The following is a 57,671-nucleotide window of genomic DNA, read 5'->3' on the forward strand; positions in this document are numbered from 1 at the left end:
GGCGGCGGTGGTTACGATCGTGGCGGTGGCGGCGGTGGTTACAATCGCGGCGGCGGCGGTGGTGGTTACGATCGCGGCGGCGGTGGTGGCGGCTACAATCGTGGCGGTGGCGGCGGTGGCTTCAACCGTGGCGGCGGTGGTGGCGGATTTAACCGCGGCGGTGGCGGCGGACGCCCAAGACCAGGAGGTGGTGGACAAAGACGTCCTTTCACTCCTAAACCTGATAACAAAATCTACTTTATCGCCCTGCTGCCTACAGCCGAGGTAGGTAAAGAGATTATCAAAATAAAACAGGATTTCGCTGAGAACTTCGGTCCTGTGTATGCGCTGAAAGTACTGCCGCATATCACACTCCAGGTTCCTTTCACAGCTGATCCTGCGCTGGAAAAAGCATTCTGCGATGAACTGGCTGAATTCGCTAAAACCCAGGCGCCTTTCGAAGTGTCCCTGAATGGTTTTGGTACATTCCCGAACAAGCAGAACCGCGTACTGTTCATCAATGTTGAGAAGAGCGAAACTATGAGCGCCCTGCACAGACAACTGATCAACTTCCTGCGTAAGGAGTTTGGCTTCAGTACTATGCTGGCTCGTACAGGTTTCACCCCTCACGTTACCGTGGCCTTCAAAGACCTCGAAGATGCACAGTTCGAAAAGGCATGGCCTGAATACGAAAACAAGGAATACAAGGCTTCATTCAAAGTGAACAACCTGTATTTCCTCCGTCATAACGGTAAATCCTGGGAAGTACTGCAGAAGTGCAAACTGGGTGGTGCGTGATCGGAATGAGATTAACACTAATGAAAAAGAGGAAGGTGATTACCTTCCTCTTTTTTTATTTCTTATAGATTTTATAAGTAGTTCCTTCTTTAAGCCAGCCTGAGTTTGTGATGTATGAAAGCTGGCCCAGTAATGTAGGTAAATCTGAAATATCGGGAGACCACGTTGGGCGCATAGTATCTATGCTTTTGTCTGCTACAATAATCTTTACCCCATAATAATTCTCCAGCGTTTTGACTATATCATGAATTTGCATGTTGTCGAATACAAAACGATTCTCCTTCCAGGCAATAAAGTTGGCATCATCATTCGCATTTTCTTCAGGTTGCTTTCCTGCAGCAAAAATAACTTTGCGACCTGGTGTCACTACCAGCTTATGTGTGTCATGTGACACCGCTACTTTACCTGTTACCACTGTTACTTCCACAGGTGTGGCAGCATATGCCCTCACATCAAAAGAAGTTCCCAATACCTGCGTCTGTGTTTCATTCGCATACACCACAAATGGTCTTCCCGGTTGATTCGCTACCTCAAAAAAGGCTTCTCCTTCCAGGTAAATTGCCCTTTCTGCACCAGCCAGTTGTTTGTCATAACGTAAACGGCTGTTGTGGTTCATATATACCTTACTACCATCAGGGAGTTTAATGGTTTTCTTTTCATTGGCTGCTGTAAGTGTCGTGATTTCATTAGGCCCGCGCAGGGTAAAGTAGAGTAGGGTTGCTACTGCAATACCGGTAATGCTGGCAGCAACACGTAGGTACATCTTCCTGTTGCTCACTACCTGCAAGGCCGGGGCCTCTGTAGTATACACACGTTCTTTGAAGCGTTGCCAGTTAGCCGCCGTGTCAGGTATAAAATCTATATCATGTTCACCGGTGATCGTCCACGTACGCCTGATTTCATCGAAGTAGCGACGATGTGCGGCATCTTCATTCAGCCATGTTTGCAACATGGTTTGCTCAGATGGGGAAAGCGAATTCTCCAGCGAGCGTACGATCAGCGAATCAATATTTTCAAATTGCTCAGACATACATGTCAACATTGTAAAAGTAAAGGATAAAGCGCTGCTCCTGCTATGAACAGGATAGTTACCTGCAGATATTCCTGCAGGGATACACGTAGTTTTTTCAGGGCCGTCACCATCTGGTTCTCCACTGTTTTTACAGAGATATTCAGCGTAGCGGCAATCTCCTTGTATGATAGTTCTTCATATCGGCTTAGTATAAAGATCTCTCTGCATTTTTCTGGCAGTTGATCTACAGCCTGCTGAATATGGCGCGTGGTCTGCTGCAGGCTCATGCTTGTGCCGGGCGATTCCACCCGCACAGGTTCGTGCTGTTCACCTAATTCCATATGTACGCCTCTGCGCTTTTGTTTATCAACATAATCCAACGCCATATTGATCGCAGCTTTGTGCAGGTAAGCTTTAAAATAGACTTCCTGTAGTTCAGCCCGACGGTTCCATATCTTAATAAATACATCCTGTGCAAGGTCTTCCGCTGTGGCAGTATCCTGTACAATGCGGTAGATTGTCTTGCAGACAAAAGGAAACCAGTTCCTGAACAGTGTTTCCATAAACAACTGCTCATTCTCCTGTAATAATTTTTGCAATACAGCATTTTCCGGCATGGCACAAAAATAACTTTTGTCCGTATTTCCAGTCGTATAGGTAGGGGCAATACCGGAAAATGTTCTGGGTACAGCTTGCATATGTGACAATTAATTTGCTGTGATATAATAGATAACGGCTGTCACTGCTGATACCCCTATATGGAGAAAAAATAAAAAAGGGGGCAGGTGCCCCCTTAAAAAAATGGAGCCGGCCATACTGAAGTATGGAACCGGCTTTTTGATTAACCCCTATGAAAACCAACTATTGCTATCTTAAATTATTTTTCTGCCAGTTTAATTTCTCCGAGATCTGTTGCTTTGCCATCTTCCACTCTCACATTCGCAATGGTCACGTCCTGGTATGGACTCCTGGCAGAAACAATCACGGTATATGTGCCGGCTTTGGCCTGTTGAACGGAAAATGTACCGTCACTTACAGGTGCCTTCAAAGTATCTGTTCCCATTATCGCCCATGCCTGTGTGGCACCATCTGCAGGAGTAATTTTCCCTGAGATACTCCCCTCATCACTTGTCCTGAAGGCATATGCACCCACTACGGCAACAGCAAGGACTAACATTATCTTTTTCATGGTCGTTTCAATTGATATGGTTATTTGTAAATAAAAACAATTAGCATGCCAACGGGAGGGTGCCAAAAATGGTTTAACATTACTTTATAACCTGCTGCCAGAGTCCGCTAAAAGCATTGAAAGAGGTTTGCCGGATAGCAAACCTCCTTCCAGAAACAAAAAACGCTTTTGCCGAAGGCAAAAGCGTTTTTTGTTTCGATTATTTAGAATCAACTATCTTCTGTTCAGTTTAGACAGCAGTCGCAGTATCTCCAGGTACAACCAAACCAGTACCACCAGCAGACCAAACGCTGCATACCACTCAAACCATTTAGGCGCACCCTGTGCAGCACCCTGCTCAATCATATCAAAATTCAGAATCAGGTTCAGTGCAGCAATCGCTACCACTACCACTGAAAAGATAATACCAATCATACTACCTTCATGCAGGAAGGGAATATCTACGGAGAAAAGGCGCAGTACTAGCGCAATCAGGTAGAAGATTGCAATACCTGCAGTCGCTGTATACACAATTGCGCGGAACTTTTCAGTCGCACGCAATACACCAAATCTATAAAGCACCAGCATTGCGATAGCAGTACCAAAAGTCAGACCTACAGCCTGTAGTACAATACCATCATACAATGAGGAATACATAGCCGAAATGATACCGAGGAACAAACCTTCTGCCAGTGCATAAGCTGGTGACAGATAAGGTGCCCATTCTTTCTTAAAGCTAATAACAATTGCCAGTATAAAACCACCGATACCACCTATAGCCAGGAAAGGAATATAATTGCCCTCTCTTGCGAGAACTCCCCAGGAGTATACAGCGGCACAAATTACCAGGGCTAAGAGAAATGCAGTCTTGTTGGCAGTACCCTTTACAGTCATTGCATTGTCTGTGGATTTCAGGGCAGCCTGCTGAAATGTCTTTTCATTCAGAACAGGATTATTGGGTTGGAATAATGCCATGATGTTATAATAATTATTTGTTAGCTAAATTACGATTTTCACTCATAAATATCGTAAACCAATTGCGAATTCCCTGTTAAACTCCCGAAGTATTACTTAAAGTTATGAGCCATAACTTTTAGCTATGCCGGGGGAAAGCCAAAGTCTACTGACTTTGTGTACTTTTGTTGAAATTCAGCCTTCCGGAAAGTATATGATTTAAAACAGTAAATACTACCCTCCGAATCGTTAAATTTACAGCCTGAAAAAATATCAGTCGTTAAATAAGATTTTAAATGTCAAATACTTCGGTTCAACAGATAGAAGATGTGGTGATCAAGTTCGCTGGGGATAGTGGTGATGGTATGCAGCTGACAGGAACCCAGTTCTCCAATAATACCGCCCTGGTGGGTAATGACCTCAGCACTTTCCCTGACTTCCCGGCCGAAATCCGTGCCCCTCAGGGTACCCTCGCCGGTGTGAGCGGTTTCCAGCTCCACTTCTCCTCCAACCGTATATTTACCCCTGGTGATGCCTGTGATGTACTGGTGGCTATGAACGCAGCTGCGCTGAAAGCTAACCTCAAATCCCTGAAAAAAGGTGGTATCATCATCGCAAATACTGACGGTTTTGACGCAAAAAACCTGCGCCTCGCCAACTATCCTGATGGCGTAAACCCACTCGAAGATGGTTCCCTGGTTAACTACCAGCTTCATACCATGGACGTGACCAAAATGACGCGTGAAGCGCTCAAGGAAAGCACCCTGGGTATGAAAGAAAAGGACAGGGCCAAGAATATGTTCGTGCTTGGTTTCCTCTACTGGTTGTACGACCGTAGCCTGGAAAGCACTGAAAACTTCCTCAACGAGAAATTCGGTAAGAAACCTGAAATATTAGATAGCAACTTGAAAGCGCTGAAAGCAGGTTACAACCTGGGCGATACCGTAGAAGCCTTTACCACCCGCTACCGTGTGGAGAAGGCAAGAATGGAGCCCGGTACCTACCGCAGCATTACAGGTAACACCGCCCTGTCTTACGGCCTGATCGCCGCCAGCCAGAAGGCAAACCTGCCCCTGTTCCTGGGTACATACCCAATTACACCGGCATCTGACATCCTGCATGAGCTGAGCCGTTACAAAAACTTCGGCATCCGCACTTTCCAGGCAGAAGATGAAATCGCAGGTATCACATCCGCCATCGGTGCATCCTATGGTGGCCACATGGGGGTAACTACTACCTCCGGTCCGGGTATGGCACTGAAAGGCGAGGCCATCGGTCTGGCAGTCATGCTGGAAATCCCACTGCTGATTGTCAATGTTCAGCGTGGCGGCCCTTCTACGGGTTTGCCCACCAAAACAGAACAATCTGACCTCTTACAGGCATATTATGGCCGTAATGGAGAATGTCCACTACCTGTCATCTCTACATCCACACCATCTGACTGTTTTGAGGTTGCCTACGAAGCATTCCGTCTCTCTATCGCACATATGACACCAGTGATCCTGCTGAGTGATGGTTATATCGCAAATGGCGCAGAACCATGGCGTTTCCCTAAGGCAGACGATCTGCAGCCAATTCCGGTTAAGTTCAAGACCGCACTGGAAGAAGGAGAGGAGAATTACCTCCCTTATCACCGCGATGAAAACCTCGTGCGCCCATGGGCAGTACCTGGTACACCTGGCCTGGAACACCGCATTGGTGGCCTGGAAAAGCAGAACATCACTGGTAACGTAAGCTATGATCCTGAAAACCACCAGGTAATGGTGCGCATCCGCCAGGAGAAAGTAGATAAAATCGCAGATCACATTCCTCTTCAAAAAATAGAACTGGGTCCTGAAAAGGGTAAAGTACTGGTACTGGGCTGGGGTTCTACCTATGGCGCTATTAAGAGTGCCGTACTGGAACTGCTGGCAGAAGGCCACGAAGTAGCGCATGCACACATCCGCTACCTGCGTCCCTTCCCTAAGAACCTGGGTGAGATTCTGCACAACTATGATAAAGTATTGATTCCTGAAATCAACAACGGTCAGCTCATCAAGATCATTCGTGAGCAATTCCTGATCGATGCACAGGGTTACAATAAGATCATGGGTGTGCCTATCACAAAGAGCGAACTGGTTAATAAAATCAGGGAACTGCTGCAGGCATGATAATCAGCTAACTAGCATATTGGCAAAAGATCCTGTCCCGCCGGGCAGGATTTTTTTTGTATATTCAATAATCGCCAAATGTTTATTATGAAAAGCCTCATATTGTCTTTATTGCTTTCATGCATGATCCTGGAGGTAGCCGCGCAGACGCATAGCTATGAAATTCGCTATGGCAGTCATGTAATCGGCAACATCATAGCCGTGCAGAAAGTAGCAGGAACCACCAGGAAGATTGCCATCCAGAGTAATGTTGATATGAAACCCCTTGCAAAGTTTAACCTCAATATCGATTGCGATTACGACAACAATGTTCTGGTTCTTGCCAATGCAAAACGAACCACCGGAAAGGAGGGCGATAATAAGTACAGCATTACCAAAAGGGATGGAAAGAACTATAGTATTAATCACAATGGAGAACAATCAGTACTGAACAATACAGATATCGTACATACGGTATCGGAATTATACTTTTTCGAACCCCATCACATCACCAGTATATTTTCTGAGCTGCAAGGCGCCTTCCTGCCGCTCAAATCATTAGGGAATGGGTTATATGAGCTAACCCTGCCAGAGGGCAAAAAAAACGTGTATAAATACGAAAAAGGCACATTGGTACAAGTGGAGATTCCACAGGCTTTTGGAAAAGCAGTAGTGGTTAAAATAAGCTGAGGATAGCTTACGCTACCCTCAGTGAATAATATTACTATTTAGTCTATCACCTTTTCTATAATCTGGCCACTCACTTTATCTTTCAGGATCAGTTTCTTTGTACCATAATGCGTCATTTCTTCCTTGACGAGATAGTACTGTGCATCGTATTCCTGCTGCGAACGGTCTTTACCTACATTTTCACGGCCTCTCCATATCTCCAGTTTCACCGGCTCCCATTGTTTAGAAGCGGCGCTGCGATAAGCGGCATCCAGGATGGCATTCACCACGTACCCGTCGTAGAAGGATTCCTGTGGTGCCCGATGCTGTTCCATAGCTGCAAACATATCGGTGAACATATGGTTATAACCCAGGTCATTCAGTTCATCGCCTACAGGGAATAGCCAGCCGCTGTTGCTTTCCGCTTTTTCAGCCACATAGTCTGCCCCCTTGCCGGTGGTGAACATATCAAAACCTGTACGCAGGAAGTTGTTGAGCCAGATAGTACCTTCTGTGCCCATCACTTCGTCACGCAGGTCCAGACCACCTCTGAAAGTCCAGCTTACTTCGAACTGGCCAATGGCGCCGTTTTCGTATTTCACCAACCCGATGGCATGGTCTTCGGCATCGATAGGTTTCACCTGTGTATCGGCCCAGCACATTACCTCTACAGGTTTGATGTCTTTGCCAATAAAAGATCTGGCTATTTCCACGCAATGGCAGCCCAGGTCCAAAATGCAACCGCCGCCGGCCTGTTCCTTATCCCAGAACCATTCGCTGTGGGGTCCGGGATGTGTTTCCCTGGATTTGGCCCAGAGTATTCTGCCCAGTGCTCCGTTCTTCACACTATCCAGTGCTTTCAGGAATTTGGGTGTATATACCAGGTCTTCCAGGTAACCATTGAAGATGCCTGCCTTTTCCACTGCTTCGAGCATACGTTTGGCTTCTTCTGCATTACGGCCCAGCGGCTTGGTACAGATCACGCCTTTCTTATGTTTACAACACAGCAATACGGCTGCCTCGTGGAGGTTATTAGGTAGTGAAATGCATACTACATCCACATCAGGATGGGCAATAGATGCCTCCATATCGGTTGTCCAGTGTGGTACCTGGTAGTCTGCTGCAAACTTTTGTGCACTCTCTTCCCTGCGGGAATAAATACTCACAATCTTATCACGGCTACGTTGCCCCTGAAGTGAATCGGCATAGAAGCGGCCTATGAAGCCTGAGCCTAACATGGAAATACGTTGCATACTTACAGAGCGGTTTTGGTTTGTTTTTCTTTAAAGAGTACAAGGAAGAGGAGGCATACCACCAGTGCGATACCGGCAGGAATGATCCACACCTGGCGCCAGAATTCAACCAAAGGCAACTCCTTGTAATGATCAGAAATAAGACCAGCTACCCAGAAACCGATCAGCATACCTACACCATAAGTGGCAAGTGTGATCAGACCCTGTGCGGCACTCTTATATTTTTCACCTGCCTGTGCATCCGTATAAATCTGGCCAGACACGAAGAAGAAGTCATAACAGATACCATGCAGCGCAATACCGATGATCAGCATGAACAATAAGCTGTCTGCATTACCATATGCGAACAATGCATAACGGATAGCCCATGCCAGCATACCTGCCATGATCGTCTTTTTGAAACCATACTTCTTGAAGAATACAGGAATCAGCAGGATCAGAAAAGTTTCTGACAGCTGGCCGATGGTCATCATCACCGTTACCTTAGGCATACCGATTTCTTCGAAGAAACGGTGTGCATTCTGGTAGTAAAATGCCAGCGGAATACAGATCAGGATAGAGGAAATAAAGAATACGAGAAAGTTACCATTCTTCAGTAAGCGGATGGCGTCGAGACCTAAAATTTCGCCAATACTTTCTTTCTGATTTTTGTCTTTCACCGGCGGTGTCTTTGGCAAACTAAAGCTGTAGAGACCCAGGACCAGGGAGGCGATACCTGCCATGGCAAAGGTGTTTTTCAGCAATCCTGCACTTACACCATCAGGACTATCCCAGGCCAGTACAGAAACCAGCACACCTGCTATGATCCAGCCGATAGTACCGAACATGCGGATCACGGAGAATTCTTTTTCAGGATTGTCCATCTGGCGGAAAGAAACGGAATTCACCAGTGCGAGTGTTGGCATAAAGAGTACCATGTAAGCAAATACATAAGGATAGAATACGCTTACATCTTCTGCGCGGAACATCTGGTACATGAGTACAGCCCCTGCAAGGTGCAGTACGCCCAGAATGCGCTCAGCATTAAAAAACTTATCGGCGATCATACCGATAATAAAAGGAGCGATAATAGCACCGTATGACTGGGTTGAGAATACATTGGCAGTGGCGATCCCGGATGCATGAAGGTTCGCGCTCAAATAGGTTCCTAATGTAACAAACCATGCCCCCCAGATAAAAAACTCAAGGAACATCATAACGGATAGTCGGATACTGGTACTTACTTTCATAACGATTTTATACTTAACAATAACGATAACTTTGCCCGTATAAGATAAGTAAAATAAAACCGAAATTCCAATAGGGTATAAAAAACGCGCTTCTCCCTATAATATCCTTTTGGGCAGCACCGTAATTTCCGAACCTTCTGCCAGCAATGCGGAAACCGGTTGCTGGCTCAGCATCGGCACAAAGTCGGCCCCATATAATTCGGCTGTATCTACCTGGTAACTGAAATCGATCATGCTGTGGGTTCTCCACTGTGGGTGCGTCACCTGGTATTCCCCGGTCTTATCGGCGCCCATATGGGTATAGCCCCAGTAATGATCTGTAATGAATTCGGCTTCGCTGCCTGCTGCAATGGGCAGTGGTTCTTTGTCTACTTTGGCTGTAAGATGGTTCCAATTTGCACCCACCTTCCATTCATAACTCACTTCCAGTGCTGAGTCACCATGCGTCCACCGGTGTCGCATGGCATGTGTGGCATATTTCTCTTTATAAATCGTATTGGCTACAAAAGTAATCGCGTGCTTTGGCACCAGTTCCCTGATGAAAACCACCCCTCTTTTCCATTCCGCCCCGTCCTTATATCTCACATAAAACCGTAGGTTCACCTCTTCAAAATGCCTGTGATAGGGAATAGACAAGCCCTTCACTTTGGTATTCTGAAACATAAAGCCAACCAGGCTCACATAATGTGTATCATTCCAGGTATCCAGTTCCGTGCGGTAAGGTACATACCGTTGCAGCACTGCAGGATCTGCCTGAAAATTGACCATGAGCAGGTTGCGCCATTCAGCAGATAGAAAAGGGTTTGGCATAGGTTATTGTGCTTTTATCAACGTCTGATAGTATTTACATGCCGGTCTGATGCCGCATTCCCCGCATTTGGGACTCCTGGCCACACAAATATACCGGCCATGCAGGATGAGCCAGTGATGAGCAATGTGAACTTTTTCTTTAGGAATATATTTCAACAGTTGAAGTTCTGTCTGCAAAGGTGTTTTGGCATTCGTCGTCAGCCCAATGCGTGCCGATACACGAAACACGTGGGTATCCACAGCCATATTAGGTTGGTGATGGATAACGGAAGTAATGACGTTGGCAGTCTTACGTCCCACTCCCGGTAGTTTGATCAGTTCTGGTACTGAATCGGGAATTTCCCCATTAAAATCTTCCATGAGCATCTGTGCCATCCCGATCAGGTGCTTCGTCTTGTTATTGGGATAGCTGATACTGCGGATCAGTGGAAACAGTTCGTCAAACGTGGCATGGCTCATGCTTTCCACATCCGGGTATTTTTCGAAGATAGCCGGTGTAGTCATATTCACCCTTTTATCTGTGCATTGTGCAGACAGGATGACGGCCACCAGTAATTGATAAGGATTATCGTATAGCAGTTCAGTCTCCGCATTGGGAGCGTGGTGCTCGAAATAATTAAGTACAAATGCAAAGCGCTCTTTCTTTGTCATACCTGTAAAGGTAGGGCAAAAAGGTCTCAAAAATGAGTGTACTGAAAGGGCTGCTTATTTAGTCGGCTGGGTCTTCTTCGCGTATTCTGCAATCGCTCTGATAGTCTCAGGTCTTGGTGAATAAATAATAGTATCCAGCGCTTTGCGGGTTTGATTCAGACAGATTTGTTCTTCGCGGGAAAGTTCGGGATCCTGGTTATTCATTTTGTGCAATTTATTTGCGCTATCAGTTACAGAAAGAAAAGTAGAAAATAGATGTGTAGAATTCCCCATGCAAATAAGTTTTAATACAAATGATTAATTCATAACAGTATAACGGAGATTATGTAGAATGTATTGTCAAAATAAACGAAATATTTCGAAAGTTAAAATAAGGAAAGGATGGGCGGTAGGGGAGAGATACCTGGTAATAGGGGATTTGCACAGAAGGGGCTGTTATTCTTCTTCAGTGAAGATGAAAAGGTCCTCATCGTCTTTTTTCATGAGGTACTTTTCACGGGCAAACTTTTCCAGCTTGTCAGGGCTGGACAATAATTCTTCCTGTTCTTTGCGGGTTTTAACAATTTCCTGCATAAAGAAAGACTTCTGTTCTTCCAGTTTATTCACTTCGGAGGTCAGTTCATACTGGGAAATGAAGTTTTTGCTATCTATAAATGCCAGCCATATTACGAATGCCGCTGCCGATACGAAATATTTATTTCGCATATATGCAGGAATCTTTATGGACTTTAATTTAGATAACATATTGAACGGAAAGGTACAGAATTCATGCCATACCAAAAAAAATCCGGGTTTTGACGTAAATCAAAACCCGGAATATTGACCACTAATGAAAACCCGGCAGTTAAAATAAATTATTCACTTGCACGAACTCCAATTGTGAATGATTACTTCTTACCAAATTTAACGGATTTTCCGGGATAATAAGCCACGGTATCCAATTCTTCTTCGATACGCAGTAACTGGTTGTATTTCGCCATACGGTCAGTACGGGAAGCAGAACCGGTTTTGATCTGACCACAGTTCAGGGCAACTGCCAGGTCAGCGATGGTAACGTCTTCAGTTTCGCCGGAACGGTGGCTCATGATAGAAGTATAACCAGCTTTGTGGGCCATGTTTACAGCATCGATAGTTTCAGTAACAGTACCGATCTGGTTTACCTTGATCAGGATGCTGTTAGCGATTTCCTGGTCGATACCTTGTTTCAGACGTTTTACGTTGGTTACGAACAGGTCGTCACCTACCAGCTGTACTTTAGCACCTACAGCTTCAGTCAGTTTTTTCCAACCTTCCCAATCGTCTTCGGCCATACCATCTTCGATAGAAACGATAGGATATTTTTTGCACCACTCAGCCCAGAAAGCAACCATTTCATCGCTGCTGATTACTTTGCCGGAGCTCTTGTAGAATTTGTAAGTTTTGTCAGCATCGTTGAACATTTCGCTGCTTGCAGCATCCAGTGCGATACCGATCTGCTCACCTGGTTTGTAACCAGCAGCTTCGATAGCCTGCAGTACAGTTTCGATAGCTTCTTCGTTGCTCTGGATATCCGGAGCGAAACCACCTTCGTCACCTACGTTAGTGCTGTAACCTTTCTTTTTCAGTACAGACTTCAGGTGGTGGAATACTTCAGTACCCCAACGCAGCGCTTCAGAGAAAGAAGGTGCACCGAAAGGAACGATCATAAACTCCTGGAAATCAATCTTGTTGTCAGCGTGAACACCACCGTTGATGATGTTCATCAGGGGAACTGGCAGGGTAACCGCGTTTACACCACCCAGGTAACGGTACAAAGGCAGCTCAGCTTGTTCAGCAGCAGCTTTTGCAACAGCCATAGATACAGCCAGGGTAGCGTTTGCACCCAGTTTACCTTTATTTTCAGTACCATCCAGTTCGATCAGGTATTTGTCGATACCGGCCTGGTCAGATACTTCCCATCCTATCAGTTCTTCAGCGATAATATCGTTAATGTTGGCTACTGCCTGCAAAACGCCTTTACCCATATAAACCGATTTGTCATTGTCACGCAGCTCTACCGCTTCGTGCTTACCAGTGGAAGCACCTGAGGGTACAGCGGCACGGCCAAAGTTACCGTCTTCTGTTGTTACATCTACCTCTACTGTCGGATTACCACGGCTATCAAGAATTTGCCTGGCGTGGATTGCTGAAATGGTACTCATTGTTATAAGTTGTTTTAAATTTTATTCGTCAATTCCCTGAAGATAGTTTCCAGACTTTGAGAATTGCTCTGCAAAGAAAGTATGTTCCTGTTATTTATCAAAGCAAATTGTAGTAGGTTTTTTCGCACAACCTCCAGATCATTGGTATACAACTGCCAGCTATGGGCATCTGTTTGCCTGACGTGTGTCACACCTCCGATTGACAACAGCTCTGGCTCATCCGGGGCCTGGCCACCAAAGCTAACTTGTATATAACCATTATCGGCACCACCTTGTTGCAGATTGGTCAATGAATCGTCTGCCACTATTTTCCCTTTGTTAATAATGATGACCCTGTTACACATCGCTTCTACCTCCTGCATGATGTGGGTACTCAGTACTATGGTCTTTTCCTTCCCCAGGTTCCGCACCACATCCCTGATCACATCCAGCTGGTTGGGGTCAAACCCGTTAGTGGGTTCGTCCAGGATCAGTACTTCCGGATCGTGGATCAGTGCCTGGGCCAGACCCACACGCTGCTTGTATCCTTTGGAAAGGGACTGTATTTTTTTGCTGACCTCCGGTGTCAATCCCGTCAGCTCAATGATTTCTTCTATCCTGCGTTGACTGTTGCTACCCAGGTTGTGCACCTGCGCCATAAAACCCAGAAACTCCCGGACGTACATATCCAGGTACAACGGGTTGGCTTCGGGCAGGTAACCTACCCGTTTACGAACCTCCAGCGGATGCGTGGCTACATTGAACCCACATACGGTCGCTTCGCCACTGGTGATGGGTACATAACCAGTGAGCATTTTCATGGTTGTACTTTTGCCCGCACCATTGGGCCCCAGAAAACCAACTACCTCTCCCTTACCCAGCGTAAAGGAAATATCGCTGACTGCCTGTTGCTCTCCGTAGACTTTGCTGAGTTGTTTAACTATGATTGACATTAGGTTTTTCCGGTTTGGCGGGGCTAAAGTACGGAAATTAATAATTTGTATAACCCCATTTTAACCTAACATAAACATAAAATACCTGCGAATGCTTTATATTCACGGGCACATTGTATAATCTAACAACCCAGGATTTAAAATGGCAATAAATTTAGTAAAGGGACAAACCATTGACCTACGCAAGAATGACAAAGGAGAGAGCTTCGATCTGTCTGCTGTAACAATAGGATTGGGATGGGACATCCGCAAATCCAATAGTGGCGGATTTTTTGGGAAATTATTAGGTGGCAGCAAAGAAGAAGAATATGACCTGGATGCAATTGCATTCCTCCTTGACAAGAATGGAAAAGTGGCAGATCTGGGCAGGACAGTCAGAACAAATGATGGTCGCAATATCAGCCTCCACCAGGGCGATGTGATTTTCTTCAACAGCCAGCAGCACCCCTCCGGGCATATCTGGCTCACCGGCGATAACCGTACCGGCGCCGGAGACGGAGATGATGAACAGATCATCGTAAAACTGGATAGCCTGGATCAGAAGTATGACCGGATCCTGTTCCTGGTCACAATCTACCAGGGGCGTCAGCGCAATCAGCACTTTGGTATGGTGGAAAACGCCTTCATCCGCGCGGTAGATAAAAACGGTAAAGAGATTGCCCGCTTCAGCCTTTCAGGCGATGCAGCATACAATAATATGCAGGGTATGATCTTCGCCGAGGTATATCGTAAAGACGGTACCTGGAAGTTCAGGGCACTGGGTGAACCAAAGCCGAATGACAGCTTTGTGGAAATCCTGAAAAACTATGTGTATTGATCGCGACTGAAAATATCAGGCACATCTCACTGGATGTATGGTTGACACTCATCCGTTCCAACCCTGCCTACAAGGAGTTGCGGGCAGCTGGATTCCGTAAGTGCTTCCAGCTGTACGAACACCCACCGGCTGCTGTGGAAGCTGCAATGCGGGAAGTAGATGTGCTGGTAAATAATATGAATGAAGTGACGGGCAGGAATGTGCACACTTTTGAAATTTACCTGCTATGCTTGCATAAGCTGGGCAGAGAGGTGAAAGGGATCACAGAAAAACAATTAATGAATTGCTATACGGCACTGGAAGAATTGTTCTTTCAATATCCGCCCGTACCATTATACAACAATCTGAATGCACTGTTCGAAAGTATCAGGGCCACCGGCCGTACCATCAGCTTACTGAGCAACACTGGCTTTATACAAGGCCCGGCATTGCGCAGGCTGATGCAGCAGTTAGGGTGGGAACAATATTTTTCCTTCCAGTTGTATTCAGATGAAATAGGGCATTCCAAACCGGCACCACAGTTCTTTGCACAACTGTTGGAAAAAGCCCGCTACCTGCATGGCGCGGGATTATCACCTGTGCATATCTGGCACCTGGGCGATAATCCGCTGGCAGACGTGGAAGGAGCTACCAGAGCCGGAATGACGGCCTCATTGACAACTACAGATAAGCAGCCGCTGGATCAGCTTTTGCAGCTGGCGGCTTTTGATCATGCAAAATAAAATGCGCTATGGCAATCAATCTGCAAAAAGGTGAAAGAGCAGACCTGGCATTACCGAAATTCACCATCGGACTGGGCTGGGATGTAAATGAATCGCACTCCGGGTCGGAGTTTGACCTGGATGCTTCTGTATTCATGCTGGGAGAAAACAGGAAGATTCCTGCTGATGAATATTTTGTATTTTATAATAACCTGGAATCGCCGGATAAGGCAGTGAAGCACTCCGGGGATAACCGTACCGGCGCTGGTGAGGGAGACGATGAAACGCTAACGGTAGACCTGTCCGTAATTAACCCGGCCATCAAGGAACTGTGCGTAGTAGTGACCATTCACGACGCCGCCCAGCGCAAGCAAAACTTCGGGCAGGTACGCAACAGTTTCATCAGGGTATATGATGCAAACAGCAACCAGGAAATTCTGCGCTATGAACTGGGGGAAGATTTCTCAATAGAAACAGCGGTCGAGTTCGGCCGTATTTATAAGAGAGAGAACCGCTGGCGTTTCGAAGCTGTCGGCGCTGGCCAGCGCGGCGGCCTGCAGGAATACGTAGATCGCTATGCCGGATAACACCCGGATCATATTATATTTAGAAAAATCGCTGATACCGGCCTGGTATCGGCGATTTTTTTGGAATACTTGTATGGATGACAGAAACCAGTTAGTTTTACAAACCTAAAAAAAGCGAAACTTAACATGACCGAATTTATCCAGGAGATCATTAATAATCCTATCCCTTCTTTATTAGTTATCGGTAACCTGATCATTATCGAAAGCCTGCTATCCGTGGATAATGCCGCAGTACTGGCGACCATGGTAATGGACCTCCCCAAAGAACAACGTAACAGAGCATTAAAATACGGTATCATCGGTGCCTACGTATTCCGTGGTATCTGCCTGGCATTTGCTGCCTTCCTCATTCAGTTCTGGTGGCTGAAACCAGTAGGTGGCTTGTACCTGGTGTACCTCACCTTTAACTATTTCAAAGAGAAAGCTGCCAAGAAGAAACAGACTGAATCAAATGAAGAACCTGAAGCTGTAGATAAAACGCAAAACTGGTTTTACAAACATACTATCGGCTGGATGGGCCCATTCTGGGCTACAGTAGCTGTGGTAGAAGTAATGGACCTGGCTTTCTCACTTGACAACGTGTTTGCCGCTGTGGCATTCAGCAAAAATATCATTCTGATATGGACCGGTGTATTTATCGGTATCCTGGCTATGCGATTTGTGGCACAGGGCTTCGTAAGACTGATGGAGAAATATCCTTTCCTGGAAACGGCTGCTTTCCTCGTGATCGGTGTACTGGGTATCAAACTGCTGCTGGCGGTATATGAGCACTTCTTCAAAGGCAGTGCATTTGCTACTTTCCTGGGTAGTCACGAAGCTGATTGGGCAACTTCTATCATCACAGTGAGCATCTTTGCAATTCCTATTCTGACAAGTATCTTATTTAACTATCCTAAGAAACATAAATTAGGAGAAGCTAAGTAAGTGGATATAGATTGAATGAACTTGAAAAGGCGTGTCGGCAGATGCGCCTTTCTCTATTTAAACTGGCTGTGAAAGTTTGCTTCGTAACTACTACCTATAGGAATTTCCTGGGCGCCGATCAGTATTGTTTTGTTCCTGACCTGGTCAATCTTTGATAAGGGTACGATATACGATCGGTGTACCCGTACAAAGGCATGTGCGGGCAGTTTTTCCAACATCACTTTCATAGTCATACGGATCACGAGGGGCGGCTGATTGAGAAGATGAATTTTCAGGTAATCGTCTAAGCCTTCTATAAACAGTATATCCTTCAGCTCAATTCTTGTTAACCCGTAATCCACACGTAATACCAGTTGCTGCTGGTCGTTCTTTTGCAGGCTTTGCTGGTATTTCAGCTGAGCCTGTGCCTTTTGTACTGCCTGTTGAAAACGCTCGAAAGTAAAGGGCTTTAGCAGGTAATCTACTGCATTCAGGTTAAAGCCTTCTACTGCATATTCACTATGTGCGGTAGTGAAGATCACCATGGGTTGCTGGGTAATAGATTTATATAAATCAGTGCCTGGAATGGAAGGCATGTTGATATCGAGGAATAACAGATCTACAGGAGATTGAGAGATATATTGCAGGGCTGCTTCCGGTTTGTTGAACGTTTGCTGCAGGTGCACGAAATCGATCCGCTCACAGAAGTTTGAGATCAGGGTGAGTGCCGGCAATTCGTCATCTATGGCAATAGCTTGTATGATCATAAGAGTTGCAATGAGAGTGAAACGGAAAAGTGATCAGCAGCGTCCGTAATTTCCAGTGTATGTCTGCCGGAATACAGGAGTTCCAGGCGTTTCTTCGTATTTTCTATACCCAGGCCACTGCTGGCAGCAGGGATGTCATTGAAGGTAACTTTTTTGTTGAATACATGAAATTGCAATAGCTGCTCTTCTATGGAGATGGCTACTTGAATGTCTGCATCCTCAGAAGCATTGATGCCGTATTTGAAGGCGTTTTCCACAAATGAAATGAGTATTAAAGGTGCAATCAGTTGGCCCGAAGGCACGCCATTCACTGTAAAAGTCAGTGGTAGTGAAGAACCGAAGCGGATACGCTGCAGCTCAATATAGTCCTGGATATAATCAATCTCCCGGGATAAGGGAACCATGTGATGGCCGGCATCATTGAGCACGTAGCGCATCATGCCGGAGAGTTTGATCACGGCGGTAGGCGTTTCATCCGATTTTACCACAGCCAGCGAGTAAATACTATTGAGAATATTAAAGAGGAAGTGCGGATTGATCTGTGCTTTCAGGTAAGACAGTTCTGCATTGAGTTTCTCCTGTTCTGCCTGTTTCCAGCGGTTGCGGATTTTCAGAATGAGGGAGAAAAAGAACACAGCCAGGAATAGGAAGACTTCGTGCCCCATATCTACCAACAGGGAGTGCTTTGGCGGCTCCGGGTGGTCTCTGAAGGGGGGCGGCATGCCAGGTGGCGGGCGGTGAAACACATTGTCACCCACTATCAGTGCATTAGGCAGTAATACAATCAACCCAAAGCAAATGATGGCCAGTGCAAAAAAGCTAACATACTTTCTTCGGAAGTAAAACGTAGGTATGAGCCAGAAGAAATTGAAGTAAAAGAATAGCAGCAACAACACATATACGATAAAATCCTTCATGGCTGGCGGGAACCGCAGCAGGTCGTATAAGTTGTTGGCATCAGGAGAAAAGACGATAGGCAGCGCCAGGAAGGTAACGCAGCCGGCTATGTGGATCAATAGCTGTCTAATCTTATCGCCTGTGAGTGCTGGAGTCATGTATTACAAATATAAGGATAACATCCGCTTCGAAAGCCGGCCGCGGCCTTGCCTCTCAAACGATTTCTTTTGCCGGAGGCAAATGAAATCGTTTGATCCTTATTTTTGTAACATGATCAAACGAATCCTTGGACTTTGTATCCTCCTACCGCAGCTGTTACATGCGCAGTTACCAGAGAAAAACTATCCTCGTGGATACTTCCGCAATCCACTGGATATACCTATCCAACTGGCAGGTAACTTTGGCGAACTCCGCCCTAACCACTTCCACGCGGGTCTTGACATCAAAACCCAGCAAAGGGAAAACCTGCTGGTGCATGCCGCCGCAGATGGTTATGTAAGCCGCATAGGCGTGTCTCATACCGGGTATGGCAATGTTGTTTATATCACCCACCCCAATGGGTATACTACCGTATATGGTCACCTGAACCGTTTCTTCCCTGCACTGGAAGAATACGTAAAGCAACAGCAGTATGCTGCCGAAAGCTGGGTACAGGATCTGAAAATCCCTGTTGGCAAATTTCCTGTAAAGAAAGGTGATCTCATTGCATGGAGTGGTAATACCGGTGGTTCCGCAGGTCCGCACGTGCACTTCGAGATCAGGAGTACCCAGACAGAACATGGACTGAATCCGTTATTATTTGGTTTCGACATAGCAGATGCTACGGCACCTGTCGTATCCCGCATAGCGATCTACGATATGGAACGGAGCATCTATGATCAATCGCCTGTTATACTGCCTGTAAAGAAAGTAGGCGGCGAATATGTAACTACCCAACCGGTGGTAAAAGTAAAGGCTGCCAGCGTAGGATTGGGTTTGAGTGCAGTGGATAAGATGAGCCCCACAGCGCCGAATACCTATGGTATTTACCAGGTGGTATTGTTCGACGAAGATGTGCCTAACACGAGCTTCACCATCGACAACATTGGTTTTGACGAGTCGCTGTACATCAATGCGCATATAGACTATAAAACGAAGAAAGGCGGGGGTCCATGGCTACAGCTGTTATTCACCCTGCCTGGCAATAAGCTGAGCATCTACCAGGATATACAGGGAGATGGGGTACTGGACCTGTCTGATGGCAAGCCACATCCTGTAAAGATGCAGGTAAAGGATGCCTATGGCAATACCAGCGTAGTAAAAGTAACGCTTCAGCAGAGTGGTGAGTCAGAAAAGGAGCCTTCCTGTGCAAATACCATGTATGCAGAGTCAAGGAATATCTTTGAAAATAACCAGGTGGAATTTTATTTGGATGAAACGGCGCTGTACGATAAGATCTGTTTCAACTATGCAGAACTGGATGGTAAGAGCGGGTTTCCTGCATATCGCCTGCATACGCCCCTGGTGCCGGTACACACACCTTTCAACCTCCGTCTGAAACCAGAAAAGCCGCTGCCGGCTAACCTGGCGAATAAGGTGGTAATGGTCAGGGAAGGACTGGGCGAAACCATTACGGGTACTACCGTAGATAATGGCTGGTATGTAGGTAAGTTCAGGGAGTTCGGCGCCTTCCACCTGGCAGTAGATACTATTGCACCTAAGATCACTATTATCGGTGGATTGAAGAGTGGGGCCAACCTCTCTAAGGCAACTAAACTGTCTTTTGCCATGAGCGATGCAAATGGTATTAAGAGTTACCGTGCAGAACTGGATGGCAAGTGGCTGATGTTCTCTCGCCGTAGCAATGTACTGACATATAACTTCGATAACCACTGCCCCGCGGGCAGCCATACACTGACATTGACTGTTACTGATTTAGCCGGTAATGCATCGGTGTATACATTTAAATTTACAAGATGACGTATTTGAAAGAAGGAGATAAAGCCCCGGTATTTAAAGGGGTAGATCAGTCAGGTAATAAGGTTTCCCTGTCTGATCTGAAAGGAAAGAAAGTGATACTGTATTTCTATCCAAAAGATATGACGCCGGGATGTACGGCACAGGCTTGTAACCTGCGTGATAATTATTCCGCATTGCTGAAGAAGGGATATGCAGTAGTAGGCGTAAGTACGGATGGAGAAAAGAGCCATCGGAAATTTGCAGAAAAGTATGAATTGCCGTTTCCTTTATTAGCGGATGAAGATAGGAAGATTGTGGAGCAGTATGGTGTGTGGGGTGAAAAGAAGTTTATGGGGCGGGTGTATGATGGAACGCACAGAACTACTTTCCTCATTAATGAAAATGGTGTGATTGATAAGATCATTTCCAAACCAGATACAAAGAATCACACAGAAGAGATCCTCGAAATCTGGCAATAAATTTTTAAGCTTTTAATGCTCTCTGCAAGAGCGCGTATCCAAAAAGAAAGCCGCTGTCTTCGACAGCGGCTTTCTTTTTGTTATTTAAGTTCAAACTATCTCTTCTGACGTTGTTTCTTAAACAGGTTACCTGTTTTAAACTTATTACCCTCAGGGCTACCTACACGGTCCATTGCACAACGGAAACCAACTGTATTAGTCGCCATATCTTCCTGCATGTAACGACGTGTACCAGGAGACAGCCAATAAGCGCGGTCATTCCAGCTACCACCTTTCACCACGTGAGATTTATCATTGATCAGGGAAGTTACACCATAACCATACTCAACCTGTGACAAGGTATCACCATCCAGGTAGTTGATTACATCACCTTTCTGGTAGTTCAGACGGTTAGCACTTTCCTCATCAGTTACATCACGCATTTTCAGGTGACCCAGGCTATCCTTTTCAGGCTCATTTTCGCCATTCATATAAGTAGTCTGGAACTTGTTACCACGGAAGTAGTTGAAGTCATCACCGTCGATTGGGTTCAGCGGACGATAAACGTCGAGTACCCACTCGCTCACGTTACCAGACATATTATAGATACCGAAAGTATTCGGGAAGTAAGCAGTGATCGGACCAGGGATAGACGCACGGTCATTCAGACCACCGGCCATACCCATGTTATCACCAGAACCACGTTTGAAGTTAGCCAGGAACTGACCTTGCCATGCACCACGGCGGATATCTCTCAAACCGCTGTTGTTGGTACCCCAGGAATACACCTGTTTGTTCATGATCAACTCCTCACCACGTTTACCTTCTTTCTTGGAAGGACCAGGGTTCTGGCCAATGTAACCCAGTGCCGCATATTCCCACTCAGCTTCTGTTGGGAGGCGGTAGTTTGGTAACATTACACCATCCTCGAACTGGGCAGTACGTGGAGAACCATCCGCGTTTCTGAACTGTTCTTTGGTTTGTTTGGTCATCTTGCCGGGAATACCTTCGTACAGACCAGCTGTGTAAGCCTTGGTGTCGAATGTATTGTCATCGGCCTGATTGTTCATATCTGTTTTAGACAGCAGTCCTTTGTCAATCAGCAGCTTTTCGTTCACACGGTTAGAACGCCATTTACAGTAGTCAACAGCTTGTTTCCAGTTCACACCTACCACCGGATAATCGTTATAGGCAGGGTGACGGAAGTAGTATTCTACCAGTGGCTCGTTGTAAGCCAGCTCGCTACGCCATACCAGGGTATCTGGCAGTGCTTTGCGGTAAACATCAGGGAAAGACTCATTGTACATGCGACGTAACCAGTGCAGGTACTCACGATAGTGTACGTTGGCTACTTCTGACTCATCTATATAGAAAGATGATACAGTAATACGACGTGGAATGTTATTCCAGTCAGCCATTACGTCCTGTTCGGTTGCACCCATGGCAAAGGTACCACCCTGTACGAATACAAGACCAGGGCCAGTTTGCTGATCTTTATTTTTTGCCACACTGAAACCACCCATTTTTGGGTCGTTATAGTTCCAGCCGGTAGCGGTGGATTTCTCCTTCTTTTTACTGAAGGCCCCGCCGCCATTCTTATTACAGGCAGTCATTGACAGCATGACACTGGCGCCTAAGAGGAATGAGACAGAGGTTAATCTATGCATGCGATTCAACTTTATTATTTGATGTTTATGGTAAACGCAAATTTAGCACATTTTATTTTATAGTAAAAATAATTAATCTGTAAGCCTTTGCGTTATAATTAGACGTATAATGTTTTAAATCAATGCTTTGCATTTTCAAGGGTAGGATGGCATACGTATTAATTTAATATTATCTGCGTCCCCTAATTTGCTTATGTTCACAAGGTTTTCCCCTTTTGGTATACTAATATACGGTTTTCAGGATATGCTGTGATATGGTAAGCAATTTTTCCTTTTTCCAGTGCCAACTGGTTGGTCGATTCAGGGAATAAATATAGAGTAATTTTGTTATGTTTGCGCAAATTCCCTGCATGAAATTTTATGGACTGTATTACATACTGTTAGGTATGGCGACCTGGCTGGTGCCGGGGTATACGGCAGCCCGTACAGTACCCCATACAGACCATTCCGTACTCGCTTCAGGCTCCTGGTATAAACTGGCCATTGCCCGCGAAGGAATTTATAAAATCGATAAGACCCTGCTGAATAGCATGGGTATCAATACTACTGCAGCAATTCGCCTGTATGGTACCGGTGGCCGTATGTTGCCCGAAGCTGTTAGCAGCACAAGGTATGACGACCTCCCGGAAGTAGCCCTGATGGCAGTAGACGATTACCTGCTGTTTTACGCCCCCGGCCCTCATAGCTGGAACTACCAGGGTAGCACTTACACGCATACACTCAATCTTTACAGCGATACAGCTTATTATTATTTACAGGTTGGCAGCGGCGGTAAGCGCATTGCAACGGATGCTTCCACCCCCACAGCAACTATCACCATACAGCGTTTTGACTATCATGACTATTATGAAAATGATAGTCTGAACCTGTTGCAGAGTGGTAAACAATGGTGGGGACCTGCTTTTAGCTCCTCCCAAACTACCAGAACCATCCCTTTTACACTGCCATTTACACCCACCTCGTTTAGTATCAATACAAGAGTAGGGGCACGTAGCGGGGGAACCAGCAAATTCGATATTGCTATCAATGGTAATACTGCCGGCTCATTGACACTTGGCGCCATCACCGGCAATATCTTCGAAGCATTTGCCACCACCACTTCAGGTACCTTTACGGCAACACCTTCTGGCGCAGGCGTAACAATAAATTTTACTTTCACACCGGGTGCCAGTGGTGCAACAGGCTGGTTAGATTATATCAACCTGAATGCACGCCTCCCTTTACAACTACCAACAAATGCACCTCTCTTTTTCAGAGATGCCAACTCTATCGGTCAAACCGCCAGGTTCTTACTGCAAAGCGCCAGTGCACAAACAAGCATCTGGGACATTACCGACCCCATCACCCCCATACAACTAGCTACCAGCCTGAGTGGTAGTACATTATCATTTACCCGTGCATCCACTTCACTACATGAATATGTGGCTTTCGACCACCAGGGTATTCTCACCCCGGCTTACATGGGCACTGTCGCCAACCAGGATTTACACGGCATCAGTGGTGTAAATATGCTGATTATCACTACAGGCACATTGCTTACCGAAGCACAGCGATTGGCTGCCTGGCATACATCGCACGATGGTTTGTCAGTACAGGTTGTAGATGTGTCTCAAATATATACGGAGTTTGCCTCTGGTAGTCCTGATCCTACCGCTGTTCGTGATTTTATCAAAATGTGTTATGACAGGGGTGGGCTGCAATATGTATTATTATTCGGCGATGCTTCATATGATTATAAATATCGTATTAACGGCAATACTAATCTGGTACCTACCTGGCAAACCACCATATCTATAGATCCTATTTACGCATATCCTTCTGATGATTTCTTTGGCTTTCTCTCAGATGCTGATGATATCAACGACGCTGGCATGGCCAATCAAATGGTAGTAGGAGTAGGGCGCTTACCAGTCAAAAACACCACCGAGGCCAATGTCGTTGTCAATAAAATAATCAATTACCACAACGCTTCCCGGTTTGGCCGCTGGCAGCAACATATCACTTTTGTTGCAGACGATGGGGACAGCAACCTGCATTTGCAGGATGCAGAAAGCATGAGCGACATCACCACACAGCAATGGCCTGCGGGCAATATCAACAAGATTTACCTCGATGCTTATACCAAAGTACCTGATGCCGGCGGTAGCCGTTATCCGGCTGTAAATACGGCCATTGCCGAAGATATATATGATGGAACACTGATCTGGAATTACACTGGCCATGGTAATTATTCCCGCCTGGCAGAAGAAGTAATCATGGATGCTTCTTCTCTTGCTTCCTGGAAGAACGGCACAAAATTACCCTTATTCATTACCGCTACCTGCGATTTCGCACCTTTTGATAACCCGGCCTACAATTCGCTGGGAGAGCAGGTCTTACTCCAGGAGAATGGTGGTGGCATCGCACTGATGACAACCACCAGGGCAGTATTTGCAGCCTCTAACAAGGTATTGAATGCCAACTACCTGACTAAGCTCCTCGCACCCGGTATCGATGGTAAAATGCCTACCCTTGGCACCGCAGCCATGGAAGCCAAGAACCTTACCTACAGCACTTATAGTGATATTCCCAATAACAGAAAGTTTCAGCTCCTGGGCGATCCTGCGCTCACACTTGCCTTTCCGTCGTATCGTGTTGTAACAGACTCTTTGCTGGATGCAAATGGCAATGTTGCAGATACGATGAAGGCTATGGGAAAATATACGTTCAAAGCACACGTAGAAGATGCGCAGGGCAATACTGTAACCGATTACAATGGCAAAATGTATACTACCGTATACGACAAGCCTGCGGAGCAATATACCCTTGGGAATGATGCCGGAAGTACGAAAACAAGTTACTATTTGCGGCAACATGTTTTATTTAGCGGACAGCAAACGATAAAAAATGGCCAGATTTCCGGTACCTTTATAGTTCCACTGGATATTGATTACACCACGGGAGCAGGTAGCATCAGCTACTTTGGTACGGATAGTGTGACCACAGCAGGAGGCATGTACGCCGCATTCCAGGTTACAGGCAGTGCTACGGAAACGGATACTGATACCCAGGGTCCCACTATTAGTGGTTATCTCAATGGAAGTGGATTTGTCGACGGAGATATTACCAGTGAAAACCCGGTATTATACCTACAGCTTTACGACCTTCATGGCATAAATACCACGGGAAATGGAATTGGTCATGATATAGTTGCCATTCTCGATGAAGACAACAACCAGTATTATATACTGAACAATTTCTTTGAGGCTTCGCCGGATAGCTACCAGTCGGGTGCCATCACCTACCCGCTGTATGGTTTAACCGCCGGGTCGCATACACTAACAATTAAAGTATGGGATACCTACAACAATTCCAGAACTTACACGTTGCGGTTCAAAGTGGTCCAGTCATCGCAGGTACTCTTCCAGGGTGCCGGGTGCTATCCAAACCCCTTTCATGACCAGACATCATTTACGCTTGAGCATAATCGGCAGGGCGAAGACCTTGATGTAATAATCAGGATCTATACCCTGGCAGGGCAGCAAATAAAAACTATCCGCCATACAATAAATGCAGCGGGTAGCCGTTATCTAGGGGCGAATTGGGACGGCAGGAACGATGCCGGATCCAAAATGCCGCCTGGGATCTATTTCTATAATATCATGGTAAATGCTAATGGCAAAACGAAGATTTTAGGTGGAAAAGTGATCTTATATTGACCTATGCATCAAAAGAATAGACTAGATTCGCAAATCCCTAGCCAGGCCCCTGTTAATGATTATTCTAAATTTGGAATTATTTTTACATTTCGTTCTAAACACTATTGCATGTATAATTGCATGAACAAGACGGTCACAGCTAAAAATCTTATTTTCATCTGTTGCCTGTTCCTTAGCTTATCAACCGCAGCACAAATTACCACCGGCCAGTTGGATGGTCGTACCAACACCATCAATACAGCGGTGCCGTTCCTGCGTATTTCTCCCGACGCAAGGGCTGGTGCTATGGGTGATGTCGGTGTTGCCACGTCTCCTGATGCTAACTCTATCTACTGGAACCAGGCTAAACTGCCTTTTGCCACTACAAGATCTGCCATCTCTGTTACCTACACTCCCTGGTTAAAAGAACTGGTGAACGATGTATTTCTTGCCACGTTAGCAGGTTATTACCAGCTGGATGAGTTCCAGACCGTTTCGGGTTCACTGCGGTACTTCTCCCTCGGTACCATCAATTTTACCGACATTAACGGTACCCCAACGTCCGATTTCCGCCCCCGTGAGTATGCCCTGGATGCAGGTTACTCCCGTAAGTTGTCTGACAACTTTTCTGTGGCCATCGCAGCACGTTACATCTATTCGAACCTGGCCAGCGGCGACGTAAACGGTCAGGTGATCAAACCAGGTACAGCTTTCGCTACAGATCTGTCCCTGTTCTATACCAAAGATTTTGAAAAGGACGATGGGGTGAAAAATACCTGGAATGTAGGTGCGGCCTTTACCAACATAGGTACCAAGATCTCCTACACATCTTCCGCTACCAATAAGGATTTTATTCCTACCAACATGGGCCTGGGTACTTCCTACACCTTCGGTCTGGACCAGATGAACAAGATCATGCTGGCCCTGGACATCAACAAACTGCTGGTGCCTACACCAGACAGCAACGGCGACTACAGGAACAAGAGCGTGATATCCGGTATCTTCTCCTCCTTTGGCGATGCACCCGGTGGTATGTCTGAAGAACTGCAGGAAATAAGCGTATCTGCCGGTGGTGAATACTCCTACAATGACCAGTTCTTTGTACGTACTGGTTACTTCTATGAAAACAAAAACAAGGGTAACCGTAAGTATGTAACTGCCGGTATCGGGGTTAAATACAATATGTTCGGTCTGAACTTTTCTTACCTGGTTCCTTCCGGAAACGGCATCCAGCGTAACCCCCTGTCCAATACACTCCGCTTCTCGCTTGTGTTTGACCTGGGCTTCAAGGCCGACAAGAACGAGGCTACATGGTAAGATAGCTGATCCTGAAATAGTTAATATTTTTTTAAAATATATAAATCCCTCGGATATTTCCGGGGGATTTTTAATTTGCACCCAGAACCACTTATTTTAACGACAACTATGGGCAAACTGAGAATTGGATTAGGCGTTGATTTTCACCAATTAACGGAAGGAAGAGATTTCTGGCTGGGGGGCGTACTGGTGCCTCACCACAAAGGGGCCCTGGGCCATAGCGATGCCGATGTGCTGCTGCACGCCATCTGCGATGCTATGCTGGGCGCAGCCAGCCTGGGTGACATTGGTGTTCATTTCCCCGATACAGACAATGCTTACAAAGGTATAGACAGCAAAATCCTGTTGCAGCGCACCCAGCAGCTCATTGCTGAGAAAGGCTACCAGGTGGTAAATATAGACAGCACACTTTGCCTGCAGGCACCCAAGATCAAACCTTATGTACCTCAAATGCAGGAAGTTATTGCCAATATCCTGAAGCTGACTACCGAAGAGGTATCTATCAAAGCTACCACCACTGAAAAGCTGGGATTCGTAGGCCGGGAAGAAGGTGTAGTCGCTTACGCAACCGTATTGTTAGAGAAGGAGGAAGTGCCTTATACTCGTTAAACCAGATAATTAGTAATATCTTTGTCCAATGGCAGCTATTACAGTCAAAATAATTAACAAATCTGCGAATCCACTTCCTTCATATGCCACAGCCGAAGCGGCGGGCATGGACCTGAGAGCAAACCTTGAAACAGCCATCACCCTGCAACCCCTCGAAAGGGTACTGGTGCCAACCGGCCTGTTCATGGAGCTACCTACAGGATATGAAGCACAGGTTAGACCCCGCAGTGGCCTGGCCATCAAGCAAGGCCTGACGCTTCTTAATACGCCTGGTACGATAGATGCTGATTATAGGGGGGAAATTAAGATTATCATGATCAATCTGTCTAACGAGCAGCAGGTGATTGCCCCAGGTGAAAGGATCGCCCAAATGATTATTGCTCCTTTTATTCAGGCCAAACTGGAAGCCGTAGAGCTGCTTAACGAAACCGACCGGGGAGCCGGTGGTTTTGGACACACCGGAAAATCATAATAATGCACAGGTCTCTTAAAAAGAACGAAACTGCCACACAACGCGCAACCCATCTGCCAGACTTTAGTCGTTTTGCGGGTGTGTTGTTGTTCTTACTGTTGGCAGCAGGCTTTTTAAGTGCCTGTAAAAGCAGCAGGCCCACTACCTCTGGTCGTAGCACGACTATCTATATCAAAGATCCTACGATCCTGCAGCAGCGTGCGGATAGCCTGTTTTTTGCTGCCGAACGCTCCAAGATCTTAGGCGATTACCGCACCGCTATTACCCAGTTCTCCGATTACCTGCGCCTCATCAAGACCAATCCCACTGCTTATTACGAGCTGTCACGACTGTTCATCGAAGTCCGCAATCCGGGGTATGCACTGGGTTTTGCAAAGCGTGCCGCCAGCATGGATACCACCAATAAGTGGTTCCAGATTACCCTGGCCGATGCCTTTGGTATAGCAGGTCAGTTTGATAGCGCGGCTGCCGTTTATGGCAAGCTGGCTATTCAATACCCGGATAATGATGAATATCTCTATAACAAAGGGATGTTTCTCACCAAAGCTGAACAACCGGAGGCTGCCCTCGCCGTCTTCAACCAACTGGAAAAGAAAGTTGGCCTGGTAGAAGAGCTGGCTATCCAGAAAGAAAGGTTGTTGCTCAAACTGGACAGGGTAGATGATGCTGCCGAAGAGATTCACAAACTAGTCAACCAATACCCCGGCGAAGTAAGATATTACCTGCTGCTGGCGGATATTTATAGCGCCAATGACCGGCAGGATGAAGCTATAGCGCTGTACAAAAGCAGCCTGGAGCTGGATGCTGCTAACCCCAGGGCACTGATCGCACTGGCCAACTATGCCAAAAAGAGTGGGAACCATGCCCAGTACTGGAGTTACCTCACCAGGGCTTTTGCCAATCCTGATTACAACATTGACGAAAAGGTTTCATACGTATATCCATACCTGCAAATGCAGGGTACAGATACGACCAAGCTGCGGGAAGGGTTACAACTGGCGCAGCTGGTCATAGAAGCACACCCCGAAGAGGCTAAAGCCTATGCACTGCAGGCGGATATGTATTCCCAGGCCAATATGCTGGATAGTGCACTGTATGATTACAAAAAAGCAGTGTCACTCGATTCCACACGTTACAGCGTATGGTACCAGATGATGTGGATTTATAGCCGTAAGGAAGACCCGGCTAACTTACTGAAAGTGAGTAATGTAGTCGCTCAGCGCTTCCCAAAGGAATTTATGGGGCATTATTTTCAAGGGGTGGCCAACTTTTTGCTACAAAATTATCCGGCATCTATCGAAGCGCTTAACGAGGCATTGATAAATGGAAATGTAGACAAGAGTATGAAGGCAGATGTATATTCCCTGTTGGGAGATGCATATCATGCCACAGGGCAGCACGAAGATTCAGATAGCAGTTACGACCGCTCTCTGTTGCTGAAACCCAACGATGCCACCGTTTTGAACAATTATAGCTACTACCTGTCACTGAGAGGGGAACAATTGCAAAAAGCAGAATCGATGTCCCGCCATTCGCTGGAGCTGGAACCCGGCAGTATCAATTACATGGATACATATGCCTGGGTAATGTTCAGAATGGGCAGGTACGAACTGGCAAAGCAATGGATGGAGAAGGCACTGCAATCGCCGCAGGCAAAAGAAAATCCAGGTATGCTGGAACACTATGGCGATATACTCTTTAACCTCCACAATGTGGACAAAGCCCTGGAATACTGGCGCCTGGCAAAGGAAAAAGGCGCTAACTCTGTAGGCCTTGCCCGCAAAATAGCAGAAAAGCGGTACATACTGGCAACAGAACGTGAATAAGGGATAACAAAAGATCATGATGAAGCAAACATTAGCACTTATAACATTAGGTATTGTAAGCACGGGACTGTTTTCATGCAGGCATAGCCGACACATAACCGGTACTTCTTTTCCTGTCACAGATACTTCAAAACATACTACAGTGGCTGACAGCGCAGGCAACGCAGCAACCACAGCCTTTAATAAAGATTTGCTGAATAAGCTCCACAACAATGTAATTACCTACAACACCTTTTCTGCCAAGCTGAAAGTGGATTATGAATCCGATACCAAATCGCCCCCTGAAGTAACAGCTAATATCCGCATGACAAAAGATAGCGTGATCTGGATCTCAGTATCCGCACCTATCATTGGTGAAGTAGCACGCGCTATCATCACACCGGATAGCCTCAGGGCAGTGAATAAACTGGATAAAAAAGTCTACCTGCGCGATATGAAAAACGCACAGGATCTTCTCAATATTCCATTCGATTTCAAAACATTGCAGGACATGATTGTCGGCAACCCGATCTTCCTGACAGATTCTATCTTCCAGGTAGTAAAGACGCCGGCCGTGATCTCGTTCAGCTGTGAAAGTGACGTATTTACAAGCCTGTTCAACGTATTTGCAGATGACTATGTATTGCAGCAGAGCAAAGTAATGGACACGGATAAGGAGAAAGGACGCTCCTGCGAACTGACCTACGGTGAATACAAAACAATGGGGGGACATAAGTTTGCAACCCGTCGCCGCGTTTTTGTAGAAGCCAAAGGCGTTACAAAGATCAACATGGAATTTAACAGGGTTGACTTTGACCAGCCTGTCAGCTATCCATTCTCGATCCCGGCTTCTTATTCAAAGGAATAGTTTGTAATGTGCTGTATTGTACATGAAATTTGTAAATTGCTATTTTGCAGTTATCTTTAAAACCATCATGCTGAATCTGAAGAAGTTTCTCCCATTAGTATTAGCAATAGGATTACTACCGGCCTTGCTCCACGCACAGGCGCCCACTCAATCGCGGGAAGAACTTGAGCATAGAAAAAGAGAGCTGCAGAAAGAAATCGATGAAGCCAATCAGGCCCTGAAAGAAACCAAAAAATCTACCAGGGAAAGCCTCAGCCAGCTGCGGGCACTGAAAGAAAAGATTTCCCTGCGCTCACGCCTCATCAATAGTATCAACGAAGAAATCAACTTCATCAACGGAGATATCAATACTGCTTATCGTGACATCAAGACCCTGGAAAAAGACCTGGATACCCTGAAGTCACAATATGCACAGCTGGTCGTATATGCGTACAAAAATCGTAGTACTTACGACATGCTGAACTTTATTTTTTCTGCCCAGACTTTCAACGACGCCATCAAGCGCTATCAATACCTGAAACAATACCGTGATTACCGTCGCCGTCAGGCAGACAATATCCTGTCTACCCAGGTATTGCTGAACAAGAAGATTGAGAGCCTGCGCGAGCAGAAAGAAAAACGCTCCGGTACGCTGAAGACAGAACAGGAACAACGCACCATTCTCGAAGCCGATAAGAAGGAGAAAGATGACGTGCTCACTGGTCTGAAAGGCAGGGAAAAAGAACTGGTAGCAGATATTAACAAGAATAAGAAGGATGCCCAGAAAGTACAGGCTGCTATTCAGGCGGTAATTCGTCGTGAAATAGAACTGGAACGTAAGAAGGCAGAAGAGGAAGCACTGGCCAAACGTAGAGCAGCTGAAGAAAAGAAACGTAGGGAAGAAGCTGCCCGCAAAGCTGCCGCCGCTGCCGCAGCAGCTGCTGCGGCCAATAAGCCTGCTGACAACACTGCCAAAAATCCTGAACCGAGACCCGCAGCACCAGAGCCTAAACCGGAAGTGGTGAAGACCCCGCCGCCGGCACCAGTGGAAGAGGATAAACCAGTACGTACTGAAAACGTGCTCGAAGCCACACCAGAAGCCCTGGCACTCTCAGAAAGCTTTGAAAGCAACAGGGGTAAATTGCCATGGCCGGTAGCATCCGGTAATGTAATAGGCCACTTTGGCCGCCAGCAACACGCGGTGATGGAAAGGATTACGGTAGAGAATGATGGAGTGATCATTGGTACTGCTAAAGGAGCACCTGTAAAAGCAATCTTTACCGGTGAAGTGAGAAAGGTAGCGGTGATTCCCGGTGGAGGATCGCTGGTCATCATCCGACATGGTCAGTACTTTACAAACTATGCCCGTTTGCAATCTGTAAATGTAAAATCAGGGGATAAGGTCACGACAGGGCAGGTGATAGGTACCGCTGGTACGAATGAACTGGAAAACTTAGGAGAAGTAGAATTGCAGATCTATAAAGGGGTGGTAAGACAAAACCCTGAAAGCTGGATCCGTAGAAAATAATAGCGAAGAGGGCCGTCTATAAGACGCCCCTCTTCGTTTATTCCAAAAAGAATAGCGCCGGTCGTCAGACCGGCGCTATTCTTTTACCCAAAAAAATCGGGTGATAAGCGAAGCTTATCACCCGATTTTTTTAGCTATTTAATACAAGCGTCCTATTAATCACCTCCTCATACAACGCCTCATACTGCGGAATCACATTATCAATATGAAACCGTTGCGCCTGCTCCAACGCCCCCTTCCTCAACTTCGCCAATTTCTTCTCATCCTTCAGCAACTTAATCGCATGCTTAGCCATCCCATGCACATCCCCCACATGACTCAAATACCCCGTCTCCCCATGAATATTCACCTCCGGCAATCCACCTGCATTCGAAGAAATCACCGGTACCTCCGCCGCCATCGCCTCCAGCGCCGCCAGACCAAAACTCTCATATTCAGAAGGCAGTATAAACAAATCTGAAATAGACATCACATCTTCCAGCTGCTCCTGTTTCCCCACAAACCTTATATCACCACACAGCCCCATATCCCTGCACATACACTCAATCGCTGGCCTGTCCGGACCATCCCCCACCAGCAACAGCTTAGCAGGAACCTGCTCTCTCACCTGTGCAAACACCTTGATCACATCCGGCACTCTCTTCACTTTACGGAAGTTAGACACATGCAGCAATACCTTCTCACCATTTGGCGCAATCGCGTCCCTAAAGTGCTTCAACTCTGCCTCCCGGCGCTTAAAACGCTCAGTATCAACAAAGTTGTAAATAACTTCAATGTCTTTCTCAATCTGGAAGGATTTATAGGTCTCCTCTCGCAGGTTGTTGGAAACCGCCGTAATCGCGTCGGACTCATTAATAGAGAAAGTCACCACCGGGGCATAGGTCTTATCCTTGCCCACCAGGGTAATATCCGTACCATGGAGCGTGGTGATAAACGGTACTATACGACCAGTTTTGCTCACAATCTGCTTGGCAAGATAAGCTGTAGACGCATGTGGAATTGCATAATGCACATGCAGCAAATCCAGCTGCTGGTTGAGAATTACATCCACCATAGTACTACTCAAAGCCGACTCATAGGGAGGAAAGTCAAAAAGAGGATAGGTAGGCACCTGCACCTCGTGATAATATATATTGGCATGGAAGGCATTCAATCTTACAGGTTGCTGATACGTGATAAAATGTACCATATGTCCCTTATCAGCCAGGGCCTTTCCAAGTTCAGTTGCCAGTACGCCACTACCGCCATAAGTAGGGTAACATACTATTCCTATACGCATGTTTATTTTTTTAGAATGGATAACACCGAATGCAGAACGCTTCTTGCAGAACACGGCTTACATTATTACAGGTCCCACAAAATTATAACATTTTAAGATGACATATCGGGAATTTGGGATTAACGGCGGCTGTTGGCATCCAAAACAGGGAATTCCTCCTCTGGAAACAGCCGTCCATCTATGTTAATTTTGAATTAACAGGTACTAATGATTAGTTTTAGCCCTTAAATTGACCGAGTATATATGTTTATGAGAAGATACATCCTGCCGGTATTGCTTACATGCACCCTACCGTCGCTTGCGCAACAGAAAGAGGACGATTCCCTGGCCTTCCGCCGTATTGCCAACGAAATCCTGACCAACAGTAAGGCCTATGCTAACCTGAAAGTACTGACCAGCGAGGTAGGTGGCCGCCTGGCAGGTTCACCAGGCATGGTCAAGGCCGAAAAATGGGGGGTAAAGACCCTGAAAGAAGCTGGTGCTGATACCGTATACTTACAGGAGTGTATGGTGCCTCACTGGGTAAGAGGTGCAAAAGAAGAAGCCCGCATCATCAGCCGTCGCCGTGACTACATTCCGCCACTGGCAGTACTGGCCCTTGGTAACTCTGTAGGTAGTGGCCCTGCTGGTATCACGGCTCCCGTAATAGAAGTAAGCTCTTTCGAAGACCTGGAAGCAAAGAAAGACCAGGTAAAAGGAAAGATCGTTTTTTATAACTACCATTTCAATCCCACCTTCATTCATACCTTCGAATCTTATGGCGATGCGGTGAAGTACAGGGGGCGTGGTGCCAGTGCAGCAGCTAAGTATGGTGCAACGGCGGTAATCGTACGTTCTATGTCTCACGGGGCGAACAATTTTCCGCATACCGGTGCAATGGGTTATGATACGGCATATCCAAAGATCCCTGCGGTAGCAATCGGTCTGGAAGATGCTGACCTGCTGAGCAACCGGCTGAAAGATGAAAAGGACCTGAAAGTATATCTTCGTACCAATGCGAAGATGCTGCCCGACACCATCGGTCACAATGTGATTGCTGAGCTGAGAGGTAGTGAGCACCCTGAGCAGATCATCACCGTAGGTGGTCACCTGGATTCATGGGATGTAAATGAAGGGGCGCATGACGACGGTACTGGTTGTGTACAGTCTATTGAAGTACTGAGAACCTTCAAGGCGCTGGGTATTCGTCCTAAGCATACTATCAGGGTCGTATTGTTTGCAAATGAAGAAAACGGCACCCGTGGGGGTAAAAAATATGCAGAAGTAGCCAAAGCGAAAAATGAACAGCATATCTTCGCCCTGGAAAGTGATGCAGGTGGATTTACACCCCGTGGATTTGCATTTACCATGCCTGCGGAAAAGAAAGCGAAGATCCAGTCATGGGCGCCCTTATTCCGCCCTTACGAAGTGACTGATTTCACAGAAGAAGGTGGCGGTGTAGATGTGGGCCAGCTGGCAGAAGCAACTGGTACGCCAATGGGAGAACTGTTGCCCGATTCACAAAGATATTTCGACCTGCACCATGCAGCGAACGATGTATTTTCACAGGTGAACAAGCGTGAGCTGGAACTGGGCGCATTCAGCATGGCAGGTTTACTGTACCTGATAGACCAATACGGACTTTAATAAAAATACATACTATGGGCAGGTTCCTTTTTACTGTAATAGCAGTGGTGGTGTTGCTGATAGCGGGAGTAGTAGGTTACAGGTATTATTTCGTGTTTGGCCGGGGCGTGAAAGCCGGTGAGCTGAACTACTTTGTGGAGAAAGGTTATGTTTTCAAAACGTACGAAGGCAGGCTGATACAGAGTGGCTATCGTTCCAGGCAGCCCGGTGCTTTACAATCCAATGAGTTCCGGTTTTCAGTCACCAGCGATAAGGTAGCGGAGCAGTTGATGCGCAGCAGTGGTAAGTTTGTAGAGCTGCATTACAAGGAATATCTCGGTGCACTTCCCTGGCGGGGATTTAGCAATTTTATAGTAGACAGTGTACTGTCTGTAAAGGATCCGGTTTATTAAAAAAGCCACGCAATAAAAAAACGCTTTTGCCATAGGCAAAAGCGTTTTTTTATTGTGCCATTAGCAGAAAGATGGCCGGTTTCTTATGCAGTTCCGGCAGTTGCTGCTTCCAGGCTTTGACTGTTTTCGTTTTAATAAACTCTTCCGGCCCTGTGATATCCGCTGCTATACACAGCAGGGTAGTGTCTTTACAGGTAGCTAAAATATCTTTTAGTAAAGGATTGTTTCTATAAGGCGTTTCTATAAACAATTGTGTCTGGTGTTTTTTCAATGACTCCAGTTCCAGGTCTTTGATCGCCTTCACCCTTTCTGGTGGCTTCACAGGCAGGTAGCCCACAAACTGGAAGTTCTGTCCGTTCATGCCGGATGCCATCAATGCCATCAGCATAGAATTCGGTCCTACCATTGGGATCACAGGGGCATCCACACTATGAGCCGCCATTACTACCAGGTGCCCGGGATCTGCAATCGCGGGGCATCCTGCCTCACTCATGATGCCGATATCCTTACCTGACAGCAGCAGCTTTTTGGCCAGTGCTGTATCCGGAGGATGATTCTCGTGCATGAGCAATAACTGTAAGTTATCGATATTAATACTCCTGTCCAGTGCTTTTAGGTACCTTCTGGCTGTTCGCTCATTCTCCACAAAGAATACGCTGATCTTTTGTACGGCCGCCGTAATATAGGGCGGAATAGTGTGCAGTGCGTCTGCGCTCAACACAGTAGGAATCAGGTATACTTTACCAGGTTGCTCCATGTAACAGGCGTTTATCAGATAAGTGAATAGTTGCAGCAATCACTGCATAGGAAGGAGCCATGATCCATCCTAATATAGGAATGAACATCATTAAATAAAACACCATACCATTGCCAAGGGCAATACCTCTGTGTGCACGTATGAATTGAATACTTTGCTTAGTGCTCAGTTTATGTCTTTCACAGCTATAGTCTACCATGGAAAAGCCATAGAAATATGCCTCGATGAAAAAGGCAAACAGTGGCGTAATCCAGCCTACTACAGGTATAAAAGATAGTATAATGAATGCGATCACACACAGCGTCTGGTTCAGACTATTGCGTAGTGAAAGCTTAATACCCCTGATCATATCCTTGAAGAACTGTTGCCAGCTGAAAGGATATTCCTTTCTTTCCAGCAGTGCTTCCGTCTTTTCCGACAGGTACGAAAACAGGGGCGACCCCAATACCAGGAACAGATATTTGTAGTAAGAAAAATAGAGGAGCAAAATCATGATTCGGATGGAGAGACCCAGCAGGATAAAAAAGAAACTGATCCAGCTGCTTTCCAGGTCCTGGATCCAATCTTTTATCGGAAGCAGGTTAAAAAGATATTCAACAAAGTCCCCTGAATATCCCCATACAAAATAAATCCCCGTCATAAACAGTATGCAGTACACGATGCCTGGTATCAGTATCCACTTCCATAACTTGTGCTGCATTATAAACTGATGTGCTTTCCCATAAGCCTGTACGGCTGCCAGTACTTCTCTAAATGAAAACAAAATTCTCGTGTTTTTGAATTAGTTATAACATTATTCGCATTGATCGGATTGTAAATAACTAAAAATCACGGTAAAAACGTAAAAAAATAAGCGGAGCGTGAAATTGCGGGGGGGATTTGTGATAAAATCCCTGAAAATAGTGATGACTGAAAAATAAAAAGAGGACGTATCCCGGTAGTAAATGAACTTCCCTGGAATCGCATAAAAGGCCATCAGTACCAAAATGAAAAGAGCCCGTATCTAATGTTGATACGGGCTCCTCTGTATATTAGTTTATGTCAGACTAGAATCTTGGACACATGGTCTTATACTTGTTGTTGTCATTCCTTCTGTGAATGTAGATCACTGACAGCTCCATACCACCGCGGTAGTTAGAAGCCGGTTTCAGTGAAGATACGTTCATATCGTAAGTCAGGCCTACGGTAAAACCACCGATTTCCAGACCTACATAAGGGTTGATCGCATCTTTCAGGCGGTACCAGCTACCCAGGTAAAATACAGTTGGATTATCGTCCATACCTCCACTCAGGTCAAAGCCGTAAGCGCCACCAAAGGTAAACTCGCTGGCAGTGCTCTGTTTCATATACAATGCACTGGCGTGGATACGGTTAGTACCATTTACCGGGAAGGAACCACCTCCATGTACAGTTACGCGTGATGTGAGCCTGTTATTGTTCTGTTGCATGAACGTTTCAGTAGGCTGGGTGATATGGTATAAGGACACACCTGCGTAAATGTTGGAAGATTCACCGACCAGACCGTTATACAGGATACCAATGTTGGGATCCAGGTAAGAGATGTTCGGGTTTGCAATGGTTTCGCCGCTGGGAATAGCAGGGTTATAACCATTATTGTCTATCTGGTTTTCGAATACCAGTTTGCTTTGATCCAGGCGTTTGGACACATATGTAGCCTGTACACCTACAGCCAGGGTATGGTTTCCTTCGGGATCCAGACCTTTGTGGTAAGCAGTACTAAAGCTCAGGTAGGTAGAGGTAAGTGCACCACCGCCAGTCCTGTCATACATAGCCATCAGACCTACACCCCAGATATCGGTATAGGAAATGACATTTTTGAGGATGCCGAAATCTATAGCTGCAGTACCGGTTGTGAAAGGGGTAGAGATGCTTCTCCATTGTTCACGGTAATTACCGGATACTCTGTAGTCACCAGAGAAGAGGCCCGTCATCGCAGGATTCAGCGTCATTGGAGACGCAAAAAACTGTGAAAAATGGGGATCCTGCGCCCTGGCCGGGTTCATCAGATAAAGGGTGATCGTTAAAAACAGCAACACTTTTTTCATAGAGCAATACTTATGTATAGGGTTTCTCGTGCCTACATGTGAAGGTACACAAAGCTCGTCATATCTCAAATTAAAATTATATAATTATAACACTGAGAAACCTCTAAATCATTCAGAATTATTGGTTTACTAACTTATTTTTTCCCTTACGAAACTACCGGTCAACGGGGTAGTTACTTATTTTGGCTGTATTGCTGCACATTCGGACCCTATGGCCTGGAATCCTTTCCTGTAGCCGTTTTAATCAACATTGACCAGACCTGTTACAAAGAGGTCCGGTCACTCTCATATTACTAGTGTTAGTAAGAACTTAATTTTGTAGTTTATTTCCGAAGGCAAGGTCACCGGCATCACCCAAACCAGGTACAATGTAACCCTTGGCGGTAAGCTCGTCATCAATATCTCCGGCCCAAATGCTCAGATTGTTATCTGCATGTCGCTGTACATACTCGATCCCAACAGTGCACGCGATGGCTACCACCAGGTGAATATGTTTTGGCTTTCCAATGCTCTGCAGGTGTTCGATGGTTTTTACCAGGGAAGCGCCTGTAGCCAGCATCGGGTCTGAGATTATTACTACCTGATCTTCGATAACAGGGCTGGATACATATTCCAGGCTGATATCAAACGATCCGTCATGTTTGTGTTTACGGTAAGCCGATATAAAAGCGTGGTCGGCTTTGTCAAAATAATGAACCAAACCCTGGTGCAGCGCAAGACCTGCCCTCAGGATGGTAGCCAGAACAGGCTGCTGTTTCAATACCCGGCAATTGGCAATTCCCATGGGAGTCTGCACTTCCTTCTCCTCGTATTCCAATGTCTTGCTGATCTCGTAGGCGGCAACTTCTCCCAGTCGTTCCATATTCCTTCTGAAACGCATTCTGTCTTGCTGAACTTCCATGCTTCTTATCTCACTCAGCCATTCTCCTACTAGTGAATTGGTACTACTCAGATTTACTATCATGGTTGCAAATTACCATTTTTTTCAATCCAAAAAAGAAGGGACCAATGGAAAAAACATCGGTCCCGATAGGTATAAGGCGCACTTTCGAGCTTAAAAGATTCCCCCCTTCAGCAATACGATAAGTAACAATGGAATGAAAGGCCAGCTACTGATTGTCGTCATCTGCCATCACATTGGAATAGGCAGGTGTTCCATTGTTCAGCAACTGCGCTTTTTTAACCAGTTGAATAAATTCTGCCCGGTAGCCTTCTTTATCTTCTCCTTTGGCACTTTCAGCCAGAGAAAGTACCTGCGCATAGGTGGCTTTTCCCTTAAATTCAGAGTTCCTGAGCAGCATGCCGAATGCAGCGACGGCAGTGGCCATTTTGAAGTCGTCCGGGATCCTGTTCACCTGTTGCACATTCCAGCGCATAGTTTGTGAAAAGATCCTGCTGCTGTTGGACTTCGGCTTCTTGTAGCGCACATTCACCGTCAGTGCCGGTTCATTCCAGTAGGCCATTGCCCTGTCTGTCTGATCAAACTTCAGGGGATAGACAGGACTATCTTCGTCCTGGGAAACTACTTCGTACAATGCAGTGACGGTATGGCCTGCTCCCATTTCGCCGGCATCTTTTGTATCGTCGTCGAAGTCTTTTGTTTCCAGCATCCGGTTTTCATAACCGATCAGGCGATATGACCCAATGTAATGCGGGTTAAACTCTACCTGCAATTTCACATCTTTGGCTACGGTATAGAGGGTGCCGCCAAACTCTGTTACCAGCGTGCGGCGGGCTTCTTCGTAGTTATCGATATAGGCATAATTACCATTTCCCTTGTCTGCCAGGGTTTCCAGTTTATTGTCTTTGAGATTGCCCATACCGAAGCCCAGTACTGAAAGGAAAACACCTTGTTCCCTTTTTTCTGAGATCAGTTCTTCCAGGTCGTCTTCGCTGGAAATGCCCACATTGAAATCGCCGTCAGTAGCCAGGATCACACGGTTGTTGCCATCTGCCAGGTAATTGTCAGTCGCAGTTTTATAAGCCAGTTGTATGCCTGCTCCGCCAGCAGTAGATCCGCCAGCTTCCAGCTTATCAAGGGCATCCATGATCGTAATCTTTTCACTACCCGGGGTAGAAGGCAATACGATACCAGCGGCGCCTGCATAGACTACGATGGCTACATGATCGATGGGGCGCAGTTGCTGTGTCAGTGCTTTCAGCGATTTAATCACCAGTGGCAGCTTATTGGATGCATCCATGGAACCTGATACATCAATGAGAAAAACAAGGTTTGCCGGAGGCAGTTTTTCGTTGGATACTTCCATGGCTTTCAGGCCGATTCTCACCAGCTGGTGACTGGGATTCCAGGGGCATTTGGTCATATCTGTATAGATGGCCACCGGATCATTGCCGGTAGGTGGCTTGTATTGGTAGTCAAAGTAGTTAATCATTTCTTCCACCTTTACTGCATCGGCAGGAGGTAATTCTCCCTGGTTGAGGAAACGGCGTATATTAGAATAGGCCGCCCTGTCTACATCGACAGAAAAAGTACTGAGCGGATGCAGGTCTACCTTTTGGAAACGGTTGTCGCGGATAGGAGCGTAGGCTTCCAGTGTTTCTCCGCTGATGGTGGCCACACAACCCGTCATAGCCCTTTTGCTCATAGTGCCATATCCTACCACGACTATTTCGTCCAACTGGGCTTTAGAAGGCGCCAGGGATATTGGAATATTGGATTGCCTGTCAGTAACGGGAACTTCTTTTGTAACGTAACCTATATAGCTGATCACCAGTGTGAGATTCCCTTTAGGAGCGTTGAGTTTATATTCACCTTGTGCATTCGTCACTGTACCCTGTGAGGTTCCTTTTATCCGCACGGAAACGCTGGGCAATGGCTGGTGAGTTTCTGTATCTGTGATAATACCGGTCAGTATACGCTGGGCCTGCGTATTGAGGGTAATCAGCCCTGTCAGCAGCAGGAATAGGTACTTTAGCATAGTCATTTGGTTTATTCGGCTATATGATGCTGATCAGTGTATTGATTCCATAATCCCTGAAAAAAAAATATGGTATACTTTTGCACAAATTTTAGGGCATGGTATACAATGTAATAGGAGTCACTTCAGGTAGCTCACTGGATGGGCTGGACCTGGTGTTTGTAGCTTTGACAGAGGTAAGGGGTAAGTGGACATACGAGATCAAAGCTGCTGAGCGTAAAGCATATACAGAAGACTGGAAGGAAAAGCTGTCAAATGCAGCGAACCTGCCTGCAAGAGATTATTTTCTGCTACATAGTGAATATGGACATTACATTGGGCATGCGGTAAAGGAGTTCGTCGCTACCCATGGTTTTGATCACCAGGTACATTTTATTACTACTCATGGCCATACTGTATTTCATATGCCTTCACAAAAGATGACGGCGCAGTTGGGTGATGGCGCAGCTATTACTGCGGTAACAGGATTGTCTGTGATCAGTGACCTGCGGGCCATGGATATTGCACTAGGGGGTAAAGGTGCACCTTTGCTGCCGGTGGCAGAGCAGTTGTTGTTCCCGAATGTAGCTTATAGAGTGAATTTGGGTGAGAATGCAACTATTTCTGCACAGAAAAATGGTGAGCTGGTAGCGTTCGATGTGTGTCCTTGCAATTATGTACTGGATAGCCTGGCAGAGACATTGGGTCGTGCATATGATGAAAATGGCCAGCTGGCTGCTGGTGGTGTAACAGATCAGAAACTGCTGGATGCGCTGAATGGGTTGGCGTATTATGCACAGCCTTATCCAAAGACGCTGACGAACAAATTTGGTACGGGTACTGTATTGCCTATGATGCAGGGACATCAGCTATCTACACAGGGTAAGCTGAATACGTATGCAAAACACATTGCTGTACAGATAGCGAATGCAGTGCAATTGATCGGTGCAGAAGAAGGAGAAGTGCTGCTTACCGGCGGTGGTGCGCATAACAGTTTCCTCGTAGAGTCAATAAAAGAAACAGGACTGAAGGTAACACAACCGGATGCACAAACGCTGACATTCCGTACAGCTTTAATGATTGCACTCTTAGGTGCTTTACGTTGGCGGCAGGAAACAAATGCATTTGCCTCAGTAACCGGCGCAGACCGCGACAGCGTAGGCGGTGCACTCTGGAGCAATTAAGAACTTATTTACGGGCCTTAACCCGGGGTTTGGTTTGCGCCGGCAGGCGCAAACCAAACCCCACCAATTTTTATTGCTTTTGCCGAAGGCAAAAGCAATAAAAATTGCCTTATTTAATCAAAGGAGTAAAACTAAAATTATCTCCATCAAACAATCCCTTATCACTCAACTTCAAATGTGGTATCACTAACAATGCCATAAATGACAACGTCATAAACGGCGCCCCTAGCTCACTCCCTAACCCCTTCGCCGCCTTATCCAACTGACTATACCGTTCCGCCACTGCATATCCATCCAGGTTACTCATCAACCCGGCCACAGGCAAAGGCAATACATTGATCTCTCCATTATCCACCACACTCACCCCACCTTGCGATGCAATCACAGCATTGATCGCCTGTACAATGCTCTCATCATCTGCACCCACTGCAATTATATTATGACTATCATGCGCCACAGAAGACGCAATCGCCCCACGCTTAAATCCAAATCGCTTAATGAATGCCAACGCTATCGGCGCTGCATGATACCTGTTCACCACTACTAACTTCAACACATCTTTTTCTACATGGCTATACAGTGCACCATCCACCACCGGCAACTCTTCTATCAATGTATTCGTGATCAGCTGACCATCTAATGCTTCTATCACTTTCACGGTAGCCGTACTACCATTCGCTGCTATACGTAAATCGGCAACTGAAACCGGCTTACAATCAAAGTTGTTAATCACCGGCGCCAGGGGCGCTGTAATCAACGTTTTCCCACCTTCCGCTACTTTCTCGCCATTTACATAAGTTGCCTGGATGTTGAACTGTTCAATTTCATTCGTAACAATAAAATCTGCCGCATCACCTACTCTCAGCAAACCCGCTGGAATCTTGTAGTGCTCTACCGGGTTCACACACGCTGCACGTAATACCTTAAACAAATCTACACCATGCGCCAATGCTCTCCGCACCAACACATTGATATGTCCTTCTACTAAATTGTCAGGATGCTTGTCATCACTGCAAAACATCATTCTCTCCGAATGCTCATGCAGCAAACCGACCAGTGCTTCAAAATTCCTGGCCGCACTCCCTTCCCTGATGAGAATCTTCATCCCATACTTTAGTTTGTCCAATGCTTCTTCTGCAGTAAAACACTCATGGTCTGTACTAATTCCCGCATCAATATACTGCTTCGCCGCATCGCCTCTCAGGCCCGGTGCATGGCCATCTACCGGCTTATTCACTTTCTTTGCTGCAGCAATCTTTGCCATCACGTCCGCATCATGATGCAATACTCCCGGAAAGTTCATCATCTCTGTGAGATACAACACTTCGGGCAATGCAAGTAATTCTTCTACATCCTTTACGGTCACAGTAGCACCTGCTGTTTCAAAAACTGTAGCCGGCACACAGGACGGTGCACCAAAACAGAATTTGAAAGGCACTGTTTTCCCATTATCCAGCATATATTTTACACCCTTCACCCCTAATACATTCGCTATTTCATGCGGATCAGATACGGTTGCAATCGTACCATGCACCACCGCCAGTCTCGCAAATTCCGAAGGCGTGAGCATAGAGCTTTCCACATGCACATGTGCATCTACAAACCCTGGTAAAATATATTGCTGATAGGTGCCCTGATCTTCGCTGATACTGCTGATTTTTCCATCCGTTACAGCGATCGTACCCGGATAAATGCGTTGTGCAGGAATGTCTATGATATTGCCGGATATCTGGAAGTTTTGTGCCATGGTTCAGATTTTAATAACGTTCAAACATTGCCTTTGCTTCTGCTGCAATTTGTGCTGCCAGCTGTGTAGGCTGTACTACTTTTACATTCGCGCCGTAACTCAGCAGCAGCATTGTCAGCTCCTTATTGATCACTACATTGATAGAAATCCGGCATTCCTCTGCCGTATCTGATTCTACCTGTTGTGAAGGGTGAATCGGTTGTGTTTTGATATATTTACCCTGAAGGGGCGTAAAAGAAAGAATTACTTTTTCAGGCTCTCCCTGTGGCACCGTTACCCCAATAGCATGCTGAAAATAACTGGCATCATCAAAATTCTTTGCATCAAATTTCTTGTCAGTCGGCCACAGATCCAGTATACGATCCAGTGCAAAAGTAAGCAGCGTTCCGCCCTTTGCTTTCTGGCTTTTACCTACCAGGTAGAATCGTGACTGATATTCACGTACGTGGTAAGGCTCTACCCAGTGATCTTTCGGCTCATTACGGTCAAAGCTCTGGTACGAGATCCTGATTACATCCAGGTTCTTAATGGCATCTACAATCGAAGGAATATGCGATGCGCCTTTATATTGCGTAGCACGCGAAAAGCGGATCAGGCCTTTGTGCTCCAGCACTTCACGGTTTTGTTTCAGACTGGCGGCTATCTTCAGAATTGCATCTTCAAACTGCTCTATCACAGGCAGGCTGCGGAACTGCTCCAATATACCAATTGCGATTTCCAGGCCTTCCAGGTCAGCTTCCTCGATAGGAATGTTATTGATAGAATAGGTCTCATCTTCATATGCATACGTGCCACTCGCCCTGTCATATACAATAGGGGCGTGGTAATTCAGTTCCGGATCATGGCGCATATCCTGTATATCCTTTTGAATGGTACGGATGGAAATGCTTTTGTCCATTTTTCGGGAGACAAACTCTATTAGGTCATCGAGAGTGGGTTTTTTTAGACGTTTATTTCGCAACCGCTCATCAATCCAGCGATAACGAGAAACAGCATCCTTATTCTTCGGCATGCAAAATTATTTAGGTGCTAAAATTAATGAAATTGATTTTATCGGTACGCAAATCCTCTGCGCGTGGTGTATCTACTTTTGTAATGTCAATAACACGAGATGTATATGAAACAGTTAAAAACAACGCCTTCAGTAAATACATACCCCGCAATATCAGTAGGACAGATCATCCTCGATGACTCTAACTACATCACTATATGGGGCCATCTGCAGCAGGGTGATAACTGGACCCGTTGCGATTTTGTGACTACTTACGAAGTACTCAATACCATGCTGCGCTACGTACAGGACAGGAACGACGCTGTACAGATGACCATCGTAAAAAAGCTGGAAGATATGCAGCAGATACCGGAAATCATCGACCTGGAGGCGGAACTGGGCAGTGCTGTTGTGTTTGACAACATGAACTTTTTGTTAACCCGCCCCGGCTTCCGTGAGCAGGGAGAGTGGATAGAATATACTGACGGAGAATGCTACTATATTGAGCAGGTAACCCCGGCCATCCCCGTTAAGAATCACCAGTACGAAAAGAAGATAGGACAGTGCATGGACATGCTCTATATGAGCTATGAACTGTACCTGGGCTACCTGGAACTGGACTTCGACGAGGATGGCGCCCGTCAGAAAGCTGATTTGTGCGATGACCTCAAATACACCCTTGCGTACTACGCATGGAAAGAAAGAACGATATAAACATATTCTCCAAACTACCCTCGAAAAACCCTATCCCGACCCCTATGATTGTTGCAATCGTTCAAGCGTGTTATCCCTAATACCTTTGTTCTCAGTTGTTTGTTATGACCTCAGCCCTGCCTGTTTCTCAGGCAGGGATTTTTGCGGGAGGAGGAGACGCTCCCGCTAATGCAACTGTAGCGTTTGGTGTTTTACCTTCAAAAAGTATCTCATCCCTTTATTTTCAAAAAATTAACAGCAAAGTCTATAATAATTGTAGGAAATAACTATTTTTGGTAGCGTAACCGTAAAAAGAATAAAATATGAGCTTAAGACTCGGAGATATAGCACCAAACTTTCAGGCAAAGACGTCGATTGGAGATATTGATTTTTACGAATACCTGGGAGATAGCTGGGGAGTGTTATTCTCTCACCCTGCGGATTATACCCCGGTATGTACTACCGAATTAGGTAGAACTGCGGCGTTGAAAGATGAATTCGCCAAACGTAACGTTAAAGTGCTTGCACTCAGTGTTGATCCCGTGGATAAACACCTCGGCTGGATCAATGATATCAACGAAACCCAGAACACCAAAGTGGAATTCCCTATCATCGCAGACGAAGACAGAAAAGTGTCTGACCTGTACGATATGATCCACCCGAATGCTTCTGAAACGTTCACCGTTAGGTCACTGTTCATCATTGGTCCTGACAAGAAAGTAAAACTCATCATCACTTACCCGGCTTCTACAGGAAGAAACTTCCACGAAGTACTGCGCGTAATTGACTCCCTGCAGCTGACAGCTAACTACCAGGTAGCTACACCAGCAAACTGGCAGGATGGTGAAGATGTGATCGTAACAGCCGCTGTGAAAACGGAAGATATTCCTGCCCGTTTCCCTAAAGGCCACAAGATCATCAAGCCTTATCTGAGAACAACACCTCAGCCAAACAAATAAGGCAAACACATACATAAGAAACTTTTAAAACCTGCCCACGCCGTGGGACAGGTTTTTATTGATAAGAATTTTTAATGGTTGGTTTTTGATTTTTACGAAACGGGGATTTTTCCCCGTTTTTTTATGCCCATAACCATAAAAAAAGGCTGCCCTGGATCAGCGCAGCCTCAATATTTATATTTTAAAATCAAAACATTTACAATACCAACTTAGGCACATAGCCGCTGCTGTTCTTGCGCAGCTGGGTCACCACTGCCTGGATATCTTTGGCCAGCGGCGCTTCCACTACCTGTTGCTCTCCCTGCTGATCGGTAAAGTGCAGCTGGAAGGAATGTAAAGCTAACCTGCTCAGCAAGGGCCGTTCTTCCAGGTCGTGCTTACCGAGTTTATAGTTTTTCTTGATAGCAGATAGCAGGATAGGAGTGTTGGTGCCATACATCTCGTCTACCGCTATCGGGTGGCCCACATGCTTCATGTGTACCCTGATCTGGTGGGTACGTCCGGTATGAATCTGGAGTTTTACAAGGCTATACAGGCCAAATGCTTCCAGTACTTCATAATCTGTATGGGCATGTTTTCCTTTTTTGTTGGTTACCATCTTGCCTTTGGTAACAGGGTGTTCTGCGATGGCTTCCTCGATGGTGCCGGTGGCAGGTATCAGTTGACCGTTTACCAGTCCCAGGTAGAATTTCTGTACGTTTCTGCCTTCGAATGCCTGGGAGTAATACTTGTGGGCGGCTTCATTTTTAGCAAAGAGGATCACCCCACTGGTATCTTTATCCAGTCTGTGTACGGTAAAGATATTACCGTAGTGCTTTTTCAGCAGTCCCTGAATGGAGGACAGCTGGTTGTCGTGCCTGTCCGGAATGGTCAGTACGCCTGCCGGTTTGTTGAGGACTACATAATCCGGCGTTTCTTTTATAATCAGGTCGTTAATGCGCATAGTGTATTAAAATGCAATGCTTAAGCAGAATGATTTCTTTTTCAGCCAGGTGGCCTGGCAGTCCCTTATTTTTTGCAATGCCTGAGCAGGATGATTTCCTTGTCAGTCGGGCTGCCCGGCAGTCCCTTATTTGAAATGCTTAAGCAGGATAATTTCTTTTTCAGTCAGGTAGCGCCAGTGGCCCCTGTTAATGTTCTTTTTAGTTAATCCTGCGTAGGTCACACGGTCCAGTTTCTCTACTTCGTATTCCAGGTGTTCGAAAATACGGCGTACAATACGGTTCTTGCCACTGTGGATTTCGATACCTATCTGTGTTTTATCCGCATTATCTACATACCCCAGTACATCTACGTGTGCGATACCATCTTCCAGTTCCACACCTGCCAGTATGGCCTCAAAGTGTGCTTTGGTCAAAGGCTTGTTCAGGCCCACATGGTAGATCTTACGGATATTGTGCTTAGGATGAGAGAGTTTCTGCGCCAGTTCACCATCGTTGGTGAGCAGGAGCAAACCAGAGGTATTGCGGTCCAGGCGGCCTACAGGGTATACTCTTTCTTCTTCGGTAGCATCCTGTATTAGTTCCATCACGGTTTTACGGCCTTCAGGGTCGTCGGTAGTGGTGATGTAGCCTTTGGGCTTGTTCAGGAGAATGTACACCAGGTTTTTCTGGATGTGCATTTTTTTACCAAGAATGGTTACTTCATCTTTCCTGGTTACTTTAAAAGCAGGCTCGGTGATCACGGTACCATTTACAGAGATCTTGCCTTCTTTTACATAGTCTACTGCTTTACGACGGGAGCAGAGGCCGCAATGGGCGATGTATTTGTTCAGCGGCATTTCGCCTTCGATGAATACAGTAGATTCGTTTTTGTCGCCTTTTTTACTGTAAGAATCAGCGGAATCACCTTTGCGGTTTTTTCTGTATGAATCAGTGGAATCCCCTTTATGGGTTTTACTGAAAGAATCGGTAGCATCACTTCTACGGGCTTTACTGAAAGAATCAGCAGTATCGTCTTTGCGGGCTTTTCTGGCCGCCTGTTTACGATCCTGTCTGGCAGCAAAGCGTTCGTTGGTGTTGTCGAAAAATTTCTTGCGGTTGAAGCCACTTGGGGTTTCACGCTCGTCTTTACCTTTTCTGTCTCCGCGGTCAGCACCGTGGAAGGCACTGTCATCACGTTTAGCACCTGGTTTAGGTTTGAACGGTGTTCTGCCATTGGCAGTTTTTTGTGCTGGTTTTATCCTGGTACGGCGGGTAGCTTCCTCGCCTTCAGTGTGTTCTTTCTTTTTGAATGCAGGACGTGGGTTGCCGTTTTCGTCTTTGCCTGCAGGGCGGCGCTCGGTTTTACGCGGACGGAACCCTTCGTCATCGCTCTTACGACCCCGGAAACCTTCCCCATCATTTTTACGCGGACGGAACCCTTCATCATCACTCTTACGACCCCGGAACCCTTCTCCATCATTTTTACGCGGACGGAAACCTTCATCATCACTCTTACGACCCCGGAAACCTTCCCCATCATTTTTACGCGGACGGAATCCCTCGTCATCACTCTTACGTGCACGGAACCCTTCCCCATCATTCTCTTTACGTGCCGGGCGTCCACCAGCAGCACTACGTTTCGCCGGGCGGAAATCATCCCCCTTCGCTTTATTATTTTTATTTTCCTTAAAAGGAGCGAATCCTTTTTTAGCAGGTGTATTTTTCTTCATCTGTCAGTATTTAAAATTTAAGAAGAGGAGATCAGCCTTTATTTGCCAGCTGACCACAAGCCGCATCTATATCTTTACCACGGCTGCGGCGGAGACGGGCATTGACCCGGTGTTTACCCAGGTATTCCATAAAAGCATCTGCCACTTCTTCTTCCGGTTTCTGGAAGCGGGCATTGGAGATAGGATTGTATTCTATAATATTTACCAGATCGGCCGGCACCTGCCTGTAGATGCGGATCAGCTCATCGGCATCCTGTAAGGAGTCGTTGAAGTCTTTGAACAGTATATATTCGAAGGAGATCTGGTTTTGTGTTTGTTTGTAGAAGTAGTTGAGCGCCTCTATCAGTACTTTGAGGTTATTGGTCTCGTTGATAGGCATGATCTGGCTACGCTTCTGATCATTGGCAGCATGCAGGGACAGGGCCAGGTTGAATTTTACCTTATCGTCACCCAATTGACGGATCATTTTGGCTACTCCGGCAGTAGATACGGTAATTCTCTTTGGAGACATACCCAATCCATCCGGGCTGGTGATGCGTTCTATACTCGCCAGCACATTTTTATAGTTGAGCAGGGGTTCGCCCATGCCCATAAATACGATATTGCTCAGTTTCTTGCCATAGGCGCCCATTGCCTGGTCATTCAGAAGGGCTACCTCATCGAAAATTTCATCGAATTCGAGGTTCCGCTTACGGTCCATGTACCCTGTAGCACAGAATTTACAGCTCAGGCTGCAACCTACCTGTGACGATACGCAGGCAGTTTGCCGGGTATCAGTAGGTATAAGTACCCCTTCTACGAGGTGACCGTCATGTAATTTGAAACGACTTTTGATAGTGCCGTCTGCACTATGTTGGGTGGTATCGACCTGTACAGCAGGTAAAGTGAAGTATTCTTCCAGCTTGGCGCGAAGCTCCCTGGAAAGGTTGGTCATTCCGTCAAAACTGGTTGCATGTTTGAGCCACAGCCATTCATAAACCTGTTTGGCCCGGAAGAGCTTTTCCCCTATAGACCCGAAGTATTCCTGTAACTCCGGCAAACTCAGCTGCCGGATATTCGTTTTGCCCGATTTCATTCCTGGACCTTTAAATGAGATAATGTCTGCCTTACGGCAGTCGGTATTAATGTGCAAAGGTACGTAAATTTAATCCTCCAAAAATCCCCTACATTTACAACCTTTTATAACCAAAGCAATCCTCCAAGCAATGCAAGCTGCTTATATAGTAGACGCAGTGCGTACCCCAATTGGCCGCTATGGCGGGGTACTAAGCACTATAAGGCCCGACGATATGCTGGCCCTCCTTATCCGATCGATCATGGAAAGAAATCCGACCCTGGACCCCGCCAGCATTGAAGATGTCATAGCCGGGGCGACCAACCAGGCGGGAGAAGATAATAGAGATGTGGCCAGGATGGCGGTTTTGCTGGCAGGATTGCCGGTATCGGTAGCCGGTAATACGGTAAACAGGCTCTGTGCCTCCGGTATGCAGGCAGTGATGGATGCTGCCAGGGCTATTATGTGTGGAGATGGGGATGTGTACCTGGCAGGTGGGGTAGAAAGTATGACCCGTGCCCCCCTGGTGATGCCTAAACCCGAAGCGGCCTATAGCCGTAAAACGGAATTAGTAGACTCTACCATAGGCTGGCGCTTTACCAACAGGAAGCTGGCAGATTTATATTATCCTTATTCCATGGGCGAAACAGCGGAAAATATCGCTACCCGCTGGCAGATTTCACGCGAGGCCCAGGATGAATTTGCCCTTGCCAGCCAGGTAAAATACAAAGCCGCCCTGGATGCCGGTATCTGGCCACGGGAGATTATTCCCGTACCTATTACTCCCAATAAACAGGAACAGGTGGTCATTAGTAATGATGAACATCCCCGGGAGACCTCTCTCGAAAAACTGGCCGGGCTGCGTCCTGCCTTTGCAAAAGATGGCAGTGTCACAGCAGGCAACAGTGCCGGCATCAATGATGGTGCTGCCCTGGTACTGGTAGTGTCCGAACAGGCCCTGAAGCAATATAACCTGAAACCCCTCATGCAGGTAAAATCCATGGCAGTAGCAGGTGTGGACCCGGCCATCATGGGTATAGGCCCGGTGCCGGCTACGGAGAAAGCCCTGAAAAGAGCAGGGATCAGTGTAAACCAGCTGGACCTGGTAGAACTGAATGAAGCCTTTGCTGTACAGGCGTTAGCCTGTATACAGGACTTAGGGCTGGATCAGTCAAAGATCAATGTAAATGGAGGAGCCATTGCTATGGGACATCCGCTGGGATGTACGGGAGCAAGGATAGTAGGGACCCTGGGGCATGAAATGAAACGCCGGCAGGGAGTGAAATACGGTTTGACCACCATGTGTGTGGGGGTAGGACAGGGAGCCGCTATGATCTTCGAAAATCTGTAAATGCAAAAAAGAACGGGCGGTCGATCATAATAATCGGTCGCCCGTTTATGGCAAGCAAGAAAGGATTACAAACAAATTTGTTTCTCCGTCATCATCTTCCGGAGGTTTATCAGGCCATAACGCATACGACCTAATGCCGTATTGATACTCACCTGCGTGAGATCGGCAATCTCCTTAAAGCTAAGATCTGCGTAGTGACGCAGGATGATTACTTCACGTTGTTCCTCCGGCAACATGTCGAGCATACGACGTACGCGGTCGTGGCTCTGACGGGTGATCAGCTTTTCTTCTGCACTGCTCTCGCTGAAGCTCAGAACATTGAAAATATCTTTGTCATCGCTGGTTTTGATGATCGGGGTACGCTTAATTTTACGGAAGTAATCTACACACAGGTTATGTGCGATACGCATTGCCCAGGGAAGGAATTTACCTTTCTCTGTGTAACGTTCTGCCCGGATGGTATCGATGATCTTAATGAAGGTGTCCTGAAAAATGTCTTCAGCCAGGAATGAGTCCTTGACTAATAAAAAGATGGAGGTATAGAGCTTATCTTTATGTCTTTGCACCAGTTCTTCTAATGCAGAGGCATGCCCCTTCTTGAACAGGGTGATTAATTGCTCGTCGCTGAGTTTGTACATTATTTGCATAAACGTCTACAATAGCGGGTTTATAATAAAAAACCGACTTTATTCAAGTCTGTTGTAGGTGAAATAGAGTAGAGTTTATGCTATAATAGGAAGTTTTAAGTGTGATGATAGAATTCGACCGATTCGCACGATTCTGGTTCTATGCAAATATAATGTTAAAGTTGAATAAAACAACTCCCTGACATCAGTGATTTGGCAGTTTTTGAAGATTTAATATTGAGTATCAGGGCGGAAATAAAATGTTTGCTTTAAAAAAAGAAAAAAGCGCTCTGCCAATCGCCTGCTTCAATACCCGCTCCCCGGCGTCAGCCGAAAAAAAAGAAATTTTCCTGGCTGCCGCAGGCCAATTTAAAACCATATCAAGCTCAGGATTACGAATTGTCTCAAATCCCTTACCTTCGTAATGCTAAAATTTTTGGCAAAATAACAACTCGCTGGAATATGGCTACAAAATCAAAAAAACCGGAAATTATCACTGACGATGCCCCCATCAACACGCAGGATCAGATATATATAAAAGGAGCCAGGGTTCACAACCTAAAAAACGTAAGTGTAGGCATTCCCCGCAATAAACTCGTAGTAGTAACCGGCGTATCCGGCTCAGGCAAATCCTCCCTGACCATGGATACCCTCTACGCTGAAGGCCAGCGCCGCTATGCCGAAAGCCTTTCTGCATACGCCCGCCAATTCCTCATGCGTATGAACAAACCAGACGTAGACTACATCAAAGGCATCTGCCCAGCCATCGCTATAGAACAAAAGGTCATCACCCGTACCCCCCGTTCTACCGTCGGCTCCATGACAGAACTCTACGATTATCTCCGCCTCCTCTTTGCCCGTATCGGCAAAACCTATTCACCTATCTCCGGCGAATTGGTTAAAAAACATGAAGTAAGCGACGTCACCGACTATATAAAGAACCTTCCAAGCGGCACGAAAATCCAGATCCTGGTCACCTTTCGCCGCCACACCAAAAGAGATGTGAAAGAAGAACTGCAGATCCTCATGCAGAAAGGCTTCTCCCGCCTCTACGCCAGGGATAAGGAAGGCGGAAAACTCCTCCGCATTGAAGAACTGCTGGAAGAGAAAAAACCAACCTTACCCAAAGAAACCTACCTGCTCATAGACCGCCTGGTAGCCAAAGACTTCGAAGAAGACGACCTGCACCGCATCGCCGATTCCGTACAAACCGCCTTTTACGAAAGCGAAGGCGACTGTCTCGTGGAAACAGACGGCGCTGACATACAGCACTTCTCCAACCGTTTCGAACTGGATGGCCTGCAATTCGAAGAGCCGGTACCCAACCTTTTCTCTTTCAATAATCCATACGGCGCCTGCCCCGTATGCGAAGGCTTTGGCCAGACATTGGGTATCGACGCCGACCTGGTCATCCCCGACAAGCGCCTCAGTGTATACGAAGGAGCCATCGCTCCCTGGAGAGGAGAAAAGATGGGCGAATACAAAGAAGCCCTCATCAAGGCTTCCCGCAAGATCAACTTCCCCATCCACAAGCCAATCACCGACCTCACCGAAGATCAGTATAACCTGCTCTGGACAGGCAATGAGCACTTTTACGGGCTCAATGAGTTCTTCAAAATGGTGGAGCAAAACCTTTATAAAGTTCAATACCGTGTACTGCAATCCCGCTACCGTGGCCGTACTACCTGCCCTGAATGCGGCGGTGGCCGCCTCCGTAAGGAAGCCCTGTACATCAAAATAAACGGCGCTAACATTGCCAACCTGGTAGAAATGCCGGTGGAAAACCTGTACGCCTGGTTCAACCAGCTGCAACTCAACGAATTTGACCAACAGGTAGGTAAACGTATTCTGCTGGAAATTCACCATCGCATCAAAACCCTGCTGGACGTAGGTCTCGGGTACCTCACCCTGAACCGTGTTGCCAATACCCTGAGTGGTGGCGAAAGCCAGCGTATACAGCTGACCCGCTCCCTGGGCAGTAACCTTACCAATTCCATGTACATCCTGGATGAACCCAGCATTGGTCTGCACGCCCGCGATACCCACCGCCTGATCGGTGTACTCAAGGAACTGCGCGACCTGGGAAACACCGTAGTGGTGGTAGAACACGACGAACAGATGATGGAAGAAGCCGACTATATCATAGATATGGGACCGCTGGCCAGTCACCTGGGTGGAGAAGTGATCTTCGCCGGCGACTACCCATCCATCTTAAAAGATTCCAAAAGCCTGACCGGCAAATACCTGAGCGGTCAGCTCACGATAGAGCCTCCTGCCCGCACCCGCAAATGGAAGAAATCTATCACCCTCGAAGGTTGTAAGCAAAACAACCTGAAGAACATCGATGTAGACTTCCCGCTACAAGTACTGTGCGTAGTGAGTGGTGTGAGTGGCTCCGGCAAGACCACGCTGGTAAAGCAGATCCTGTACCCGGCCCTCATGAAACTGAAAGGCGAATTTGCAGAAAGGGTAGGACAGCACCGTGCCCTGAAAGGTGCGCTGGACGACATTACCCAGGTCGAAATGATCGACCAGAACCCGATCGGTAAGTCATCCCGCTCTAATCCTGTTACCTATATCAAGGCCTACGATGAGATCCGTGATCTCTTCTCCCGCCAGCCACTGAGCAAAATGCGCGGCTTTCAGCCCAAGCACTTCTCCTTCAACGTAGATGGTGGCCGTTGCGACGCCTGTAAAGGGGAGGGTGAGGTAATCGTGGAAATGCAGTTCCTGGCAGACGTGCACCTGCAATGCGAAAGCTGTGGTGGCCGTAAGTTCAAGGAAGAAGTACTGGAAGTAACTTACAAGGGCAAAAATATCTACGACGTACTGGAAATGGGTGTGGACGAAGCGCTGGACTTCTTCAAAGAGGAGAAAGATGTAGTAAATAAAATCCGTCCGCTCAGCGATGTAGGTTTAGGCTATGTAAAACTGGGCCAGAGCAGCGATACCCTGAGTGGTGGAGAGGCCCAACGTGTAAAACTGGCTTCCTTCCTGGGTAAGGGCAAGGCACAGGGACACATCCTTTTCATATTCGATGAGCCGACTACGGGCCTGCATTTCCATGATATTAAGAAACTGTTGGGGTCATTCAATGCACTGATTGAGCAGGGACATTCTGTATTGGTGATCGAACATAATACCGATGTAATAAAGAGCGCCGACTGGGTCATAGACCTGGGGCCGGAAGGGGGGGCCGGAGGCGGACAATTGCTCTATGCAGGGGTACCGGAAGGACTCAAAAAAGTAAAAGAAAGTTATACAGGACAATATCTCTAAAATAAAAAGGCGGACCACCTGGTCCGCCTTTTTTTATACTATCTCAATCTATCCAGGGATTTAATCAGTTTCTCATCCTTATAAATGCCCCTGGCAGCCATTATCAGAAAGATCAGAATCAACACCGGCAAAAATGCACCCGGCAGGTAAGTAGATGAAGCAATCGTCTTGCCTGCGCGCTCGAATGCATTCACAAAATCCTGCACTTTAAAGTACTGCAAAGCGATCGCCGCAATCGCCAGAAAAATATCCAACACAGTCAGCCTGAATTGCAGTTTCCGGTTTTTAAACAGGAAAATACAGAACACGGAGAGTGCTACAATCAGCATGTAGACTACAAACACCAAAAAATTAGACTGGGCATTGAAATACTTAGGAACCTGGTCTCCACTCAGGGTCACTTTGAAAATATCCAGGAACCATGTTCCCACAGCAGCCCCGGCAGCTAACAGAAGGTAAAGACTTTGAATGCGTTGTATCATGTTATTCAGGCAAATTAATACGCGGTAAAAATAAGTAAATATTTCATTTATGCCGGTGGGCCGTAATAACCATAGTATGAAAATAACCCAAACATATAGCTGACCCGTTAATAACCCGAAGGTATTCCGTAGATATTCCGTATCTCTATAGATATGGGATATCTACGGCTTATATACGGGTTATCTACGGCTTATATACGGAATACCTCTGAAGAAGCCCTATAGGCGTGCTATAGCTGGGATAGCCCGATAGGATGTAAGCCGGATAAAGGTTTCCACAGGTAGCCGTTGGAACATTTCTTACGTTGATTATATACCAACCGGTATAATAATATCGTTAAAAGTGTCACCTATACATACAATACTGACATATTGCAGCATTCGTTCTTTTAATACTTTGTATATTGCACGCCCAAGAACAATCTCATTTTGAATTATGGCAAGAAAACAGAACAAGCAGGATGCTTTAGACTATCATGCTTTAGGTCGGCCTGGGAAGATCGAAGTAATACCTACTAAAAACACCAAAACACAATGGGACCTCTCACTCGCTTATTCTCCCGGAGTAGCAGAGCCCTGCAAGGAAATTCACAAAGACGTAGAAAATGTTTATAAATACACTGCCAAAGGCAACCTGGTAGCGGTAATCAGCAATGGTACTGCCGTACTCGGCCTGGGCGACATTGGTCCGGAAGCCAGTAAGCCGGTAATGGAAGGAAAGGCGGTACTGTTCAAAATCTTCGCAGACATCGATGTGTTTGATATTGAGCTAAATAGCAGGAATATCGATGAATTTGTCAGCGTAGTAAAAGCTATGGAACCCACCTTTGGCGGTATCAACCTGGAAGATATCAAGAGTC

At 46.4% G+C, this 57,671-nt stretch carries 52 protein-coding genes (1 of these 52 running past the window's edge); 24 read left to right on the top strand and 28 right to left on the bottom strand.

Going from position 1 to position 57,671, the window contains the following annotated elements:
- Positions 1–777: RNA 2',3'-cyclic phosphodiesterase (thpR, locus tag ABDW16_RS11025; RefSeq protein ID WP_343669723.1), on the top strand; the 777-nt coding region annotated here is incomplete at its 5' end.
- 55 nt (positions 778–832) lie between these two features.
- Here thpR and ABDW16_RS11030 read toward each other — a convergent pair.
- The 4 genes from ABDW16_RS11030 to ABDW16_RS11045 form a co-directional block, all read right to left on the bottom strand.
- Positions 833–1,807 (bottom strand): FecR domain-containing protein, encoded by a 975-nt coding sequence (locus ABDW16_RS11030; protein WP_343669725.1) that lies wholly within the window; start codon positions 1,805–1,807, stop codon positions 833–835.
- A gap of 5 nt (positions 1,808–1,812) precedes the next feature.
- Complete coding sequence (locus ABDW16_RS11035) at positions 1,813–2,487, bottom strand: RNA polymerase sigma-70 factor (RefSeq protein ID WP_343669727.1); 675 nt, start codon at positions 2,485–2,487, stop codon at positions 1,813–1,815.
- Between the two features lie 179 nt (positions 2,488–2,666).
- Complete coding sequence (locus tag ABDW16_RS11040; protein WP_343669729.1) at positions 2,667–2,978, bottom strand: carboxypeptidase regulatory-like domain-containing protein; 312 nt, start codon at positions 2,976–2,978, stop codon at positions 2,667–2,669.
- A gap of 213 nt (positions 2,979–3,191) precedes the next feature.
- A complete protein-coding gene (locus ABDW16_RS11045; RefSeq protein ID WP_343669731.1) occupies positions 3,192–3,932 on the bottom strand; it encodes a Bax inhibitor-1/YccA family protein in 741 nt (246 codons plus the stop codon).
- 275 nt (positions 3,933–4,207) lie between these two features.
- Here ABDW16_RS11045 and ABDW16_RS11050 point away from each other — a divergent pair, with 275 nt between their 5' ends.
- Positions 4,208–6,061, top strand: a complete 1,854-nt coding sequence (locus ABDW16_RS11050) for a 2-oxoacid:acceptor oxidoreductase subunit alpha (RefSeq protein WP_343669733.1) — start codon at positions 4,208–4,210, stop codon at positions 6,059–6,061.
- An 87-nt stretch (positions 6,062–6,148) separates the two neighbouring features.
- Positions 6,149–6,730, top strand: coding sequence for a DUF6134 family protein (locus tag ABDW16_RS11055; RefSeq protein ID WP_343669734.1), 582 nt, complete (start codon positions 6,149–6,151; stop codon positions 6,728–6,730).
- A 38-nt stretch (positions 6,731–6,768) separates the two neighbouring features.
- Here ABDW16_RS11055 and ABDW16_RS11060 read toward each other — a convergent pair whose 3' ends face one another.
- From ABDW16_RS11060 to ABDW16_RS11095, 8 genes are all read right to left on the bottom strand, one after another.
- Entirely contained in the window at positions 6,769–7,962 is a 1,194-nt protein-coding gene (locus ABDW16_RS11060) for a Gfo/Idh/MocA family oxidoreductase (RefSeq protein WP_343669736.1), read from the bottom strand.
- Between the two features lie 2 nt (positions 7,963–7,964).
- Positions 7,965–9,191 carry an MFS transporter gene (locus tag ABDW16_RS11065; RefSeq protein WP_343669738.1) on the bottom strand — a complete coding sequence of 409 codons (1,227 nt, stop codon included), beginning with the start codon at positions 9,189–9,191 and terminating at the stop codon, positions 7,965–7,967.
- 96 nt (positions 9,192–9,287) lie between these two features.
- Entirely contained in the window at positions 9,288–10,001 is a 714-nt protein-coding gene (locus tag ABDW16_RS11070) for a DUF2071 domain-containing protein (protein ID WP_343669740.1), read from the bottom strand.
- Between the two features lie 3 nt (positions 10,002–10,004).
- Positions 10,005–10,652 (bottom strand): endonuclease III, encoded by a 648-nt coding sequence (nth, locus tag ABDW16_RS11075; protein ID WP_343669742.1) that lies wholly within the window; start codon positions 10,650–10,652, stop codon positions 10,005–10,007.
- Between the two features lie 54 nt (positions 10,653–10,706).
- Positions 10,707–10,856: a hypothetical protein gene (locus ABDW16_RS11080; protein WP_343669744.1), complete on the bottom strand. Its 150-nt coding sequence runs from the start codon at positions 10,854–10,856 to the stop codon at positions 10,707–10,709.
- Positions 10,857–11,087: 231 nt separating this feature from the next.
- Positions 11,088–11,357: a septum formation initiator family protein gene (locus tag ABDW16_RS11085; protein ID WP_343669746.1), complete on the bottom strand. Its 270-nt coding sequence runs from the start codon at positions 11,355–11,357 to the stop codon at positions 11,088–11,090.
- Positions 11,358–11,539: 182 nt separating this feature from the next.
- Positions 11,540–12,832 (bottom strand): phosphopyruvate hydratase, encoded by a 1,293-nt coding sequence (eno, locus tag ABDW16_RS11090; protein ID WP_343669748.1) that lies wholly within the window; start codon positions 12,830–12,832, stop codon positions 11,540–11,542.
- 14 nt (positions 12,833–12,846) lie between these two features.
- Positions 12,847–13,764: an ATP-binding cassette domain-containing protein gene (locus ABDW16_RS11095; RefSeq protein ID WP_343669750.1), complete on the bottom strand. Its 918-nt coding sequence runs from the start codon at positions 13,762–13,764 to the stop codon at positions 12,847–12,849.
- 142 nt (positions 13,765–13,906) lie between these two features.
- On the opposite strand from ABDW16_RS11095, the gene ABDW16_RS11100 reads away from it, so the two are divergent.
- The 4 genes from ABDW16_RS11100 to ABDW16_RS11115 all read left to right on the top strand — a co-directional run bounded on the left by ABDW16_RS11100 (position 13,907) and on the right by ABDW16_RS11115 (position 16,793).
- Complete coding sequence (locus ABDW16_RS11100; RefSeq protein WP_343669752.1) at positions 13,907–14,581, top strand: TerD family protein; 675 nt, start codon at positions 13,907–13,909, stop codon at positions 14,579–14,581.
- On the top strand, positions 14,578–15,303 hold the full coding sequence (locus ABDW16_RS11105) for an HAD family hydrolase (RefSeq protein WP_343669754.1): 726 nt from the start codon (positions 14,578–14,580) through the stop codon (positions 15,301–15,303). Before ABDW16_RS11100 ends, ABDW16_RS11105 begins: the two co-directional genes overlap by 4 nt.
- A gap of 8 nt (positions 15,304–15,311) precedes the next feature.
- Entirely contained in the window at positions 15,312–15,869 is a 558-nt protein-coding gene (locus ABDW16_RS11110) for a TerD family protein (protein WP_343669756.1), read from the top strand.
- A gap of 126 nt (positions 15,870–15,995) precedes the next feature.
- A complete protein-coding gene (locus ABDW16_RS11115) occupies positions 15,996–16,793 on the top strand; it encodes a TerC family protein (RefSeq protein WP_343669758.1) in 798 nt (265 codons plus the stop codon).
- Positions 16,794–16,846: 53 nt separating this feature from the next.
- On the opposite strand, the gene ABDW16_RS11120 is transcribed toward ABDW16_RS11115, so the two are convergent.
- On the bottom strand, positions 16,847–17,539 hold the full coding sequence (locus tag ABDW16_RS11120) for a LytTR family DNA-binding domain-containing protein (protein WP_343669760.1): 693 nt from the start codon (positions 17,537–17,539) through the stop codon (positions 16,847–16,849).
- Positions 17,536–18,594 carry a histidine kinase gene (locus ABDW16_RS11125; protein WP_343669762.1) on the bottom strand — a complete coding sequence of 353 codons (1,059 nt, stop codon included), beginning with the start codon at positions 18,592–18,594 and terminating at the stop codon, positions 17,536–17,538. The genes ABDW16_RS11120 and ABDW16_RS11125 overlap by 4 nt, the downstream gene beginning before the upstream one ends.
- A gap of 112 nt (positions 18,595–18,706) precedes the next feature.
- Between ABDW16_RS11125 and ABDW16_RS11130 the strand changes: the two genes are divergently transcribed.
- Entirely contained in the window at positions 18,707–20,395 is a 1,689-nt protein-coding gene (locus ABDW16_RS11130) for a peptidoglycan DD-metalloendopeptidase family protein (RefSeq protein WP_343669764.1), read from the top strand.
- Positions 20,392–20,853, top strand: coding sequence for a thioredoxin-dependent thiol peroxidase (gene bcp, locus ABDW16_RS11135; protein WP_343669765.1), 462 nt, complete (start codon positions 20,392–20,394; stop codon positions 20,851–20,853). Before ABDW16_RS11130 ends, bcp begins: the two co-directional genes overlap by 4 nt.
- Before the next feature lie 95 nt (positions 20,854–20,948).
- Here the strand turns inward: bcp and ABDW16_RS11140 are convergent, their stop codons facing one another.
- Positions 20,949–22,499 (bottom strand): SUMF1/EgtB/PvdO family nonheme iron enzyme, encoded by a 1,551-nt coding sequence (locus tag ABDW16_RS11140; protein WP_343669767.1) that lies wholly within the window; start codon positions 22,497–22,499, stop codon positions 20,949–20,951.
- 350 nt (positions 22,500–22,849) lie between these two features.
- On the opposite strand from ABDW16_RS11140, the gene porU reads away from it, so the two are divergent.
- From porU to ABDW16_RS11175, 7 genes are all read left to right on the top strand, one after another.
- Positions 22,850–26,197 (top strand): type IX secretion system sortase PorU, encoded by a 3,348-nt coding sequence (gene porU, locus ABDW16_RS11145; protein ID WP_343669769.1) that lies wholly within the window; start codon positions 22,850–22,852, stop codon positions 26,195–26,197.
- A 108-nt stretch (positions 26,198–26,305) separates the two neighbouring features.
- Positions 26,306–27,493: a type IX secretion system outer membrane channel protein PorV gene (porV, locus tag ABDW16_RS11150; RefSeq protein WP_343669771.1), complete on the top strand. Its 1,188-nt coding sequence runs from the start codon at positions 26,306–26,308 to the stop codon at positions 27,491–27,493.
- Positions 27,494–27,601: 108 nt separating this feature from the next.
- Positions 27,602–28,102, top strand: coding sequence for a 2-C-methyl-D-erythritol 2,4-cyclodiphosphate synthase (gene ispF / locus ABDW16_RS11155; protein ID WP_343669773.1), 501 nt, complete (start codon positions 27,602–27,604; stop codon positions 28,100–28,102).
- Positions 28,103–28,130: 28 nt separating this feature from the next.
- Positions 28,131–28,574, top strand: coding sequence for a dUTP diphosphatase (dut, locus tag ABDW16_RS11160; RefSeq protein ID WP_343669775.1), 444 nt, complete (start codon positions 28,131–28,133; stop codon positions 28,572–28,574).
- A gap of 2 nt (positions 28,575–28,576) precedes the next feature.
- Positions 28,577–30,400: a tetratricopeptide repeat protein gene (locus tag ABDW16_RS11165; RefSeq protein WP_343669777.1), complete on the top strand. Its 1,824-nt coding sequence runs from the start codon at positions 28,577–28,579 to the stop codon at positions 30,398–30,400.
- 16 nt (positions 30,401–30,416) lie between these two features.
- The gene (locus ABDW16_RS11170; RefSeq protein ID WP_343669779.1) at positions 30,417–31,247 is read left to right on the top strand and encodes a DUF4292 domain-containing protein; all 831 of its coding nucleotides are present in this window, start codon (positions 30,417–30,419) and stop codon (positions 31,245–31,247) included.
- Between the two features lie 22 nt (positions 31,248–31,269).
- The gene (locus ABDW16_RS11175; RefSeq protein WP_343669782.1) at positions 31,270–32,754 is read left to right on the top strand and encodes a peptidoglycan DD-metalloendopeptidase family protein; all 1,485 of its coding nucleotides are present in this window, start codon (positions 31,270–31,272) and stop codon (positions 32,752–32,754) included.
- A 130-nt stretch (positions 32,755–32,884) separates the two neighbouring features.
- Here ABDW16_RS11175 and bshA read toward each other — a convergent pair whose 3' ends face one another.
- On the bottom strand, positions 32,885–34,033 hold the full coding sequence (gene bshA / locus ABDW16_RS11180) for an N-acetyl-alpha-D-glucosaminyl L-malate synthase BshA (protein WP_343669784.1): 1,149 nt from the start codon (positions 34,031–34,033) through the stop codon (positions 32,885–32,887).
- 249 nt (positions 34,034–34,282) lie between these two features.
- Between bshA and ABDW16_RS11185 the strand changes: the two genes are divergently transcribed.
- Positions 34,283–35,659 (top strand): M20/M25/M40 family metallo-hydrolase, encoded by a 1,377-nt coding sequence (locus ABDW16_RS11185; protein ID WP_343669786.1) that lies wholly within the window; start codon positions 34,283–34,285, stop codon positions 35,657–35,659.
- A 14-nt stretch (positions 35,660–35,673) separates the two neighbouring features.
- A complete protein-coding gene (locus ABDW16_RS11190; protein ID WP_343669788.1) occupies positions 35,674–36,051 on the top strand; it encodes a hypothetical protein in 378 nt (125 codons plus the stop codon).
- Positions 36,052–36,100: 49 nt separating this feature from the next.
- Here the strand turns inward: ABDW16_RS11190 and ABDW16_RS11195 are convergent, their stop codons facing one another.
- The 5 genes from ABDW16_RS11195 to ABDW16_RS11215 form a co-directional block, all read right to left on the bottom strand.
- Complete coding sequence (locus tag ABDW16_RS11195) at positions 36,101–36,808, bottom strand: SAM-dependent methyltransferase (protein ID WP_343669790.1); 708 nt, start codon at positions 36,806–36,808, stop codon at positions 36,101–36,103.
- A complete protein-coding gene (locus ABDW16_RS11200) occupies positions 36,792–37,571 on the bottom strand; it encodes an EI24 domain-containing protein (RefSeq protein WP_343669792.1) in 780 nt (259 codons plus the stop codon). The genes ABDW16_RS11195 and ABDW16_RS11200 overlap by 17 nt, the downstream gene beginning before the upstream one ends.
- A gap of 283 nt (positions 37,572–37,854) precedes the next feature.
- Positions 37,855–38,874 carry a PorP/SprF family type IX secretion system membrane protein gene (locus tag ABDW16_RS11205; protein ID WP_343669793.1) on the bottom strand — a complete coding sequence of 340 codons (1,020 nt, stop codon included), beginning with the start codon at positions 38,872–38,874 and terminating at the stop codon, positions 37,855–37,857.
- 310 nt (positions 38,875–39,184) lie between these two features.
- Positions 39,185–39,838, bottom strand: a complete 654-nt coding sequence (upp, locus tag ABDW16_RS11210) for a uracil phosphoribosyltransferase (RefSeq protein ID WP_343669795.1) — start codon at positions 39,836–39,838, stop codon at positions 39,185–39,187.
- 145 nt (positions 39,839–39,983) lie between these two features.
- Complete coding sequence (locus ABDW16_RS11215; RefSeq protein ID WP_343669796.1) at positions 39,984–41,813, bottom strand: von Willebrand factor type A domain-containing protein; 1,830 nt, start codon at positions 41,811–41,813, stop codon at positions 39,984–39,986.
- 98 nt (positions 41,814–41,911) lie between these two features.
- On the opposite strand from ABDW16_RS11215, the gene ABDW16_RS11220 reads away from it, so the two are divergent.
- Positions 41,912–42,976, top strand: a complete 1,065-nt coding sequence (locus ABDW16_RS11220; RefSeq protein WP_343669797.1) for an anhydro-N-acetylmuramic acid kinase — start codon at positions 41,912–41,914, stop codon at positions 42,974–42,976.
- Between the two features lie 109 nt (positions 42,977–43,085).
- Here the strand turns inward: ABDW16_RS11220 and ade are convergent, their stop codons facing one another.
- Positions 43,086–44,723: an adenine deaminase gene (ade, locus tag ABDW16_RS11225; RefSeq protein WP_343669798.1), complete on the bottom strand. Its 1,638-nt coding sequence runs from the start codon at positions 44,721–44,723 to the stop codon at positions 43,086–43,088.
- 10 nt (positions 44,724–44,733) lie between these two features.
- Positions 44,734–45,735, bottom strand: a complete 1,002-nt coding sequence (locus ABDW16_RS11230) for a WYL domain-containing protein (protein ID WP_343669800.1) — start codon at positions 45,733–45,735, stop codon at positions 44,734–44,736.
- Between the two features lie 105 nt (positions 45,736–45,840).
- On the opposite strand from ABDW16_RS11230, the gene ABDW16_RS11235 reads away from it, so the two are divergent.
- Positions 45,841–46,428, top strand: coding sequence for a hypothetical protein (locus tag ABDW16_RS11235; RefSeq protein WP_343669802.1), 588 nt, complete (start codon positions 45,841–45,843; stop codon positions 46,426–46,428).
- A 302-nt stretch (positions 46,429–46,730) separates the two neighbouring features.
- Positions 46,731–47,366: a peroxiredoxin gene (locus ABDW16_RS11240; protein WP_343669803.1), complete on the top strand. Its 636-nt coding sequence runs from the start codon at positions 46,731–46,733 to the stop codon at positions 47,364–47,366.
- A gap of 196 nt (positions 47,367–47,562) precedes the next feature.
- Here ABDW16_RS11240 and ABDW16_RS11245 read toward each other — a convergent pair whose 3' ends face one another.
- The 3 genes from ABDW16_RS11245 to rlmN form a co-directional block, all read right to left on the bottom strand.
- The gene (locus tag ABDW16_RS11245) at positions 47,563–48,309 is read right to left on the bottom strand and encodes an RluA family pseudouridine synthase (protein ID WP_343669804.1); all 747 of its coding nucleotides are present in this window, start codon (positions 48,307–48,309) and stop codon (positions 47,563–47,565) included.
- Between the two features lie 126 nt (positions 48,310–48,435).
- Positions 48,436–50,019, bottom strand: a complete 1,584-nt coding sequence (locus ABDW16_RS11250; protein ID WP_343669805.1) for a pseudouridine synthase — start codon at positions 50,017–50,019, stop codon at positions 48,436–48,438.
- A 31-nt stretch (positions 50,020–50,050) separates the two neighbouring features.
- Positions 50,051–51,094 carry a 23S rRNA (adenine(2503)-C(2))-methyltransferase RlmN gene (gene rlmN / locus ABDW16_RS11255; protein WP_343669806.1) on the bottom strand — a complete coding sequence of 348 codons (1,044 nt, stop codon included), beginning with the start codon at positions 51,092–51,094 and terminating at the stop codon, positions 50,051–50,053.
- Between the two features lie 130 nt (positions 51,095–51,224).
- Between rlmN and ABDW16_RS11260 the strand changes: the two genes are divergently transcribed.
- A complete protein-coding gene (locus tag ABDW16_RS11260) occupies positions 51,225–52,424 on the top strand; it encodes an acetyl-CoA C-acyltransferase (protein ID WP_343669807.1) in 1,200 nt (399 codons plus the stop codon).
- Between the two features lie 65 nt (positions 52,425–52,489).
- On the opposite strand, the gene ABDW16_RS11265 is transcribed toward ABDW16_RS11260, so the two are convergent.
- Positions 52,490–53,062 (bottom strand): sigma-70 family RNA polymerase sigma factor, encoded by a 573-nt coding sequence (locus ABDW16_RS11265; protein ID WP_146970795.1) that lies wholly within the window; start codon positions 53,060–53,062, stop codon positions 52,490–52,492.
- A gap of 450 nt (positions 53,063–53,512) precedes the next feature.
- Between ABDW16_RS11265 and uvrA the strand changes: the two genes are divergently transcribed.
- Positions 53,513–56,329 carry an excinuclease ABC subunit UvrA gene (gene uvrA / locus ABDW16_RS11270; RefSeq protein WP_343669811.1) on the top strand — a complete coding sequence of 939 codons (2,817 nt, stop codon included), beginning with the start codon at positions 53,513–53,515 and terminating at the stop codon, positions 56,327–56,329.
- Positions 56,330–56,367: 38 nt separating this feature from the next.
- On the opposite strand, the gene ABDW16_RS11275 is transcribed toward uvrA, so the two are convergent.
- Entirely contained in the window at positions 56,368–56,811 is a 444-nt protein-coding gene (locus tag ABDW16_RS11275; protein WP_343669813.1) for a DUF4293 domain-containing protein, read from the bottom strand.
- A 436-nt stretch (positions 56,812–57,247) separates the two neighbouring features.
- Between ABDW16_RS11275 and ABDW16_RS11280 the strand changes: the two genes are divergently transcribed.
- A protein-coding gene (locus ABDW16_RS11280; RefSeq protein WP_343669815.1) for an NADP-dependent malic enzyme crosses the window boundary here: on the top strand, positions 57,248–57,671 show its start. Its footprint extends 1,853 nt past the window's final position; only the first 424 of its 2,277 coding nucleotides appear in the window; its start codon is at positions 57,248–57,250; the stop codon falls past the right edge of the window.

The sequence above is a fragment of the Chitinophaga sp. genome (assembly GCF_039596135.1).
Classification (GTDB): Bacteria; Bacteroidota; Bacteroidia; order Chitinophagales; family Chitinophagaceae; genus Chitinophaga.

Excerpts from the sequence above, each read along its gene's own strand:
- ABDW16_RS11030 (WP_343669725.1), bottom strand. The coding sequence starts at position 1,807 with ATGTCTGAGCAATTTGAAAATATTGATTCGCTGATCGTACGCTCGCTG.
- ABDW16_RS11035 (WP_343669727.1), bottom strand. The coding sequence starts at position 2,487 with ATGCAAGCTGTACCCAGAACATTTTCCGGTATTGCCCCTACCTATACG.
- ABDW16_RS11040 (WP_343669729.1), bottom strand. The coding sequence starts at position 2,978 with ATGAAAAAGATAATGTTAGTCCTTGCTGTTGCCGTAGTGGGTGCATAT.
- ABDW16_RS11045 (WP_343669731.1), bottom strand. The coding sequence starts at position 3,932 with ATGGCATTATTCCAACCCAATAATCCTGTTCTGAATGAAAAGACATTT.
- ABDW16_RS11050 (WP_343669733.1), top strand. The coding sequence starts at position 4,208 with ATGTCAAATACTTCGGTTCAACAGATAGAAGATGTGGTGATCAAGTTC.
- ABDW16_RS11055 (WP_343669734.1), top strand. The coding sequence starts at position 6,149 with ATGAAAAGCCTCATATTGTCTTTATTGCTTTCATGCATGATCCTGGAG.
- ABDW16_RS11060 (WP_343669736.1), bottom strand. The coding sequence starts at position 7,962 with ATGCAACGTATTTCCATGTTAGGCTCAGGCTTCATAGGCCGCTTCTAT.
- ABDW16_RS11065 (WP_343669738.1), bottom strand. The coding sequence starts at position 9,191 with ATGAAAGTAAGTACCAGTATCCGACTATCCGTTATGATGTTCCTTGAG.
- ABDW16_RS11070 (WP_343669740.1), bottom strand. The coding sequence starts at position 10,001 with ATGCCAAACCCTTTTCTATCTGCTGAATGGCGCAACCTGCTCATGGTC.
- nth (WP_343669742.1), bottom strand. The coding sequence starts at position 10,652 with ATGACAAAGAAAGAGCGCTTTGCATTTGTACTTAATTATTTCGAGCAC.
- ABDW16_RS11080 (WP_343669744.1), bottom strand. The coding sequence starts at position 10,856 with ATGAATAACCAGGATCCCGAACTTTCCCGCGAAGAACAAATCTGTCTG.
- ABDW16_RS11085 (WP_343669746.1), bottom strand. The coding sequence starts at position 11,357 with ATGCGAAATAAATATTTCGTATCGGCAGCGGCATTCGTAATATGGCTG.
- eno (WP_343669748.1), bottom strand. The coding sequence starts at position 12,832 with ATGAGTACCATTTCAGCAATCCACGCCAGGCAAATTCTTGATAGCCGT.
- ABDW16_RS11095 (WP_343669750.1), bottom strand. The coding sequence starts at position 13,764 with ATGTCAATCATAGTTAAACAACTCAGCAAAGTCTACGGAGAGCAACAG.
- ABDW16_RS11100 (WP_343669752.1), top strand. The coding sequence starts at position 13,907 with ATGGCAATAAATTTAGTAAAGGGACAAACCATTGACCTACGCAAGAAT.
- ABDW16_RS11110 (WP_343669756.1), top strand. The coding sequence starts at position 15,312 with ATGGCAATCAATCTGCAAAAAGGTGAAAGAGCAGACCTGGCATTACCG.
- ABDW16_RS11115 (WP_343669758.1), top strand. The coding sequence starts at position 15,996 with ATGACCGAATTTATCCAGGAGATCATTAATAATCCTATCCCTTCTTTA.
- ABDW16_RS11120 (WP_343669760.1), bottom strand. The coding sequence starts at position 17,539 with ATGATCATACAAGCTATTGCCATAGATGACGAATTGCCGGCACTCACC.
- ABDW16_RS11125 (WP_343669762.1), bottom strand. The coding sequence starts at position 18,594 with ATGACTCCAGCACTCACAGGCGATAAGATTAGACAGCTATTGATCCAC.
- ABDW16_RS11130 (WP_343669764.1), top strand. The coding sequence starts at position 18,707 with ATGATCAAACGAATCCTTGGACTTTGTATCCTCCTACCGCAGCTGTTA.
- bcp (WP_343669765.1), top strand. The coding sequence starts at position 20,392 with ATGACGTATTTGAAAGAAGGAGATAAAGCCCCGGTATTTAAAGGGGTA.
- ABDW16_RS11140 (WP_343669767.1), bottom strand. The coding sequence starts at position 22,499 with ATGCATAGATTAACCTCTGTCTCATTCCTCTTAGGCGCCAGTGTCATG.
- porU (WP_343669769.1), top strand. The coding sequence starts at position 22,850 with ATGAAATTTTATGGACTGTATTACATACTGTTAGGTATGGCGACCTGG.
- porV (WP_343669771.1), top strand. The coding sequence starts at position 26,306 with ATGTATAATTGCATGAACAAGACGGTCACAGCTAAAAATCTTATTTTC.
- ispF (WP_343669773.1), top strand. The coding sequence starts at position 27,602 with ATGGGCAAACTGAGAATTGGATTAGGCGTTGATTTTCACCAATTAACG.
- dut (WP_343669775.1), top strand. The coding sequence starts at position 28,131 with ATGGCAGCTATTACAGTCAAAATAATTAACAAATCTGCGAATCCACTT.
- ABDW16_RS11165 (WP_343669777.1), top strand. The coding sequence starts at position 28,577 with ATGCACAGGTCTCTTAAAAAGAACGAAACTGCCACACAACGCGCAACC.
- ABDW16_RS11170 (WP_343669779.1), top strand. The coding sequence starts at position 30,417 with ATGATGAAGCAAACATTAGCACTTATAACATTAGGTATTGTAAGCACG.
- ABDW16_RS11175 (WP_343669782.1), top strand. The coding sequence starts at position 31,270 with ATGAAATTTGTAAATTGCTATTTTGCAGTTATCTTTAAAACCATCATG.
- bshA (WP_343669784.1), bottom strand. The coding sequence starts at position 34,033 with ATGCGTATAGGAATAGTATGTTACCCTACTTATGGCGGTAGTGGCGTA.
- ABDW16_RS11185 (WP_343669786.1), top strand. The coding sequence starts at position 34,283 with ATGAGAAGATACATCCTGCCGGTATTGCTTACATGCACCCTACCGTCG.
- ABDW16_RS11190 (WP_343669788.1), top strand. The coding sequence starts at position 35,674 with ATGGGCAGGTTCCTTTTTACTGTAATAGCAGTGGTGGTGTTGCTGATA.
- ABDW16_RS11195 (WP_343669790.1), bottom strand. The coding sequence starts at position 36,808 with ATGGAGCAACCTGGTAAAGTATACCTGATTCCTACTGTGTTGAGCGCA.
- ABDW16_RS11205 (WP_343669793.1), bottom strand. The coding sequence starts at position 38,874 with ATGAAAAAAGTGTTGCTGTTTTTAACGATCACCCTTTATCTGATGAAC.
- upp (WP_343669795.1), bottom strand. The coding sequence starts at position 39,838 with ATGATAGTAAATCTGAGTAGTACCAATTCACTAGTAGGAGAATGGCTG.
- ABDW16_RS11215 (WP_343669796.1), bottom strand. The coding sequence starts at position 41,813 with ATGCTAAAGTACCTATTCCTGCTGCTGACAGGGCTGATTACCCTCAAT.
- ABDW16_RS11220 (WP_343669797.1), top strand. The coding sequence starts at position 41,912 with ATGGTATACAATGTAATAGGAGTCACTTCAGGTAGCTCACTGGATGGG.
- ade (WP_343669798.1), bottom strand. The coding sequence starts at position 44,723 with ATGGCACAAAACTTCCAGATATCCGGCAATATCATAGACATTCCTGCA.
- ABDW16_RS11230 (WP_343669800.1), bottom strand. The coding sequence starts at position 45,735 with ATGCCGAAGAATAAGGATGCTGTTTCTCGTTATCGCTGGATTGATGAG.
- ABDW16_RS11235 (WP_343669802.1), top strand. The coding sequence starts at position 45,841 with ATGAAACAGTTAAAAACAACGCCTTCAGTAAATACATACCCCGCAATA.
- ABDW16_RS11240 (WP_343669803.1), top strand. The coding sequence starts at position 46,731 with ATGAGCTTAAGACTCGGAGATATAGCACCAAACTTTCAGGCAAAGACG.
- ABDW16_RS11245 (WP_343669804.1), bottom strand. The coding sequence starts at position 48,309 with ATGCGCATTAACGACCTGATTATAAAAGAAACGCCGGATTATGTAGTC.
- ABDW16_RS11250 (WP_343669805.1), bottom strand. The coding sequence starts at position 50,019 with ATGAAGAAAAATACACCTGCTAAAAAAGGATTCGCTCCTTTTAAGGAA.
- rlmN (WP_343669806.1), bottom strand. The coding sequence starts at position 51,094 with ATGAAATCGGGCAAAACGAATATCCGGCAGCTGAGTTTGCCGGAGTTA.
- ABDW16_RS11260 (WP_343669807.1), top strand. The coding sequence starts at position 51,225 with ATGCAAGCTGCTTATATAGTAGACGCAGTGCGTACCCCAATTGGCCGC.
- ABDW16_RS11265 (WP_146970795.1), bottom strand. The coding sequence starts at position 53,062 with ATGTACAAACTCAGCGACGAGCAATTAATCACCCTGTTCAAGAAGGGG.
- uvrA (WP_343669811.1), top strand. The coding sequence starts at position 53,513 with ATGGCTACAAAATCAAAAAAACCGGAAATTATCACTGACGATGCCCCC.
- ABDW16_RS11275 (WP_343669813.1), bottom strand. The coding sequence starts at position 56,811 with ATGATACAACGCATTCAAAGTCTTTACCTTCTGTTAGCTGCCGGGGCT.